Below are 44,535 nucleotides of genomic sequence, written 5' to 3' on the forward strand. Positions count from 1 at the left end.
TTTTGTCATGAGCCCCAGACTGTTGTACTCGTACGTGGTGGTGGCGAGAGTCCCGTCTGTGGTGGATGTCTTCTTGCCGTTTCTGTCGTAGGTGCAGGAAACGGTGCGGCCAGCCGGGTCTGTGATTGAGATCTCGCGGTTCATTGTGTCGTAGGCGTGGGTAGTGACGTGCCCCTCGGGATCCGTCTCGGTGATCCTGTTTCCGCAGGCGTCGTAAGTGTATGTGGTCGTATGGTTCTCGGGGTCTGTTGTGGACATCAATCTGCCGGAGGGGTCGTATGTGTTTGTCGTCTTGTTCCCTTTCGGGTCTGTGACGGTTATCTCTCTTCCCGCGTCGTCGTATGCGTGGGTGGTGATGTTTCCGAGCGCGTCGGTTGAGGTCGCGAGCCTGCCCGTTTTGTCGTACGCGCTGGTTGTGATGTTGCCCTCGGCGTCCGTTTCAGTGAGAACTCTTCCTTCAGCGTCGTAGGTTCTGGATATTGAGGCGCCTTTCGGGTCAACTGTTTGCGTCTCCCTGTTGAGGAAGTCGTAGAAGTGCTGTGTGGAGTGCCCGAGGGGGTCTGTTTCGCCTGTCGGGTTGCCATTCTTGTCGTATTCGTTGGTTGTGGTGTTTCCGATGGGGTCAGTCTGGCTCTCGACCCTGCCCATCTTGTCGTAGGCTGTCGCCGTGGTGTTTCCAAGTGGGTCTTTCACGGTGATCTGGTTTCCGTCTTTGTCGTAGGTGTATGTGGTCGTGTGGCCTTCGGGATCCTTCATGGACATGAGGTTTCCTATTTGGTCGTATGTAAAGGTTGTCATGTTGTTCTCGGGGTCGGTGGTGGTGATTTTCCTGTTTGCCGCGTCGTAGGTGTTGGTAGTTACGCCTCCGTCAGGGTTCGTCACCTGAATGAGGTTGCCCCTGGAGTCGTACGTGTTCGTGGTGGTGTTGCCAAGCGGGTCTGTTGTGGTGAGTTGCCGTCCCTGTGCGTCGTACGTGTAGGTGGTCGTGTTCCCCAGGGGATCAGTGCTTGAAATCAGGTTGTTGCGGGCGTCGTAGGCGCTCGTGGAGATGTTCCCGAGGGGGTCGGTGGTGGTGAGGCAGTTGCCCCGGGAGTCGTATGTGTATGTGGTCGTGTGGCTGAGGGGATCTGTCTCCGTGAGCATGTTCCCGTTCTCGTCGTAAGTGCTGGTGGTCTTGTTCCCGAGCTTGTCGGTGCGGGAGGTGACGTTTCCCGCCGCGTCGTATGTTGTGGCGTTGCTCTTGCCGTCCGCGTCCTTCTCCCCGATGTTGTAGAGATCGAGGTTGTCTTTGTGCTCCGTTTTCACTCCGCGGGCGTCTGTGAAGGTGCTCTGGTGCTCGAATGGATCGTACGTGAAGTTGACGACGTGCCCGTGGGCGTCCTCCTGAGAAACTACCCTGTCTGATTCGTCGTAAGTGTTCTTGACGAACTCATTTCCTATGGGGTCGGCAATGGTGAGCATCCTGTGCTGGTCGTCGTAGGTGTAGCGGGTGAAGTCGCCCTGAAGATTCCGCGCACTTTCTAGGTTGCCCCGGGAGTCGTAGGAGTAGAGCAGTTCCCTACCCGCCGGGTCGGTGATTTTGGTGATGCGGTCGCCTTCGTAGGTGACAGAGGCGCTCTGGCCCGTGGCGTCTGTAACAGAGGTGGCCTTGCCTGATGTATCTCTTGTGAAGGAGAGCGTGTTCTGGTTCGAGTCGCGGACAGTTGTCAACAGCCCCGTCTGGTCGAAGGATTTCGAGCTGCCATCCTTCCATGAGAGCGTCCAGGTTTCATCCGCATCGCGCGTGAGGGTGGAGTAACCCTGGTCGGCCACATCCTCGGGAACGTAGGTGTCTGGCATTCCCTCTTTCGGGATGTACCTGTGAGTATCGCCCTCAGAGCCAATGAGCATCCAGTTGTCTTTCTCGTAGTCGGGCAGGTACGGCTCTATCCTCTCTGTGAAGGTGCTGTCCCAGCCGAAGCCGAATGGGTTTTCCCTGTCGTGTGAGAGAGCGTTGTAGGTGCGGGTCACCTCGATGCGCGGGCCGGTACTCTCGAACGAGAGATCAGTGTGGCTCTGGTAGAAGTTGCCGGTGCTGGTATTCACCGGCTCGCCCTGGTATTGGGAGCGGAGGTTGACGCCGTACACACGTCCGTAATAGGCGGTCTGCCCCACCCAGTTATCGACGTAAACATGGCCGCCAATCCCGTTGCACTTGCCAGCGGGAGCAGGTCCCGAGCCATCTCCCCACCAGTTGTCTGATACATCGATGTAGTCTGGTCCGTCGCAGTAAACACCGAAACCGTCAGCCATTTCTTTGCCGTTGTCGTGAATACTATTACCTTTTAGATTCACGTTCAAATTGGATTCATATTCATGTATGTCGATTCCGATCTTAAAACCCGAGATGTCATTTTTGCCGGTTACGGATCCCGAGAATTTGCGCAGGGATATACCCGCATGAAGGTTGGGGTTTTCGTTTGGCAAGCCTGTCCCAGTCACGATGTTAGTCTTCAAGACGGTATTCCCCCCATGGCAGAAGATGCCTATTTTGGAAATATTCGTCAGTATATTAGATTCAACCACGGTGTTGGTGGGAAAGTGCATTATTATGCCTGCTGACGTCATGTCAACTTTGTTTGACTTAATGATGAGATTATCGCCCATCCCGCGAACAATAATACCTGTCCCTTTACCTGCTTTGCTCATCAATATATTAGACTCAATTACAGCGCCAGTAACCCATGCCAAGCTTATGCCATATGCCCCGATGATTATGTTGTTCGACTTGATAGTGATATTTTTGTTCTGATATGCGCAATTGATACCGGTGTCGAGAACGTTCTTCATGTTATTGGATTCAATCACAGCATCGGTGGACTGTCTTAACTCTATGCCCGTTGATGCCCGGTCGATCGTGTTCGATCTGACAATAACATTTCCGGTCTCTCCGCAGTGTGGGCAACAGATGCCTATCTCAGAAATGTTCGTCAACGTATTAGACTCAATCAAGTTGCCGGTAGTGTCACAGCCCAATCTTATGCCATATGACGTCATGTCAACTTTGTTCGACTTGATGATAAACTTTTCCCTAACATTGAAGCCGTTATAACAATAAATGCCATACCCGAAGCCATACTTGTTAGAAATGTGCGTCAGCGTATTGGACTCAATCACCGCATTGGTAAACAGTCCCGAAAATATGCCATATATTACCCCGTCAATATTGTTCGACTCGATGGTGGCATTTTTACCATTTTCACAATCAATGCCCCAGCCCGTTAACGCTCCTCTGATCGTGTTCGACCTGATAGTGACATCTCCACCGCGCAAAAAATAGATATTTTTGTCGCGAATGTTTGTCAGTATGTTAGACTCAATCACGGAACTAACGGCCACCAATTGTATGCCCGTTAATGCCCCGTCGATCGTGTTCGACTTGATGGTGGCATCATTAGCAGATACTTCTACTGCTGTTTTGCTTATATCCTCGATTATGTTCTCCTCGAGGGTGATGGTGGCAGTACCACTTTTCACCATCATGACACCGTCTGTTGGACTGTGGGCTATCCTCGAGGAGCGAAGATTAACGTCTCCTGTCACGCCGTAGAAAATAATTGATGAGTTCGATGACACGTACCTCGAACCGATAATGTTCTCACCTGTACTCTTCCCCGCATACAGGACGCGCGTTCCCTCAACAATAGAAGACGAAGGAGATCCCGGGGCGAAATAAACGGTGCTCCAGTTGCCGGGTTGCGGTGTTGAGTTGCCGCCATCGGCGTTGGTGTCACCCAGACATGAGTCATCCTTGATAGAGGTCAGAACAATCGGAAGCTGTCCGGTTGTGGAAGACATCTCGAGCGCGCCTTCCACGTAGAAGCCTCCCCTTATAAACTTGACGACCGTTCCGGAGGTGATGGTCAGCTTTACGCCTTTGGGAACCACTATCCAACCGTCCACCACCCAGGGGTTTGCCGCCGGAGTCCAGGTCTCATCAGAACTCAAGACAGTATCGCCGATCCTCGTGATCACGGACACCGGAGCGTCAAAGGATAGCGCTCCATAAGTTATTCGCACCGTTCCCAGGCCCAAAGACGTGGCTGTGAAATGCCCTGCGGCATCGATCGTCCCGACGTTTCCCAGCAATTGATAGAGGGCAGGAACAAGATGGTCGTTCCCGTTCATGTCAGTGCCGACCGACATGAACTCCGCGGACTGGCCTACTTCCAGCATCACGCCTGTTGGTTCGGTGTGAACGCTTTCGATGGTATAGCCCGGGACGTTCGAGACTTTCACCGACAGGTTGCAGAGTGTCGAATGGCCTGCGCTATCAGTGGCGGTGAGCTTCAAGACGTACTCGCCATCAGCGAGCGTCTCCGCGTTCCACCAACCCAGCGTACCCGAGGAAACAGGGGTTGTGAAACTCTTGATCAATTGCCATTTGTCCGGCTCGGAGAACGAGCAGTATTCCAGGGAGTAGTTCTTGAAATGGGCGTCTTTGGCCGTTCCCTTCACTTTAATCAGACCGGTGCACACCTGGTCGGCGACGGGAGAAGTAATAGTAGCCTCCGGAGCCGTATGGTCGATAAACACCGGGACGGTCTTTGTTATCTCCATGCCCGACAGGCCATAGACGGTGAGACGCAGCATGTAAGGATTGTTTTCTTGCAAAGAATTCGTGTCCCAGATGGCCAGTATGCCGTTTTTCACAGGGTTCGTCTGGCCGCTTGTGATAGTTTGCCAGGAGTCGGGGGCGTTCGGGTTGTGCCCTCTCATGTACTCGATCTTGTAGGAGGAAAAGTTGCCTCCAGATGCGCTGCCTGTTATTTCACAAGATTCCGGCACACCTCCGTTTTGGATCGGGAAGGTGATCTCGGCAAGCGGTGGGCCTATCACCTTGACTGTCACCTGCCTGTAAGCGGTCGAGACCTTGCCCGAACCATCGCCGACCTGGAGCCTGAGTGTGTAATCTCCGCCGGGGAGACCGGCCGTGTTCCAGGCGGCGAGCGTGCCGTGCCATACCTGCTGTGAGGAAGAGGAGATATCAGTCCACGCGCCTGGGGCGTTCTCATCCGTGCCGGCCCTGAACGCCACGGCGCAGGATAAAAGATCCATATCGAAAGCGATCCCTTTGACCTGAACCTCTCCATCGAGTTGCGCCCCCTGAACCGGTGAAGAGATCTCGGCTACCGGCGAAGGGTTGTCGATGAACACGCGCTCGGCGGCCGTGCTCTCTCTTTTCATCTCGTCTTTGGCGCTCAGTGTGAGGAGAAGTGCTTCCCCGGGGGAATCCTCAACGGTTATCGTCCCGATCGCCGCGTTGTCCACCTGCTGGCTGCCTGAGGCCACCTTCTCCTTGCCGCTGCCCATCGTCTTTGGAACATCCGAGAGGCAATCTGTCCTGATCGATGAGAGGGAGCGCTCATAGTTGTAGATTGCAAGCTCGTCAAATGTGGCGTCGGCCGTGGAGGGATCCTGGGGGTAGCAGCCGAAGAAGATGTGTTTGCCGAGTTCGGTGATCTTTCCCGTTCCGAGCCCCTGGGCTTGTTCCGATTGAAAACCGTTCACCGCAAGCGAGATGTTGCCGTCGTTCCATGTGGCGGCCAGGTGGAAGGGCGTGTTCGCGGGCAGATTGTTTGAATCAACAGGGAACGTGCAGGAGTTCGCGTTTGCCTCGCGGTCAAAGACGGTGAAAGTGATGCCGCCTGCCTCCTTGGTAATCTTAAGGCAGTCGGTGGGATGAAGTCTGTCCGCAGTCTCAGTCTGGAGAAGTATTCTCGTGGCCTGGTCGTCCGGCGACCAGTCGGGAAGTATCCACATCTCGATTGTCCCGGATCCGGCGTCGATGTTCTTCCCGGCCGGGCAGGAAAGACCTTCCCCGGCGCCGATGTGCAGGCCCTGCGCAAACTTTGCATTCTGATACGTTGGATTCCCGATAGCATCGCCTTCTTCGCCGGTGCGCTCGTTTGCGGTGTTTCCGTCCAGGTGGGCAAGCAGTCTCGCCGCGAGCGATTCACGCACGAGCTTCCAGCGCGCCAAGTGCGCGTCGGTGATAGTGCCTGTTACCGGAAAAGGACTCCAGACGACACCTCCATCTCGCGGGGAAGCGAAAGAGACGTTGGGCGGATCGTTGTCGAGGCGAACTTCCACCTCATCGGATGCGACGACTCCCGAGGACGCGAACACCTCGAGCTTCAACATGTAGTCGCCGTCGGGGGCTGAGGTCGTGTCCCAGTCGGCGAGTTTGTCGTTGGACACAGGATATGTGATGTCGGCGATTTCCCGGCTGTTCTGAGGGTCTTCGATGGGAGCGAAGGAGAGTTTGTAGTCGGTGAAGTCAGGGGCGGTCGCCGTCCCTTTTACTTCCACGGTAGCCTCGACCAGCGCGCGCTTGCCGGGCTTCTTGATTTTCGCCTCTGTCTTAACTTTTGCGGCGGATGCGACGCCGCATGACAAAGCCACGCACAACATTGCGGTGACCACAACGAGTGCGAATGCTTTCAGAAACTTGAAGTGAACAAGAGAAAGGGGTGTGCCTGCCATCTTCGCCGCTCCTATCCCCGCCGCCGGGTTCTTGCCGCTGATGATCAATCAGGTTGTGCCAGTTGCGCGTACTCATGCGCGCTTTGGAAAAACCTATCATAGGGGGGGGATGTCAACTGTTTGCTTGAAATTTGGAATTGGTCTTTCGCCGCGGGAAGCCCTGTCAGATGTACTCGGGCACCCAGCCCTGGAGCCTGCGAATGGACTCGGAGACTTCCTCCTCGAGACGGTCTATGGCTTTTGACCCCTCGGGTGAAGCGATAGCCTGCTTGAACCGGCCCTGTGTTTCGAGATAATCCCTGACCGGCTTGCGCTTGACCTTGCCATCGAGAATGCGGCTGGTCGCCGCCGTGAAGCGGGTCTTGCCCTCCTCGTGCTCGTACAGGAGCCACATGCCGCTCTGCACGGCCATCCGGCTGACCTCTATCATCTGGCCGGACGGAAACTTCCATCCGGGTGGGCACGGCGCCAGGATCTCAATATATCTGGTTCCCTTGAGGCTCATGGCTTTCAGCATCTTCTGGTAAAAATCGAGCGGGTAGGCGAGCGATACGGTCGCGACGTACGGTATGCGGTGCGCGATCATTATCTGGGATATGTCCTTGCGGTGCTGTGTCTTTCCACCCGGGGTAGTGGTAGTCCAGGCGCCAAGCGGGGTCGCGCCGCTTCGCTGAGTGCCGGTGTTGGAGTACATCTCATTGTTGTAGCAGACGTAGATAAAATCCGTCTCGCGCTCCGCGGCGCCGGAGAGAGACTGGATGCCGATGTCGTACGTGCCGCCATCGCCCGCCCACACCAGCACGGTCGGCTTTTCCCCTGTCTCGCCGCGTTTGCCCAGCGCATTGAGGCCGGCGACAACGCCTGAGGCGCTCGCCCCTCCTGTAGCAAAGGCCACGTTCATTACGGGGAGGTTGATCGCGGACAGCGGGTATGCGCCCTGTACCACCGAGGTGCACGAGGCCACCACGATCAGTATCGTATTCTTGCCCAGCGCCTTGAAAGCTATCCGGAGCGCCAGGCTCGAAGGGCATCCCTGGCACGCCGTGCTCCCCGCAAGAAACAGCTCCTCACTGGTGAGGTCTTTTAATCTAATCACTGTCCATCAGTGCCTTCCACGTCGATCAATGCGCCCGCGCGTCATTCACTTTTCTTTAAGGAACCCGCCAAACTCGCGGAGTATCTCGCGGGAAACCTCGTGACTCGAAGTAACTCGCGAGTCCCCCCACGTGACCTCGTCCATGTCGCCGTCCCACGCTTTTTGGGTCATTTTCTCGATAAGCTCAAAGGTAACATCACGACCGCCGAGCCCGACTATCAGATTGCGCGCGGGAACATCCACCTTCCCGAACAGGGCTCCTTTTGTCTCCGTGAAAAGCGCGCCCTGATTGCCGTACGAGCAGTCGCGGTCGATAACCAGCAACCCTTCCCTGCCGGCGCAAAGATCGCGCAGTTCCTCCGTGGGAAACGGGCGGAAAAAGCGCACGCGCAACAAGCCTGCCTCTTTTCCCTGACCGCGAAGCGAGTCAACCGCCACCCTGGCCTCGGCGGCGATGCTTCCCATGGCTATGATCACGAAACGGGCGTCCGAGAGCATATACGATTCGACCAGCTCTCCGTGCCAGCGGCCGAACGCGTCATGGAACTCCTCTGCCGCGCGCTTGATGACGCCACGGGCGTTCTCATAACCGACCTGCATCGACTCCCGTGTCTCGCTAAAGTCCTCCGGATAGACGACCGAGCCGTGCGTGACCGGCTTGCGCGCGTCAAGCTTCCAGACAGGTTTGTAGGGGGGAAGGAAACCGGCGACCTGCTCACGGGACGGCACGTCCGCGTCCATATAAGTGTGCGATATCACAAACGCGTCCAGATTGAGCATAAGGGGCAACAGCACGGAATGATCCTCCGTGATTCTGAAAGCCTGTATGACGGTGTCCACAGCCTCCTGATGACTCGCGACATAGACCTGCAACCATCCGGTGTCGCGCTGACTCAGCGAATCCTGGTGGTCGCACCAGATGTTCCAGCCGGGCCCCAGCGCGCGGTTGACGTTAGCCATGACCACGGGAACCCTGATGCCGGCGGCGTAGTGCAGCATCTCGTGCATGTAGGCGAGCCCGTGAGAGCTCGTCGCTGAGAACGCGCGGACGCCTGTCAGCGAAGCCGAGACCAGGGCCGCGCAGGCGCTGTGCTCGGACTCGACCGGGATGTACTCGGCGTCCATCTTTCCCGCGGCAATGAGTTCTGCGATCTTCTCGATGATCTGTGTCTGCGGGGTGATCGGGTATGCCGGGATGACCTCTACGGCGGAGGCGTCGGCCGCCAGCGCGACGAGATGATCACCTGTCTCGAGCACCCTCACGACTTCTTCTCCTTGACCATGGAGATAGCGCCGGTCGGGCATTCAACCGCGCAAACTCCGCATCCCTTGCAGTACTGATAGTCGATCTCCACGCCTTCTTTTGTGATCGACGCCTCGGGACAGTAGACCCAGCAGAGGAGACAGTTGTTGCACTTGCGCTCGTCCCTGACAGGACGGAAGACGCGCCACTCACCCGTGTCGCCCGCGCAACCTTTCGTCGGTCTGGACAACGAGTTTATGTGACCTACATCGTTTTTCTCATTTTTCATAAGACACCGGTTTCAGACTTAAAGAACTGCCGTTTTCTTACGCCCTCATATCCGCGCGTGACAGCTTTCTCGTAAATCTCGAGGTTCCCTCTCTTGGAAGCGATCCCGCGCACAATACCAAGCGCTCCGTTCAGGTCAGACACCCTCGACTGGCAGGCCAGCGCGCCGAACAGGGGCAGGTTCACCATCGGCATGCCATCGACCTCGAGCCCGAGATCGAGCGCTATGCCGGTGGCGTCCAGGTAATAAACTTCCCTGGAGAAACACTCCGCCAGGCTCTCCGCCACCTCTCCTGGAGCGTTCACCATCAAACGGCCGCCGGATTTTATGCCATCCTGCAACGCCTTCTGAACAAGATCAACGCTTAACACCACCAGAAGATCGGGTTGATAGATCTGACTCCTTAGATCAATTGGGTTATCGTCAAGGCGCACAAACGCTTTCACGGGAGCGCCACGCCGCTCGGCCCCGAAAAAGGGGAACGCCTGAACGTGCTTCCCTCTCTCGTAGCCAGCCTGAGCCACCCAGGTGCACATGGTGACCGCTCCCTGGCCACCGAGGCCGTGTACCCTTATCTCAAACATTTAGTTCGTCCCCCTTCCCATGCTCCAGGATGGAGGTAGCGATAGTACACGGGAAGCTTGATGGTTGACTGGACATATTGTATTTGCGACTCTGTCCTGGATGGACAACCATAGCGCCTCCTTCCTGTGTCCAAAAGTTAAGTATAATGGAAAGAATGCTTATTCCAAGGCCGAAAATCCTGGTTGTCGATGATGATCGGGATCTCAAGAAAATCATCAATACGGCGTTGCCGAAGCGCAAATTCGATGTATATGCGGTATCAAACGGCAAAGAGGCGTGGGATATGGTCAAAAACCTGCATCCCGATATTGTCCTGCTGGACGTGATGATGCCCGGCCTGGACGGTTACGAGACATGCAAACGCATCCGCGATAACCCACAGACGCGAAACATCCCTGTGATAATACTTACGTCGCGTGTTCAACTCAAAGACAAGCTTGTGGGAATAGAGTCCGGCGCAGACGACTACATAACCAAGCCGTTCGACCCTCTCGAGCTTCAGGCCCGTATTGAAATGCACTTCCGCAGATACCTGCGCGACATGGACATGAGCCCGATCACCGCGCTTCCCGGCAACAATGCCATCGCGGACGCGCTTGCGAGCATTATTGAGTCCGGCCGCAAGTTCGCTCTTCTTTACGCTGACATCGACGACTTCAAAGCCTATAACGACTACTACGGCTTTATAGCTGGCAGCAAGGTAATCAAGATGACAGGTGGTGTGTTGACCGAGGCCCTGCGGAAGTTCGGCGATGAGAACGACTTCCTCGGACACGTAGGCGGAGACGACTTCATACTCCTGACCTCAATTGAAACTTCCGAGGACGTGTCCCGTGAAATCATCCGCCTTTTCGATGAGCGCATCCGGGAGCACTACCTCTCGGAGGATCTCGAGAAATGTTACGTAATCACGACAGACAGGCGGGGCTATGTGATGAAGTTTCCGATATTGACCATCTCCATCTCCATCATTCACAACAAATATCGCCAGTTTTCCGACTCTATCCAGATCGGAAAGATCGCCGCGGAGCTGAAAAAATACGCCAAAGACCTTGATGGAAGCGTCTACGTCTTCGATCGCAGAAAAAGTTAGCGAAAAGGAAAAGGGGTCAGGCACCGTCTACCAGATCCTCGGAAAGCCTGTCGTCCGTCGAAAGGAACTCCATCAACCTTTCCCATGCGACTCTGGACTCCAGGTACCAGGCAAAGGGATCGTGTTTCGGGGGCGCGTCGTATCGCGCGAGGTGTACGTTGTTCATGCACTCCTGGAAAGCGCGCTCATCCCCCTCCTTCATGAAATGAAGGCCCATCAACACCGAGGTCTTGAATATGAGATCCTCGAGATTGTCCTTCATGCACTGGCCCGGGTAGGGGTCGAGCTCCTCGACTTCGACGGAGCGAATGCCGGCGGTCGGAACCTGCCGGCGCAACTTTTCCCTCGCGTACACGAAACGATAAATATTTTCGCGGAAGTGCGCCCAGGCGGGAACGTGTGACTCGGGGGGCAGGTGCTTGATCGCAAGCTCGCGGTCGAGCAGGAAGTCGATGTCGAAAAACTTGCAGTTCACCAGGTAGTCGATGTCTTCTCCACGCCTGACGTTGGGGTCAAACGATATTTTTCGAAACACATCGCGGTGTATCACCATGTTGCCGCCGAAGACAAATGGGGTGGGTTTCAGCCTCGGCGCCTCCCCTATTATCCCAAACGCCTCGTTCATGGCGGTGACCATGGGCCACTCCCCCATCCACCACTCCTCGGGCGGCGGTAGCAGGTAGCTACCGTCGGGGCGCTGATAGTAACCCGCGATCGCGCCCACGAACTTCCCGTCACGTGTCGTGCCGATGTTCTCGAGGGCTTTGTCCATGTACGCAGGATCCTCGTAAATCTGGTCGTCGTCGAAAAGCACCGCGACCTCGGAGCGCGCGAGTTCCGCGACTATCAGACACATGTTGCGGATGTTCGAGTAGCCGGTGAGCGACAAAAGTCCCGAGTCAGTCTCGCTTTTGCCTTGCTTTCTTTCATCGTCCAGTAGCCCGCGCATCCGCGCCTCGAAAGAGTGTGAAACCACCGTGACGGGAAAGTTGTCGCGAAATGGGCTGATGAGATCCTTGACCTTGTCCTCAACCGCGCGCGCGATGTCCGCGCTCGTGGCGCTGGCGAGCACCACCACGTTGAAGTCGCGGTTGCGCAGTACCTTTATGCTATCGAGAGCCCTCGTTATAGTCCCCGGCTGATCGAGTGGAGTTGGATGGTCGTAGACGGCGTCCGTCTCGTTGAAAGACTCGCCCGCGGGTCGGCCCCAGTACGTCGGAATTACGATAGTAGCGCGCAATGCTGCTCCCCTTTCGTTTGTCAACCTGTTGTCAATCCGTCATTTAGAGCCCGGCGATCTCGCGTATCGCGTCGATGACGGCGCGATTCTGCTCGGGCGCGCCTATTGTGAGACGTATGTATCCCGGGTAACCAAGCGCCGCTCCGTCTCGAACGATTATGCCCCTCTCCAGCAACCGCTCGGGCAACGCGTCCGCCACGTAATCGTACTTAAAAAGCATGAAGTTCGCCTGCGTCGGCACGGGCGCCATACCCATGCCGTCAAGCTCAGACGCGAGAAACCGCTTTCCATCGGAGTTTACGCGCCTGCTGCGCTCTATGTGCTCGACGTCGTCCAGCGCCGCGGTAGCCGCAACCTGAGCGAGCCGGTTCACGTTAAACGGCGGACGCACGCGCTCGAGGCATGTCACGATCTGAGGGTGCGCGATGCCGTAGCCCACGCGAAGCCCCGCCAGTCCGTAGCACTTCGAGAACGTGCGCAATACAACCAGATTTGGATACTTCTCGATGTAATTCAAGCTGTTCGGATAGTCGGGGTCATCCACGTACTCTGCGTACGCTTCGTCCCAAATCAACAAAACATCCTCGGGCAGCCGGGCAAGCATCCTCTCAAACTCGGCGCGAGTGCATATAGCGCCTGTCGGGTTGTGCGGCGTGGCTATAAAGACCGCCCTGGCGCCGTCACCTGCGAGCTCGAGCATCCGGTCGATGTCGTGGCGGTGCTCAGCCAGCGGCACGTATGCGATCCGGGCGCCCATCACCATTCCGGAAAGAAAGTAAGAAGAGAAAGTCGGGTCGCCCATCACCGCCACGTCTCCGGGGTTGAAAAACGCATAGAACAACAGGTCTATGACCTCGTCCGTGCCGTTGCCGAAAACAAGGCTCTCCGGAGCGACGCCGAGCTTTTGCGAGAGCTTCTCGTGCAAAGCGACGCACGCGCCGTCAGGGTAAAGCGAGACATCCTGGAGCGCATCCCGAAGAGCCTCGACCGCCTTCGGCGATGGGCCCAGCGGGTTCTCGTTCGAGGCGAGCTTGATCACCTCTGTCACGCCGTACCGCGATTTAACGTCGTCTATGTCCAGACCTGGACTGTACACCGGCAGGCCCTCTATCTCCCTGCGCGCAATGCTCTCGAAATCAAAAGTCATGTTTTTCCTTGTGCTCAGCGCCACGTTCTCCGGGCTCCCTCGCCCCTTGGGGAGGGTTTCCTCCGGGCTCCCTCGCCCCTTGGGGGAGAGGGTTGGGGTGAGGGGTAAACACCCCCCACACTTTACATTATCGCAATATGCTCAGTCATCTTCGCGCTCTGATCCTCCCGCATCGCCAGAACCGCGATATCCCTTGTGCTTCTCCATCTCCCGGCGCGCCACCTCACGCTTCAGATCATCTCGCCTGTCACGCTGCGCGCGCGTTGGCGGCGCCACTGACTTTCTTATGCCTTTGTATATTTCAACAAGACCCGGCAGGCGCTTTGCCACGAAAATCACCTCCACCCGATAATACTACCGGACAACGCGCGTAAAGGAAGAGAAGTAACGCGTGTCAATCATGCAGGTCGCCATACACGCAAATCGTGCGCGACCTTGCCCGCCACGGTAATTTTCGCTATCATCGTTACTGTTCCACTGGGGGATCGTCTAGCGGTAGGACACTGGACTCTGGCTCCAGGTACGAGGGTTCGAATCCTTCTCCCCCAACCAGAGTCCGTGAATAGCAGTGCGATCGCCAGTCCGCCAGGATGCCCGTCATCCGTAAAGTTTTGAAAAGTTAAATGTGGCGCATTCGTCTAGCCTGGTCCAGGACGCCGCCCTCTCAAGGCGGTAACAGGGGTTCAAATCCCCTATGCGCTACCAGCCCCTTTCTGAAGCGATTTCCTGCCTTTTGTTACCGGTTGAAAACCCCTCAAAAGTGATTGTCGCTGATCAGGTGTCCGAACCACAGTGCTTGCACTTGATTGCAGCAACTTTGATTGTTTCGGCGCAGTAAGGACACTTCTTTAGTTGGTCTTGTTCTTGGTCTGCCTTTGTCCCAGTTGCACCTATAAACTGCTTCACCTCAATATTCACAGCGTCCCATGTTACTTCTGCAGGGCCGCCACAGTTTTCGCACGGGTAGATCATTGAGCCAGAAGAACCCTTTATCCAGCCTTTTTCGACCTCCGTTACCCTAGTGGGTATAGGGACTTTGTTGACGTGACCGCAGAATTCGCAATCTACATCTTGGGGTGGGATGAGGAACAGGTTGCCAACCAGTCTTTCGGAGAGGTCTTTTTCATTGTAGGACATCTTTCCTACCTCTCTCTTTAGCTAAGCGCCCCATTCCATAAATACTCGCAAGCGAACGCCGTTGCATCCGCGCCTGCTGCGTTCCGCTTCCTCCCCGTACTCACCGAGTACGACTCGGTCGCGCGGCCTTTTAAGGAACGGCGCATCGACGCTCTCGATACGTTACCGTATTTATGGAAAGGGGCACTAAGCCCACAAAGTTCTGTACTTTCCCTCTCCCCAAGACGAAGGTCACACCAAGACTACACCATGTGGCGCGATCTGTCACGTTTCCGAAGCTGAGTAATCGCGCGTTGCGCTATTCGATTCAGAGAAGCTTGAAACGATAAGCTATCTATGGCTAGACGGAACCGCGCCGCGCGTGCGAGACGCGGCTCAAGAGATTGCCAGGCCCAGCGGCACGGCCCAGATTCCCTCACCGAGATTGACCACTTCAACACCGTTGTACGCCAGGATGCACAGCCTGCACTCGGGGGTCGATTCCATGAATGTGCGAAGCGACCTGATATCTTTTTTGCGTAGTTGTTCCCCGGCCTTGATCTCTATCCCTACCACCTGCTCCCTTGTGTCTATCACCAGGTCAACCTCGCGCGTTTCGTCTATCCTCCAGTAGTTGACCGTCCATTCCGCACCGTGTGCTTCCATGATTCCCAGCAGATTCTGAAAGAAGTAAGTCTCATACATGAATCCTCTGAGCGGGTGGCCGGAGAGGTTTCGGCAACCGGCCATGTGGCAGGCAATCCCGGCATCGGAAAGAAACAGTTTTGGCGACTTCTTGATACCGCTTCGCAGGCTGCGCGTGTACGGGTGTACGCGCTGAACTACGAACAACTCCTCGAGCAATCCCAGGTATCGCTTTGCGGTGTTGTGAGGCAGCTCAGCATCTCTGGCCACCTGGTTCAAATTGAGAATCTGCCCGGTTCTGGCCGCAAGCAAACGGAGCATCGTCTTGAAGCCAACGAGGTTCTCAATGCGAGAGAGACACAAGATATCCCGCTCCAGATACGTCTGTTCGTATCCGGCCAGCCAGATCTCTCCTGCTTCCTTTGGAGAAAGCACGACCTGGGGCATTCCCCCGCGGATGACTTCATTGTCGGTCACCGGTTTCACGTCGAGGTTCCGGACTTTTCGCGGCTTGCGCATGAAGTCGAGCAGAAACGGCTCTTGCTCTATTTCCCGAGATATCTCCCTCCTGGTCATAGGCATCATCCGACGATATATGGCCTTGCCGGCAAGGCTTTCGGCGGTCGCTTTTTTCAGTGGAAGACTTGCCGACTCTGATAGCAGGAAGCGCCCTCGGCGCTCATCCCTTGCGACGGCCCTTTTGATCGCCGGAAACAATCCGTCTTCTTTTTGCGCCTCGTCGATTGTCACACGGTCATAGGAGGACAGCTCCGAGTCCGGGCTCTCCCGCAAAGCAACCTGAAGAACAGGGTCATCCAGGCTCACGTATTCCCTGTCCGCAAACCGGGGATCATTGACGAGCATGGTGCTCTTCCCAACCTGCCGCATGCCGGTCAAAACTACGACGGGCATGAATTTGAGCAGGCGGCCGATATCCGCGGATATCTCGCGGGGCACATACTTTTTAACAATGTGCGCTTTGCCTGATGTTGTGTGTTTTTCCTCAGCCATCCGGATTATGCCTCCCCATATGTGCCATCACATGGCAATATTATTGCCATGCATCTGCAAATATGTCAAGCATGTCAACAGTTTGACCAGACCCACCGATTTGTGTGAGGAGCCAAGAAAAGAAAGGTGGATAATGTCAAAAGTTGAAGTTTTTGATCCTTCGATGTGCTGTTCGACCGGCGTATGCGGCCCGGACGCGGTAATCACCTGCCCTCGATCCTGTGGGAGTTCGCCGTGCCATTCCTCAGCTTTCGTTCGCCAGAAACACACCCGGTTAACTTGGAGGACGATGGCTTTTCAAATCAAAACACTGGCAAGAGCTCAAAGGCCTTTTTGCAGTTTATGGACACAAGTCATCCGGTAGACAATTCAGAACAGCTTGATTGACCGCTCGAGCCAGCGCGACCGCTTCATCGGCCTCCGCTATCTCAGGCTCTTCCGCATCGCCGGGATAGCGGAATTTCCAGGCGTACTCTGTAAGAACAGCGGCTTTCCTTAGCAATGGCTCGGCAATTTCTTCGATATCGGCACATCGCTCGCCAAGTTCCACTAAGTTGTGAGTTTTGCGGAAAGGGACATCGTGCCAGCAGAGAAATGCCTTTAGCATCTTTTCAACTACCTGCTGGGCATGAAAAACCATGTCGGCGGTGATAGGTGGCTCCGCCGTTCTATCGTGGTCTGCCGCTCTCAGGTCGATCTGGGCCTTTGTGAGCCACTCTCTGGTTTCCGCGATTCTGGCTGCATCAAACGGCATAAAGCAACTTGCCCTCTCTTATCACCGTAGCGGCCAGGGAAGAGTTCAAATGCGCGCGGCTCTCGAAGTATCCGCTCGTCCACACCAGCACATCGGCCGCAGCGCCGGTGCCCCAGAGTTGCTCGTAGGCCAGTCTGCTGCGCCGCCGCTCCAGTGGCGCGTCATCCGGGACAATGACCAGGATGTCATAATCGCTGTCCGACCCTGAGTCATCGCGCGCCCTGGAGCCGAAAAGAAAAACCTTTTCCGGCAGATAAGCGGCTATCAACCGCTCAAGCACAGCATCCAGAGCCTGGTCTTTCGTTGTATTCATTTGCTTTTCCGCTTCTTCGATTTCACCACTCCGCTTGACATATTCTAGCATGGAGGCGCTATAGGCGGGATAAACAACTCAACGAGTGTAAGCTTCCATGCCTTGAGGCACACGTTCGCGACGAGGTGGAATGACACATGGATGTATGGACAAACTGATATCAATCGGTCAAAACGCAACAGTTGGGGTCAGGCCCCCTTTGTTGCGTTTTTCAAAGCGCGGGGCCAATCTGCAGATGCCCTTCCTCTGAACTGAGGGGGGTAACCGGTTCCAGACCAAGGAAATAAGATGCGACAACGCTCGCGCCGCCCACCTTGCCCCTGGCTATGGCGGTGTGATGGGGGAAGCCGCGCAGCACCTCGGCGTAGAGGGCGTCCACGTCATCCACGCTCACCCAGCCGTTGGAGCCGAACGGCTCGCCTGACGCGGCAATCACCTCCCCTTCCGCCAGCAGCACCTGCCACCCCTCCCAGGGGTTCTCGGTCACCCGCAGCATGGTGACGGGCCCCAGATCCATGGAAAGCTCGAGGGTGCCGCGCTTCCCCTCTTCCACCCCGGTGGACTCCGCCAGTATTCGGTGCATGTCCAGCACCTTTTTCCCGCTGCTGAACGAGGGAGGAAACACCCCGCAGTGCCACGCGGAGAAGACGTTGTCCATTTCGTGGTGCCTGTTGTTCCAGTCCGCGAGCCCCGCTGGCGAGCCCGCGAGCAGACTCAACAGATGCATGCTGAGTGCGCCGTGGACGTCTGCCTCGCACGCGCACGGGATTCCCCGCTCGGTCAACCTCGCCATGGCGAAGCACGGGCTTATCCCGTAGTCGTCCTGAAACGAGGTCCAGCACTGTACGGCAAGCCCGTCCAGCCCGTTTTCCGCGATGATATCCTCGAACGTCACTTCCATGCGCGCCATCCTGGAAAGCTCGAGATCGGAGGCGCCTCCCCTGTTGACCGTACCGTCCATGTCCGCGAACGTATCGCGCACACGCGCTTCGGCAACGGAATCCGCCCGCGAGTACACCGTGGATAGCGGGAGCGGCGCCACCCTGATGCCAAGCTTCCTGAGAAGCGACACCTCGTCGAACACGCAACTCTCGAAATCCGCGGGGCGCGGGCCGATCTGGCCGTACACAGCCCCCCTCACTCCATCCACCGCGCGGCAAACCCGCGCGAACTCGGCGAACGCGTCTGTGAAATCCCGGGGATAGGCGATGGCGCGGCGGGGAAAGCAGAACCTGGCCTCGCGATGTCGCAGGGCTGTAGCTATAGATATCAGTCCGCAGAACGCGTCGCGCCTGGAACCCCGCGTGAGCCTGCCCTCTTCCCCGATGCCGAACAGCAGCACCGGCTTCTCGACGCGCCCAAGCGCGGCCAGCGCCGCCGGTATCTCGTTGCCGAAGTTCAGCGCCCCCACCACGACTCCGGCCACGCCGGAGTCCTCGAAGAGCGCCGCCGTCTTGCGGGCTTCCTCGGGTGTCTGCACCAGCCCGTTGGCGGTCAGTTCAGGCCCCGGAGCAACCGGCGCCACCCCCGCCGCGCGCAGCGACTCCATCACGTCGTCCCTGACCGTGATGGCCAGTTCCTGGTCGAATAGGGTGCGGCTGGCGGGTACGAATCCCAGCTTGACAGGTAATGACATAGCGACCTCCAGCAACGTTAGACTGCCATCCGATTGTGAAATTGGTGAAGTTTCATTGACCGTATGAAGCATCTTCTCCGTGCTTGCGTTGAAAATGTCGATCGACCAGCGCGCGGTCGAGCTCGGCGGTCGCCGGATCCAAGGCCAGCGTAAGAAGCGCCAACCTCGCGAGTTCCTCTAAGACAACGCTGTTAAAGACCGCTTCTTCAGGCGTTTCTCCCCAGGTGAAAGGACCGTGGGAGGCAACCAGCGCCATCGGGACTTCCCGGTAGGAAAGCCTGTCGAACGCATTGACTATCCGTCCGCCGGTTTCGGCCTCGTAGTCACCGGTGACCTGCTCGCCGGCAAGGGGTTCCGTGCACGGGACGCTCGCGGGAAGATGATCCGCGTGGGTTGTGCCGAGGCAGGGGATCGGCCTCATGGCCTGCGCCCATGCGGTGGCGCAGGTCGAGTGCGTGTGCGCGACCCCACCGATGAGTGGGAAAGCCCTGTACAGGGCGGTGTGGGTGGGCGTATCCGATGAGGGCTTGAGGACGCCCTCCACAAGATTGTTATCCAGATCGACAAGCACCATGTCGTCCGGTGAAAGCTCGTCGTAAGGCACTCCGCTTGGCTTGATGGCGACGACCCCCTCTCCCCTGTCGATGCCGCTCGCGTTGCCGAACGTGTAGAGGACAAGCCCCCTGGCTTGCAGCTCCATGTTGCACTTGTATACGGCGTGCTTCAACTCGATCAATGAGCCCATTGCCTTTATCACCTCCCTGCCAACTCGACGAACCCGCCAAGCCGCAGATATTCCAGGTAAGCACGGGAGTACAGCTCGACGGATTCCGGCCTGGGGCGGAACTCCATATCAAAGCCGCACGCCATCGCCCGTTGCGCCTCGACCACGTCTGAGTATACGCCGCTTGCGGTGGCGGCGAACATCGCCGCCCCCAGTGCGCAAGTCTGCTCCGAAGCGGCAACACTGACACGTGTGTCGAGCACGTCCGCGAGCGTCTGCATCACGAAAGACGCCTTGCGGGACACGCCGCCCAGCGCGATCACCTCCCTGACCGGAACGCCTTCCGAGGCGAACCTGTCGGATATCGTTCTCGCGCCAAAGCAGGTGGCTTCAACCAGCGCCTTAAACACGTCAACGGCGTCGCTCCCGAGGCTCAGGCCGGTGATGGCCCCCTTCAACGTCTGATCCGCGTCCGGAGTACGCCGGCCATTGAGCCAGTCCAGCGCCAGCACGCCGGCGGGATCCACCGGCCTCTCGACCGCCTCCGCGATCAGGCGATCCATAATGCCGTCGGAAATCTTAGAGATGAGACCCGCGAGCTCCGGCGCGGCAAAGTCAGGCTCGTCCCCTGTGAGTGGCCACATCAAAAGTTGCTTGAACCACGCGTACACATCGCCGAAGGCGGACTGGCCAGCCTCCATCCCGAGCATGCCGGGTATTATAGAGCCGTCGACCTGCCCGCAAATACCCTTTACCAGCTTGCCCTCCATCTCCTCCGCGGGGGCGACCAGCATGTCGCACGAGGCGGTGCCAATCACCTTGGCCAGAGTGTACGGTGAAATCCCGGCGCCGACAGCTCCCATGTGGCAATCGAAGGCGCCCACTCCCACCACGGTGTTCCGCCTCAGGCCGAGCCTCTCCGCCCAGGCGGGCGACAGCACCCCGGCGGGCACGTTGGAAGTGAAGGTCTCCGAGTACAGCCTGTCGCGCGTCCCGGCGAGGAGTGGGTCTATCCCCGCCAGGAACTCCTCGGGCGGAAGTCCGCCAAACGAAGGGTGCCACATCGCCTTGTGCCCCGCGGCGCACCTGCTCCTCTTGAAAGACATCACGTTTCTGTTGTCGGTGAGCAGGACCGGCAACCAATCGCAGTGCTCCAGCCACGAATACGCGGCAGACCTTACCTTCTCGTCACGGCGCGACGTGTGAAGTATCTTCGACCAGAACCACTCGGCGGAGTATACGCCGCCCTCGTACTTCGTGAAATCCTCGCCGCCCCACGTCCTGGCGGCGTCGTTTATCTCCGCCGCTTCCTCGACTGCGGTGTGATCCTTCCAGAGCATGAACATGGCGTCGGGATTGTCGTGAAACTCCGGGTGAAGCGCCAGCGGCGCCCCGGCCTGGTCGATCGCGACGAGTGTAGATCCGGTAGTATCCGCCGAGATGCCTGTTATCGACTCCGCCGTGCCTCGCGGGCTTAGCGCGAGCGCCTCTCTAACGGTCGCTTCCATCCCCTCGATATAATCAAGGGGGTGTTGCCTGAAGCAGCTCTCTCTGGGAACGCAGTAGAGGCCTTCGCCCCAGCGTGGGTAGTCGAAGACAGACTGGGCCGTCTCCTCGCCGGTTCTCGCGTTGACCACCACCGAACGCACCGAGTCCGTTCCAAAATCTATTCCCAGCACATGTTCGTCCAATCGGATCCACTCTCCGTCCCAGCCTCTCGGCCGCCGGGCTATGTCTTACATCAGCGCAAAAATTTGCCAGCGTCGGGGTTGTTCAGGTCTGAATTGCTTCATGATTTCTTTCCTCCAGATTAGAGAACGCCGTGATTTTACCACGAATCACTTCTTTCCGGCGCCACGATTTCATCTATCTAAAAGACTGTAATCCTAGATTGGGAAATCATGTCATAGATCGTGAAAAGAGTCTTCCTCCAGGTGTTTGCACAACCTGTTTGCAAGCGCCTGAATGTCATCCGATCCGTCAACGAAAATCCACTCGTCCGGGCCACCCATGAACCAGGCGCGCTCCGCAGTAAAAAACCTGCATTCTTCATCGTCAAGGATGAACCTCAGCGTCTTTCTTGATCTCGCCAGGCATCACCACACCAGCTTATAACCATTTCCGGCGGGAAAACAATATACTGCTCTCAAAAACCGGGCGGAAGAGATTGATTTGCGCATCGCCGCGCTTTTAGAGACGCGGGTCAGTGAGGCAGTCCTCTATGGCGCGCGGGCGCGCCACCACCTAAGATGAAAATGTCTCAGTGCGGTTCGTGCCACCTCGCCCCCTGGGGGAGAAGGTTGGGGCAGAACCCCCCTAGCCCCCCTTGTCAGGGGGGTACCTCGCCCTCCACCTTAATCCTCCCGCCGTCTAAAGGGGAGGAGATCAGAAGGGATTATTTTCGGAGCATGTCGATGAAAACGAGCGTCCAGAGAGAACTTGCGGTGATGCTGAACACTCCCGCCGTCGCGGAAGCGATCGCCCAGGCGATGGCGAACGATGATGCGCTCAACGCGACAAAGATGACGTTGTGATGGCGATCCGCGACTGTGAATACCCATGAGAGCGGCGTCGCCAGCACGGTGATCAGAATCACCATGGTGATCGCGCCCATGAAGGTAATCGCCATTGCGTAGAGCCAGGCCACCAGCATGTCTCTCGAGTAATCCTTGAAAAGCGCGACAGCAAGCCGCACCGACTCACGCATGCTCTTGCCCTCGAGCACGAGATAACGCGCCGTAAGCTCAAACATGATGCCCGCGAGGATTAAGACCACGATAAAACCAACGCACAGGATGAGCGCTCCGAAACAAGGAAACACAAACCCTTTTTTGCCCGTGAACCGCCAGAAAAGGGATAAGGGCGCCGCGAAAGCCGCAAGGACGAGAAGATAGCCCAACGTGAGCGCGAATATCTGAGGAAAGTATTCCCTTGCGCGCCGGAGCGCATTCTTGAGCCCGGACGGCCTCTCATTTTCAATATCGGAAACCGCGTCAATAGCCGCCGCCTGAGCGAACGCGCCGGTCGCAAGCACGGCTATTCCCATGAGAACTCCGGCAATGATGAACATCGCCTCGAGAGCCACGTTTCCGTGGGCGATATCACATATCATGGCGCCGATTTTGTGTGTTGGGTTCGCGCTTGTCAGACCACGCGGGATCGGACTCTGCGCCCACAGGCTAAAGCCCTGCGCGCCTCCGCCGGCCAGAGCCATGACAAAGGCTACCGGCCACAGGTAGCGGTTCCGCCGTACATGCAGCCACGCTCGTTTCAGAACCTCAAAACCGTCGTTGACCAAGCGAATGCCTTTCGCGTGGCGGTTAGCGGCGTTGCAAAGTTTCTTGAAAACGCATATTTTGGTTTGACCCCATTATGCGTTTTCCTCGACGGTACACGAGAGTTTTCCGATGCCTTCAATCGCCATTTCGACGCGATCCCCGCGCTCGAGCGCGCCCACGCCGGCGGGGGTGCCGGTCAATATCACGTCTCCGGGGCAAAGCGTCATGACGTTTGAAACAAACGCGATGAGTTCCGGCACGCCGACAATCATTTCAGACGTGTTCGATTCCTGCGCGAGGACGTCGTTGACGCTAAGCGAGATGTCGAGTCCACCCGGTTCGAGTTCCGTCTCTACCCAGGGGCCCAGCGGGCAGAATGTGTCGAAATTCTTGGCGCGCGTCCACTGGCCGTCGGAGGCCTGCAAGTCCCGGGCGGTGATGTCCATTGCGCACGTGTATCCGAGGACGAAAGACAGCGCATCGAGCGCGGACACATCGCGCGTTTCCTTTCCAATGACAACGGCCAGTTCAGCCTCATAATCGACCTTGCGCGAACGCCCGGGATAGCGAATCACGCCTCCCGGCCCGATAACGGCGCTCGGCGCCTTCAAGAATATCGTGGGCTCGTCGGCCACCTTCATTTTCAGCTCATTCGCGTGATCGCGATAGTTCAAGCCGATTCCGATTATCTTTGTCGGCTCAACAGGGGCCAGCAACGTAATGTCGTCGGCGGCGAGCTTCTCACGCGATTCTACGGCGCCGTCATACGGCGCCCACGCGACAGGCTGGACACAGTCTGCCGAGTAAATGCCGTAACCAATTCTGTCCTTGTGGGAGTATCTAACAAGCCGCATATTCACCCCTTAACTTTGGGAGCAGGTTTTTTTAAAGTCGATCGTCCGTCCAGAGGGGTCAGGCACCGTCTACCAAGGTTAAGGCTGCTGCTTTTTGTGCGTGAGCCCGAACTCGATGGAGTCAACCAGCGCCTGCCACGACGCCTCGATGATGTTCTCGCTCACTCCAATGGTGCCCCACGATTTCTCACCGTCACCGGTCTCAATGAGAACGCGGGTTACCGCGCCGGTTCCTTTCTTCTCGTCCAGCACGCGAACCTTGAAGTCGGTAAGTTCGATATCTTTGAGTTCGGGATAACTCCTGCCAATAGCAATCCGTACCGCCCGGTCAAGCGCGTTGACAGGGCCGTTTCCTTCCGCCGTCGCGATAAGCCTCCTGCCGCCAACGTGGATCTTGACCGTCGCTTCTGTCGTGACTTTGCCGTCCTCGCGCTTCTCCATGATGACGCGGAATGACTCTAGACGGAAGAACTGCTTGTGAGTGCCAAGCGCTTTGCGAACAAGCATCTCGAAAGAGCCATCCGCCGCCTCGAACTGGTACCCGACATGCTCCAGTTCCTTGATTTGCTTGAGGATGGCGCGAAGCTGGGTCGGGTTGGCGTCCAAGTCGAACCCGAGCTCTTTCGCTTTGAGTGTGATAGTCGATTTGCCCGAAAGTTCCGAGACCACGATACGCTGGATGTTTCCGACCAGTTCGGGCCGGATATGCTCATAGGTTCGCGACTCGCTCTTGACGCCGCTGGCATGGATACCGCCTTTGTGCGCAAACGCGCTCATGCCAACAAACGGCTGATGGGCGTCAGGGTGAATGTTCGCGAGCTCACTCACGTAATGAGCGAGATCGGTAAGACCGGCGAGCCGATCACGCGGCAGGCAATCGATGTCCATCTTGAGCGCGAGGTCTCCGATGACCGAGCAGAGGTTGGCGTTCCCGCACCGTTCGCCATAGCCGTTGATCGTTCCCTGCGCCATCTTCACGCCCTCATGGATCGCGGCGAGCGTGCTCGCGACGGCGCATTCGCAATCATTGTGGGCGTGGATGCCGAGAGGCGCCGATGTTCTGGCGCGAACGTCCCTTGTAATGGAAGCAATCTCGTTGGGAAGCGCACCGCCGTTCGTGTCACACAACACGACCCAGTCCACCCCCGCGCCCGCTGCGGCTTCCACAGCCTGGAGCGCGTAAGCCGGGTTTTCCTTGTAAGCGTCGAAGAAGTGCTCCGCGTCGAACAGCACCTCGAGCCCTTTCTTCTTCAGATATGCCACGGACTCCTGGATCATGAAAAGATTCTCGTCCAATGAAATCTTCAATGCCGTTTGTACGTGAAAGTCCCACGCTTTGCCAACGATACACGCCACCGGTGCGCCGGATGCCACAAGCGCCTTCATCTCCTTGTCCCGCGACGCTGACGTCAAAGCGCGGCGTGTCGAGCCGAAAGTCACGAGCTTCGCGTTCGCGAGCCGCAGCTTTGACGCTTCGGCAAAGAACTCCAGATCCTTGGGGTTCGAGGCCGGATAGCCGCCCTCGATGTAATGCACCCCGAACGAATCCAGCCGCTTGAGAATCTTCATCTTGTCCTCGAGCGAGAACGACACGCCCTCGCGGGCGGCGCCATCTCGGAGCGTCGTATCGTATATGAATACGTCTGGCAATGTATCCCTCTCTCTGTATGGCTTAATCGGCTAAGGTGCCGTGATCTTTCGTGAACTCCTTGAACTCGCGCATCAGTTTTACCGTCAAAGGCCCCGGCTTCCCGTCCGCGATCGGCCTGCCGTCAATATGGGTCACCGGCGCGATCTCGGCCGCCGTCCCGGTCAGGAAACACTCATCCGCGGTATAACACTCCACGAGCGATAGATGTTCTTCGCGGATCGGAACCCCTGCCTCCCCGCATATCTGGAACACCGCCATCCTTGTGATTCCGTTGAGCGCGCCATCGTTGGTCGGAGGCGTAATGACTTCCCCATCCAGCACGACGAAAAAGTTGTCCACCACGCACTCGGTGACGTAACCGCTGTCGTTCAACACCAGGCCCTCGTCCGCGCCCGCGTGCTGCACCTCGATGTGTGCGAGTATGTGGTTCAGGTAGTTGAGCGACTTGATCTGCGGGCTCAGCGAATCCGGGTTGTTGCGGCGGGTCGAGACCGTAACCAGCTTGAGCCCGCGCTGATACACCTCGTCGGGATATATCTTGATGGTCGACGCGATGATAATGACGCTCGGATTAGCGCATTTGGAAGGACTCAATCCCAGGTCGCCCTTGCCGCGCGTGATCACCAGCCTCACGTAGCCGTCTGTTATGCCGTTGGCCTTGACGGTCTCGCAGACCTTCGCTTTGAGTTCCGAGAGCGCCATCGGGATGTCGAGCCGTATCACCTTCGCGCCGTTGTACAGGCGTTTGAGGTGCGCGTCGAGCATGAAGACGTTGCGGTCATAAACTCGTATGCCTTCAAACACGCCGTCGCCGTACAGCAGACCGTGGTCAAAGACGGACACTTTCGCGTCCTCTTCAGGAACAAGCTCACCATCAATAAAAATTTGAAGCCCCATGGCCACTCTCAACTCCCCTCCCGGACATACCTGACGATAAGGTCGCCCACCTCGCGCGTTCCCATGCCCATCTTTCCAGCCGACAGGCTCTTTATATCACCCGCGCTCAAAGACCGGATGATCGCGTTCTCGATGCGGGCGGCCGCCTTCTTCTCCCCCAGGAAATCAAGCATCATCTGCACGGCCGCGATCGCCGCGAGCGGGTTTATCACGTTCTTGCCGGTGTATTTGGGCGCTGAACCGCCTATGGGCTCGAACATCGAAACACCGTCCGGGTTCAGGTTGCCGCCGGCGGCGATGCCCATCCCTCCCTGTATCATGGCGCCCAGGTCGGTGATGATGTCCCCGAACATGTTGTCTGTCACTATCACGTCGAACCACTCCGGGTTCTTCACCATCCACATGCAGGTCGCGTCTACGTGCGCGTAGTTGGTGGTGATGCCGGGGTACTCGAGCGCGACATCGTTGAACGTCCTCTCCCAGAGATCCTGCGCGTAAGTAAGCACGTTGGTCTTGCCGCAAAGCGTGACTTTGTTGTCTTTTCCGCGCCGCGCACATGTCTCAAACGCGAACCGGACGCAACGCTCGACGCCCCTGCGAGTGTTCACAGACTCCTGAACCGCTATCTCGTGCGGAGTGCCCTTGCGGGTGAAGCCGCCCGACCCCACGTAGAGGCCCTCGGTATTCTCACGAATGATAACCATGTCGATGTCCTCGGGCCCCTTGTCTTTCAACGGACAATCAACCCCCGGATACAGCTTCACAGGGCGAAGGTTGATGTACTGGTCGAAGTCGAAACGTAGCCTCAGCAGGATGCCGTGCTCGAGGATGCCCGGCCTGACGTCCGGATGCCCTACCGCGCCAAGGAGTATCGCCTTGAAACCTTTGAGTTCCTCGATCGCGTCGGCGGTGAGCGTTTCGCCTGTCGCCAGGTACCTGTCTCCACCGTAATCGAAATCCCTGGTCTCGAAATCGAAGCCAGACACCTCGGCTGCCGCCTCCAGGACTTTCAGACCCTCGCGCGAGACCTCCGGACCGGTGCCGTCACCAGGTATAACCGCTATTTTGTGCATGCCTCTCCAGTTGCCCCTCCCGCCGGTGATGCCGGCGCTATGATTGTTTCCTGACGTATTCGATGAGCCCGCCGGCGTCCATAATGCGTTGCATAAACTCAGGATATTTCGCGATCGTGAACGTCTCCCCTTTCGTCAAATCGTCAATCCTGCCCGCGTCGAGATCCACTTTCAACTGGTCGCCATCATCGATCGCCACGACCGCTTCGGGCGCTTCAATCAACGGCAATCCTACGTTTATCGCGTTGCGATAGAAAATGCGCGCATACGACCCGGCAATGACGCACGACATTCCTCCACCTTTGATCGCCAGCGGAGCATGCTCCCTGGACGATCCCGAGCCGAAGTTCTCGCCACCCACGATGATATCACCCGGCTCAACCCGATTCACGAACTCGGGGTCGTGTCCCTCCATCAGGTGCCTGCCAAGTTCGACAGGGTCATTTGAAATCAGGTATGTCGCGGGAAGTATGAGGTCGGTGTTCACGTTATCGCCAAACTTGTGAGCCTTGCCTTTTAGCGTCTCGCGAGAGGCCATCATGCTATCTCCCCTGGGTCTGTTATGGCGCCGGTCACCGCCGAAGCCGCGGCAACGGCGGGATTTGACAGGTACACCTCGCTTGTGCGATGTCCCATCCTGCCTTTAAAGTTCCTGTTTGTCGTAGAGACCGCTTTTTCGCCCGCAGCAAGCACGCCCATGTGACCGCCCAGGCAAGGCCCGCACGTCGGGGGAGATATCACCGCTCCCGCGTCTAAGAAAATATCGAAAAGACCCTCTTCCATTGAGCGGCGGTAAACGCGCGGGCTTCCCGGAATGATGATTAGCCTGACACCTTTCGCGCACTTCTTTCCGCGAAGCACTTCGGCCGCCAGCCTGAGATCCTCAATCCTGCCGTTCGTGCAAGAGCCGATAACCACCTGATCCAGTTTCACGTGTGGGGCGCTCGTGACGGGCACGGCGTTGCCCGGAAGCGATGGCAGCGCGACCTGCGGCTCGAGCTCGCCAAGGTTGATGTCGATCTCGTCGACGTACCCGTGCCCGTCCGGCTCGATGCCGCTCTCGGGCGCATTCACCCCGACGTCTTTCAGGTACGTGGCGGCCTTTGAGTCGATCGGGAATATCCCGTTTTTCGCGCCCGCCTCGATGACCATGTTCGCGACGGTCAGCCGGCCTTCCACGCTTATGCTTTCCACCCCGGGGCCGTCAAACTCAATAGACCTGTAAGTCGCGCCGTCCACGCCAATGAGTCCGATGAGATAGATAATGAGATCCTTGCCACCGACCCAGCGGCCCGGCTTTCCGGAAAGCCTGACAAGTATCGCCTCCGGAACCTTGAACCACGTTTTCCCCGTCGCCATAGCCGCCGCTATGTCCGTGGAACCCATGCCACTCGAGAAGCATCCGAGAGCGCCGTACGTGCAGGTGTGACTGTCCGCGCCAATGACAACCGCACCGGGCTCGATCAACCCCTCCTCGGGAAGGAGAACGTGCTCGATCCCCACGTTGCCGCCATCGTAGAAATGTGACAGGCCCTGTTCGGACGCAAACCGTCTGACGTACGCGCACTGGTCGGCCGACGCGATGTCGCGGTTCGGGGTGAAGTGGTCCAGCACCAGGACAACCTTGTCAGTGTCAAACACCGACTCGCGAGCGAGCCTGCCGAACTGCTCTATCGCCAGTGGAGCGGTCACGTCGTTCGCCAGAACAATATCCACAGAAATCTCGATGAACTCATGCGGCTCGAGAGAATCACGCCCGGCGCGGCGCGCGAGGATATTTCTTGTCTGACTCATCGCTCAACCTTTTTTCTGATCACCTTGTTGACCGCGTTCAAGTACGCGCGGGCGCTGGCCTCGACGACGTCAGTAGACAATCCACGGCCCACGACCCGCCTTTCGCCAATGTCGAGCTGCACCGTCACGTCACCCAGGGCGTCCAACCCGCCTGTTATAGCCTCTACCGCAAACGAATGCAACTTAGCGTCTATGCCAAGCGCTTCCCGTATCGCCTTGCACATAGCGTCAATCATTCCATCGCCGATCGCCCTCTCGGTGACGTGTACACCCTCACTTTCCAGCGTGACGGTGGCGCTCGGTGGCGCTTCTTTGCCGCCGCTGTGAACCTCATAAGCGGTGAGCTTCCACTCCTGCCCCTCGGTTCTCATGTACTCGAGGGCGACCGCCTCGATATCCTCTCCTGAAAGCGAGCTCTTCTTGTCGGCCAGTTCCTTGAAACGCGCGAACGCCTGGTTGAGCTCTTTCTCGCTGAGGTAGTAACCAAGGCGCTCGAGCTGTTCTGAAAGCGCGTGTCTCCCCGAGTGCTTTCCTAAGACGATGTCGCTCTCTACGAGCCCCACGCTCACCGCGTCCATTATCTCGTAGGTCGTGGGCTCCTTGAGAACGCCGTCCTGGTGAATGCCGGACTCGTGCGCAAAAGCGTTCTTCCCCACGATGGCTTTATTTGGCTGAACGGGATAACCGGTAAACAGGCTCACCAATCTGCTTGTCTTGCTTATCTCCGTGGAGTTGATGCCTGTGGTCAGGGGAAGCCGATCGTGCCTGACCTTGAGAGCCATCACGATCTCCTCGAGGCTCGCGTTGCCGGCGCGCTCCCCGAGCCCGTTCACCGCGCACTCTACCTGTCTCGCGCCCGCCTCGCAGGCGGCAAGCGAATTCGCCACAGCCAGCCCGAGGTCGTTGTGACAGTGCACACTGATGGTCACACCCTCGATCCCCGGCACATTCTCGATTATGCCTCTCACCAGCTCTTCGAACTCGCCAGGAATAGAGTAACCCACGGTGTCAGGGATATTCAGGACGGTGGCGCCTTCTTCTATCGCGGCCTGGAGCACCTCATACAGGTACGCCGGCTCACTGCGTGTCGCGTCCATTGGCGAGAACTCGACATCCTGACAATGTGACCGCGCGTGAGCCACGGCCGACCTCGCCGCGTCCAGCACCTGGCCGCGCGTCATGTGAAGCTGATGCTCGAGGTGAATGTCGGACGTGCTGATAAACGTGTGGATGCGCGGCCTGGCGGCGGCGCGAACCGTATCCCAGGCCCTGTCGATATCGTCAGCTTTCGCGCGCGCGAGCGCGCATACGACAGACGATTCGATCTTCGACGCTATCCGCCTGACAGAGTTGAAGTCCCCCTGGCTCGTCGCGGGGAATCCCGCCTCAATGATATCTACTCCCAGGCGCTGCAGTTGCTCGGCTATCTCCAGCTTCTCGCGCGCACCCAAACTGATGCCCGGCGACTGTTCGCCATCACGCAAAGTTGTATCAAAAATAGCGATCCTGTCTTCCACCCCGAACCAATCCTCCTGTTAAGTCGCCACTTAACTTTTGGAGGTCAGGTCTTTTTTTAAGTTGCTGGCATTCAGTCCAGATAACGTGTGCCAACTTAAGAAAAAAGACCTGACCCCCAAAAGTTAAGCGCGTTTTTATTTGTCAAAGAGACAGAAACCACACGGCATCAACGCCGTCCTGCGACTCCAGCTCCGTGATCATCTCGCCCGTTAGCGGCACATCGAGATTCAGTCCCATCCCGGCTTTCCCGTCAATCGCTTTGCGGCCGACCTGGAGACCGCTTATGTTTATCTTCCGAGCGCCGAGGACTGTGCCCACTTTGCCAATCATGCCCGGGCGATCCTCGAACACCACGAACGCCATGTACTCGCTCGGAACAATCGCTATGTCGTAATCGAGCACATTGACGAACATCTCCTGGTTGACCCCGATAAGTGTCGCGCCGGCCGTGACTGTCGAGTCTTGCTGGATGGCGGTAACCTGTATGCGGTTCACAAAATCACGCGATCGCCTGCTCTTGCTCTCTTTGACGGTGATGCCTCTCTCCATGGCCAGGACAGGCGCGTTCACGTACGTCACCGCGTCTGAGGAGATGTTCTCAAAAAAACCTTTGAGGAAAGCGATCGACAACAGCGAGGTGTCGTGTTCGCTGATGTCACCCAGCGTCTCAAACTCTATCTCGTGTATGGCGCCGCGTGTAAAGTTCACAAACAGGCGGCCAAGCTTCTCGCAAAGGGGCATGAAAGGCCGCAATGTCTCCACAACATCCATTCGCGGCATCGCGATGTTTACCGCGCCGCTGACAAAACCGCCGGTGAGTCCCGCTGCCACCTGGTCGGCTATCGCCACCCCTGCCTTGTACTGCGCCTCTCTGGTGCTCGCTCCAAGGTGTGGGGTCACGACGACTTCAGGCATCCCGCACAGCGGGTTCCCTTCCTCGGGAGGCTCACACTCGAATACGTCTATAGCCGCTCCAGCCACCTTGCCATCCTTGATGGCGTTCGCGAGCGCGGCCTCGTCGACGATGCCGCCGCGCGACACGTTCACGATACGCGCTCCATTCTTGACGATATCGAACTGCTTCTCTGAGAGAAGGTGGAACGTGTCCTTGTTCTTTGGCACATGAAGTGTAATGAAATCGGCATCGACGAGAACCTCGTCAATGGTGGACTTCATGTCGATGTTATAAATCTTTGCCTTCTGGCTTGAGATGAATGGGTCGTACCCGATAAGCTTCATGCCAAACCCCGAAGCCCTCTCCGCGACAAGCGCGCCGATTCGCCCTATGCCGATGATGCCCAATGTCTTCCCGTAAAGTTCGACTCCCTGGTATGCGGAGCGCTTCCACTCCCCCCTGGCAAGCGACGCGCATGCCGCCGGGATATTGCGCGCGGTCGCCATCAGCATCGCCATCGTATGTTCCGCCGCTGAGATGATGTTGCTCTCCGGGACGTTCGCGACCATGATGCCCCTCCTGGTCGCCGCGTCAACCGCGATGTTGTCCACTCCTATGCCGGCACGGCCTATCATCTTGAGATTGTGAGCTTTCTCGATCGCCTCGGCGTCCACCTGAGTGCCACTACGGACGATCAGCCCGTCATAATCGCCGATCTTCGCCAGGAACTCGTCGCGCGACATGCCTTCAAAAACGTCGACGTCAAACCGCTCTTTTAGCTTGTCCACGCCCTCAGTGGATATCTTCTCCGCGACCAAAACCTTCAACCTGGAATTCTTGCCCATCTATCTCTCCAGTCATCGAACTCATGTCCGTAGCTAATGCCAAACTCGTTGCGGTAGACGGTGCCTGACCCCTATAATAGCTTTAACGCCGCGGCCACGCCGCGGCCGACCTCTACCGGGTGTCCCAGCTTCTCGAGCGCTAACTCGAGCGCCGCTATCTGGGTAATGATGTCAAACTGATCGAAAAATCCGACGTGGCCAAGCCTGAATATTTTTCCCTTGAGCTTGCCCTGCCCACCCGCTATGAAGACTCCGAACTCATTGCGCATGAGACTGGTTATGTCTCCTGCGGAGATGCCGTCCGGCGCCCACACTGAGGTGGCGACAAACGCCCTTGAGCGATCGTTCGCCACGAAACGCAGGCCCAACGCCTCGACGGCGGCTTGTGTAGCGCGAGCAAACCTCTCGTGTCTCGCATACGTCGCGGGACGCCCTTCTTCCTTTATCATCGCAATCGCCGCATCCAGCGCCTGCACCAGCGTGATGGCCGGCGTGTACGGCGTCTGCGGCGGCGTCTTCTTCTGCGAGTCGCGCGCCGCTGCAAAAGAGAAATAGTACGAAGGACACCTGGCGGCGTCAACGGCTTTCCAGGCCCTGTCGCTGACAGCCACAAACGCGAGTCCGGGCGGCGTCATCAACGCCTTCTGCGAGCCACTGACGCAAAGGTCCACGCCCCACTCGTCCGTCTTGAGGTCGACCGCGCCGAGCCCGCTGATGGCGTCCACCAGGAAAAGCGCGTCGGTCTTCGCGACGATTCTCCCGAACGCTTCCACGTCGTTGACTACACCTGTTGACGTCTCGCTCTGTGTGAGCATCACGCCTCTGGCGTCGGGGTTGGCGGCAAGCGCGCGTTCGAGCTCTCCGGGATCCGCGCAGTCACCCCACTCGTACTCGACGACCACGACATCAAGGCCAAACGCGCAGGCAATCTCGACAAGCCTTTCGCCGAACTTACCGCCGGCGAACGCCAGCACCCTGTCCCCCGGCGAGAAGCAGTTGGCGATCGCGCCTTCCATGGCCCCTGTCCCGCTCGACGTGAACAGAAGCACTTCGTTCTCGGTCTGAAATACGTACTTTAGCCCGTCCAGCACCCGCGCCAGCAACTCCCCGAACTCAGCGGATCGGTGGTGTATCATGCCCACCTGAGCAAGCCCAACGGCGAGTGGCAGAGGCGTCGGGCCCGGCGTGAATATGTAATCCTTTTTCAACAACGCCTCCTCAAAAGATCCCCTCGCTTACCAGGGGGGAGAGACCGGGGATAAACCCCCCTGGCCCCCCTTGTCAGGGGGGAATCCACCTGGCCCCCCTTGTCAGGGGGGAATTTATTCGTTGAGCCAGCTCATCATGGAACGTAACTTCCGGCCCAGCTCCTCGATCGGGTGCGCCGCTTCGACTTTGCGCATCGTGGCGAACGAGGCGCAGTTGGCCTGATTCTCGAGGATCCACTCGGTAGCGAACCTGCCGCTCTGTATCTCTTCCAGCATCTTTTTCATCTCTGAGCGAACCTCAGGGCTGATGACCCTCGGGCCGCGCGTGACGTCGCCGTACTCGGCCGTGTCGCTCACCCTGGCGCGCATCCCGCTGATGCCGTGGCGGTGGATGAGGTCCACAATCAACTTGAGCTCGTGGAGGCACTCGAAGTACGCGACCTCGGGCTGGTAACCGGCCGCGACCAGCGTGTCGAACCCTGCTTTGATGAGCTCGGATGTGCCTCCGCAGAGGACGGCCTGCTCGCCGAACAAATCGGTCTCGGTCTCCTCCTTGAACGTGGTCTCGAGTACGCCCGCCCTGGCGGCGCCGATACCAAGCGCGTATGCGAGGCCCAGTTCGCGCGCGTTGCCCGTGAAGTCCTGCTCGACCGCTATCAGCGCCGGAACGCCACCTCCGTCAACGAAGACCTGGCGCACCATGGGGCCGGGACCCTTGGGCGCGACCATGATGACGTCAACGTCCGCGGGCGGGAGTATCTGGTGATAGTGGATGTTGAAGCCGTGAGCGAAGAAGAGCGCGTTCCCGCTTTTGAGACCCGGCCTGATGCAGTCACGATAGACCTGCGCCTGCTGGTCGTCGGGAATGAGCATCACGATTATGTCGGCGTCCGCGGCGGCCTGTTCGACGAGCGCTACCGCGAGGCCGGCGGCCTTCGCCTCCTCAACGCCTGGGTCGCCCTCGCGCAAGCCTACCACTACGTCCATTCCGCTATCTTTGAGGTTCAGGGATTGCGCGTGGCCCTGACTCCCGTAACCGATCACCCCAATCTTCAGGCCCTTCAACACATCAAGGTTCGCATCGCTCTCGTAGTACATTTTCGCCATTTGCATCTCCTTTTTTCTTTCCTGTGTAACGCATAATGGGGTCAAACCAAATTATGCGTTTTTTCCTCCTGTGCTCTAATCATCCGTTGAAAACGCATAATTTGGTTTGACCCCATTATGCGTTTCTATCCTCTCGGGAGCGCGATGGTCCCGGTTCTGGCCAGTTCGACTATGCCGTACGGCATCAAGAGATCCTCGAAAGCGCGAAGCTTCGATGAAGTCCCTGTAACCTCTATGCTGAGCGTCCCTTTCCCGACATTAATTATCTTTCCCCGAAATATCTCCACTATCTCGATTATTTCGGCGCGCGCGCTCGTGCCGGTTTTGACTTTTACAAGAATCATCTCCCGCTGAACGCTGTTGTCCTCCCGCAGGTCTATCACCTCGATTACGTTGATGAGCTTGTTCAGTTGCTTGTACACCTGCTCGAGCGAGTGTTCCTCGACATCCACGACTACTGTCATACGGCTAACATCAGGGCTGTCCGTCACACCCACGGACAGGCTGTCAATGTTGAACCCCCTGCGCGCGAACAACCCCGCGATGCGCGCGAGCACACCAGACTTGTTCTCAACCAGCACCGAAAGGGTATGCTTCATTTACCGCTAACCCCCAATCATGTCGTCGAGCGATGCTCCAGGCGCCACCATCGGAAAAACGTTCTCCTCCTGCTCCACCACAAAATCGATGAGCACCGGCGCCTTCTTCTCCTTGAAGGATTCTTTGAGCGCCGGCTCAACCTCATCCTGCCTGGTGACGCGAATCCCCTTCGCGCCGTACGCTTCGGCAAGCTTCACAAAATCAGGCGACTCGCCGCGGCGCAAGTTCGTGGACGCGTAACGCTTGTTGAAGAAAAGCTCCTGCCACTGCCTGACCATTCCCAGGTAACCGTTGTCGATAACCGCTATCGTTACCGCCACTTTATTGAGAACCGCCGTCGCCATCTCCTGCGAGTTCATCTGAAACGAGCCGTCACCGGTGATATTCACGACCTGCGCGTCCGGGCATCCGATCTTCGCGCCGATAGACGCGGGAAGCCCGAACCCCATCGTGCCCAGCCCTCCCGACGACAAAAACTGACGCGGCGTTTTGCACTTGTAAAGCTGCGCGGCCCACATCTGGTGCTGGCCCACGTCGGTAACCACAGTGGCCTTGCCTTTTGTCAGGCGATATATTTCATTCACCACGAACTGCGGGCGCAGAACGTCGCCAGGAGGCACGGTGAGCGGGTACTCTTTCTTCCACGCCATTATCCGCCGATGCCACGCCGTCAAATCGCGTTTGCCGGACGTCTCGACTTTCTGCCTGACAAGTTCGACCAGCTCCTTTAAGACAGATTTCGCGTCCCCAACTATCGGCAACGTGACCGGCACATTCTTCCCGATCTCCGCCGGGTCTATGTCGATGTGAATCACTCTGGCGCGTGGAGCGAATGAGTCAAGTTTTCCTGTTATCCGGTCGTCGAACCGGGCGCCAACGGCGATGATCAAATCCGTCTCCATCATAACGAAGTTCGCGTACGACGTTCCGTGCATTCCCAGCATCCCGAGCGAGAGCCTGTCCGTCTCGGGATAAGCGCCCTTGGCCATGAGAGTCGTCGTGACAGGAATCTCTAAAAGCCGCGCCAACCGGCGCAGTTCCTCTGACGCGCCCGAGGTTATTACGCCACCGCCTGCGTATATGACAGGCCTCTTCGCGGCCAGGAGAAGCCCCGCGGCCTCCTTTATCTGGCGTGAATGCCCTTTTGTGGTCGGTTTGTATCCAGGAAGGCTCACGCGCTTCTCGGCGTGCTTGAAATCAACCTGCGCGCGCGCGATGTCCGACGGAAAATCTATCACGACCGCGCCGGGCCGCCCCGTGGACGCTATGAGGAAAGCCTCCTGGACTATGTGCGCAATGTCCGCAGGGTGAGTCACCAGGTAATTATGCTTGACAACCGGCAACGTTATGCCGGTGGTGTCCGCCTCCTGAAAAGCGTCAGTGCCTATGACGTGGCTGGCGACCTGGCCGGTAATCGCCACCATCGGCACGGAGTCCATGTTGGCGGTGGCAATGCCTGTCACCAGGTTGGTCGCTCCCGGGCCGCTCGTGGAGATGCAGACGCCGACCTTGCCTGTCGAGCGCGCGTAACCGTCCGCGGCGTGCGCGGCCCCCTGCTCGTGCCTTGTGAGGATATGCCTGATGCGAGAGTCAAACAGAACGTCATAAACGGGCATGATCGCTCCACCGGGGTAACCGAAGATGACTTCAACCCCTTCTTTCTCGAGGCTCCGAATAAGAGCCTGCGCGCCTGTCATCTTCACCGCGGGCACCTCCGCTCGGGCGCTATGTCGCCAGGAGACATGAGCGCGCCGCTCGAGGCGCTGCCGACCATCGCGGCGTAGACCGCAAGCACGCCGGAGGATGCCTTTGGCGCGGGTGGCGTGAAGGCGTCGCGCCTGCGGGCCATCTCGTCATCCGGCACCAGCGCGTCGAGAGTCCGCGCCTCGATATCCACAGCAATCATGTCGCCATCTTTGATCAGGGCTATCGGGCCACCGGACGCCGCTTCAGGTGAAACGTGGCCTATCGCGCCGCCTCTTGTGCCTCCAGAGAAACGGCCGTCTGTAATTAGCAGTACGTCGTCGTCCAGCCCCATGCCCGCGATAGTCGCGGTTGGAAGAAGCATTTCGCGCATGCCGGGGCCGCCCCGGGGACCCTCATATCGTATGACTACCACGTCACCGGGCTTGATGCTCCCGCCGCGAATTTGCGCGATTCCCTCATCCTCGGAGTCAAACACCCGCGAGGGCCCCGTGTGCTTTCGCATCTTCTCGCCGACCGCGGCTTCCTTGACAACCGCGCCGTCGGGCGCCAGGTTGCCACGCAACACCGCGAGCCCGCCGCGGGACGAATACGGATTGCTCGCGGAACGGATGACCTCACTGTTCAAGCTCCTTCGGCCGTTCACATTCTCTCGCAAAGTCTTTCCCGTAACCGTCAGAACATCGAGATCCACAACGCCAACAGCGTCCAGCTCGCCCAGAACCGCCGGGACGCCGCCCGCCATGTGCAGATCCTCCATGTGGTACTTGCTGCCACCTGACGGGGATATCCTGCACAGGTTGGGCGTCTTAGCGCATATCGCGTCCACATCATCGAGATCGAGGGCTATGCCTATCTCGCGCGCTATCGCCGGCAGATGGAGTAGCGAGTTAGTGGAGCCGCCGATCGCCATGTCCAGCGCAAGGGCGTTCTTAAACGCCTGGCCGGTCATTATCCTGTCCGGTGTGACGTCCTCGAGAACCAGGCCCATCAGCGCCTCTCCGGTCGAGGTCGCTATCCTCAACCTGTCGGCATAAACAGCCGGTATGGTGCCGTTGCCGGGTAGCGACATCCCCAGCGCCTCTGACAGGCAGTTCATGCTGTTCGCGGTGAAAAGGCCGGAGCAGCAGCCCGGCCCGGGGCAGGCGCGCCTCTCGTACAGGGCGAGCTTTTCATCGCTGATGTCGCCCGATGCGGCCGCCTCCATTACACTTATGAGGTCGAGATCCAGATCATCGAGCCTGCCCGCGAGCATCGGGCCGCCGGAAACCATCGCCGCCGGCACCCCCATCCTGGCAACGGCCATGAGCATTCCAGGCACGACCTTGTCGCAGTTCGGGACGATGACCACGCCGTCCAACGCGTGCGCCCTCACCATTATCTCGACTGAGTACGAGATGATCTCGCGGGAGGGCAGGGAGAACTTCATTCCATCGTGCCCCATCGCGAGCCCGTCGCATACACCGATGGTGTTGAAAAGCATTGGAGTGCCGCCGGCAAGCCTTATGCCGTCCGCAACCGCGTTGTTCACTTCATCGAGGCGCATGTGCCCCGGGACGAGCTGATTCGCGGAACCCGCGACCCCGATGAGAGGCCGCGCAATCTCTTCATCGCTGAGCCCCAGGGCGCGCAGAAGGGCGCGATGTCCCGCTTTCTCACGACCGTTTTTGATTATGTCGCTACGCATTTTCTTCACCTGCTCCCGCCGCCGGGCGCCTACATCGCTTCTATGGCCGTCGCGATCGCCCGGGCCATCTCACTTGTCTTTGCGTCTCCACCGATATCATACGTCACAATCTTTCCCTCGCCGATAACTTTTTCGACTCCCGCCAGCACACGCCGGGCGGCTTCCTCCTGCCCTATGTGCTTGAGCATGAGATAGCCGGAAAGTATCTGCGCGGTCGGATCCACCTTGTCAAGTCCAACGTACTTGGGAGCGCTGCCGTGCGCGGGCTCGAACACGGCCAGGTCGAAGTCCCCCACGTTGGAGCTCGGCGCTATCCCGAGCCCCCCGATGAGCCCGGCGCACAGATCGCTCAGGATATCTCCGTAGAGGTTCTCCATGACCATCACGTCGTACAGATGCGGTTTCTGCACGAGCTGCATGCACATGTTGTCAACGATGCGCTCCTCGAACTTTATGTCGGGGTACTCCGGCGCCATCTTTCTGCCAACATCAAGAAACAGTCCATCGGTCATCTTCATGATGTTCGCCTTGTGAACGATGGTGAGCAACTTGCGAGCGTTCTTGCGGCAGTACTCGAAAGCGAACCTTATAATCCGCTCGGAACCTTGCCGGGTTATCACCTTGATGGATTCCGCGACGTCCGGCGTCACCATATGTTCTATGCCCGCGTAGAGATCCTCCATATTCTCGCGCACCACCACGAGATCGATGTCGGTGTACGGCGTCTTGACGCCGGGAATGTAAAACGCCGGGCGAACGCACGCGTAGAGATCGAGTTCCTTGCGCAAGGCGACGTTCACGCTGCGGAATCCACTGCCGACCGGTGTCGTTATCGGACCTTTGTACGCGACGCGGTTCTCACGGATGTTGTCCAGAACCTCCGCGGGGAGGGGCGTGCCGTACCTGTCCATCACGTCGGCGCCCGCCTCCCGCCGGTCCCATTCGATCTCGGCGCCCGCGGCGTCAAGCACACACAACGCGGCGTCAACCAGCGATGGGCCCACGCCATCTCCGGGAATAAGCGTAATTACTCTCTTCGACATATCGCCCTTTCTTTCAGAAAATCCCCCACCACGCCAGGGGTCAGGCACCGTCTACCTTTCCGTCTACCGCAATCAAGCCAGGGGTCAGGCACCGTCTACCTTTCCGTCTACCGCTGCGCCGTCGCGCATCGCGCCTGCTAGAGGGCGAGTCGGCCGTGCTTCAGCATATACTCGGCCAGTCCGCCTTCGGCCAGAATGTCAAGCATGACACGCGGCATGGGACGCAATTCGACCTCAATCCCTTTGGTCATGTTCAGAATAACACCGCGATCCATATCCACGTCGATCGCGTCTCCATCCTCTATTCCTGAAGTATCGCAGACCAGGGCCGGCAGGCCGTTGTTTATCGAATTGCGAAAGAAGATACGCGCGAACGATTCCGCCAGCACGGCGGCTACTCCCGCGCACTTCAACGCCTGCGGCGCCTGCTCTCTCGAAGAGCCACAGCCAAAGTTCTTTCCCGCGACGAGAAAATCGCCTTTCTTCAAGCGCGCGGCGAACCCTGGGTCGAGATCTTCCATCACGTGGCGCGCCAGCTCGTTCATGTCGAGTGTCTTGAACTTATAACGACCAGATATGATGTAGTCGGTATTGATGTCGTCTGAAAACCTGTGCGCCGCGCCTTTCATATTAAACGACCTTCCTCGGATCCGTTATCTTGCCCTCGAGGCAGCTCGCGGCAACCGTCGCCGGCGACGCCAGGTAGATAAACGCCTCTGGATTTCCCATTCGCCCCAGGAAGTTCCTGTTGGCGGTCGATATGACGTTCTCGCCATCCCCCGGTATTCCCTGATGCGTACCCACACATGACGCGCAGCCAGGGGGCATCACGGACGCGCCCGCCTCGGTGAACGTCTCGATCACGCCTTCCCTCAACGCATCGAGCATAACCTCGCGTGAAGCCGGCGCCACTATCATCCGCACTCCGCACGCGACCTTCCTGCCTTTTACAATAGCGGCGGCCACGCGTAAGTCCTCGAGCCTGCCGTTTGTGCACGTTCCTATGAGTCCCTGCGCTACAGGGACGCCCTCAACCTCTTCAATACGGCAAACGTTGTCCACCGCGTGAGGCCGCGCCACCTGCGGCGCCAGGGCGGACACGTCGTACTCCTTCTCCTTCGCGTACACCGCGTCCGCGTCGGGCGATACCGGCTTGAGCTCCTCGCTCGTCCTGCCATGAAAAAACTCGCGCGTCCTGTCGTCAGCCTCCATCAATCCGGCCTTGGCGCCCATCTCTACGGCAAGATTGCTTATCGTGAACCTGCCGTCGAGGCTCAAGGACGATATCGCCGGCCCTCCGACCTCCAGCGCCATGTAAGTCGCGCCGTCAGCGGTTATGTCCCCCACCATCATCAGCGCGATGTCTTTGGAGTAAACTCCACCTGGCAAAGATCCGGTTACCGTCACCTTCATCGTCTCGGGCACCCTGAACCACAAAGAACCTGACAGCAATCCCGCGGCCATGTCGGTCGAGCCTACCCCCGTCGCGAACGCGTTGACCGCTCCATAGGTGCACGTGTGAGAATCCGCTCCGATGACGAGGCTGCCCGGCCGCGCATGCCCTTTCTCCAGCATGACCTGGTGACACACGCCCTCTCCAACGTCATTGAGCTCGAGGCCGTATTTGTCCGCGAACTCGCGCATCAGCGCGTGCAGTTGCGAAACCGCGCGCAACGGGCTCGGGGCGCTGTGATCTATGCAAAAGGCGGCGCGGCCTTCCATCGCGACCCTATCACTGCCCATCCCCTCAAAAGAACGGATCGCCAGAGGCGCGGTTCCGTCTTGCGCCATGACAAAATCAAGCTCGGCGACGACTATGTCGCCCGCGCGCGCGTCAACTCCCGAATGATTCGACAGTATCTTCTCGGAAATCGTCTTTCCCACGCTCATGATCCTCTGTATTCCCTATTCAAATTTTCGATAAAATAATCATTGTTCCCCCCGAAACGCACGATCCTGGCGGGGAACGCTTTCACACATTCTATTGGTTTTGCGCATTTTTGTAAAAACGGGTGCCATTTTTACTCAGAACAATGCGTGGGAAAAGCGCGCCGGCTTTATGCGAAATTAGTAGGCAAAATAAACCCACACATGACACAGTACTTCTACAAGGAATCCACTACTACCACTACCACAGATTCTAATCGGTTAACAGATCGAGCAATCCGTACAGATCTTCTATCACAGGCACATCCGCCGTGTTTCCGGATCCGAACCTGTCAATCAACACAGGATGTATTCCCACGCTGCGCGCGCCCAGGACGTCCGCATAGTACTGGTCACCGACGTGCACCGCGCGGCCGGGCTCGACGTCCAGACGCTCGCATGCTGCCTGGTAGATGCGCGGGTTCGGCTTGACGAGACCGATGCTGGCGGAAGAGAGCACGGCGTCCAGGTAGCGATCGAGTCCCATGTCAAAGCACAGTTTCGCGAGACGCGAGTCCCAGTTGGATATCAGCGCAAGGCGTAATCCCTTCGCCTTCAACCGCTCAAAAACGGGCACGACATCGGGGTACGGGCGCCAGCGATCCCCGTCCCCGAAGTAGTCGTAGATCGCGCGGCCGACCAGTTGGCGGTGGCCGTCCACTCCAATCTCGTCAAGCATGAGCGCGTAAAGCTCAGACCACATCTCGGAGGCGTCCTTCTCGTTCGCCCAGAACGAGTCGTCGCTCCAGTAGCGGCGCTCGTAGTACTCGCTGGCGGCAACAATGCCGCATCGGAGATTTTCGTCCGAGGGGTAGTGCCCGAATTCCGCCATGACCTCACGGCAAACCGCCTCGATCGACGGGTACGGCTCGAGGAGCGTGTTCCCGACGTCGAAAAAGACGGCCTCTATAGCGCTTTCGCAGATCTCTCGCATATCCCACTCGATGTTGATTTGCCCAGTCCGCTACGTACATTACATGAAAGTAGAGTCGCGCGCAGGTACCCATTTGGGATACTTTTATTATGCGGCAATGCGGATAGTTGACGCCCGGAGAAGCCTATTCTATAATCTCAATTGTGTGTACATTCATTTGAGTGTACGCCCGTATGAGTGTAAGGAGCGAAATGAACGGTTATTATTCGCGGGAGCAGTTCACCAACAGACGCCTTGAACTGACAAGACTGGAGTCGGCCTACGAAGCCACGCTGGACGGTAAGCCTGCGAGAATCGCGTTTTTGGGATTGCGTAGAATTGGCAAATCGATTCTCTTTGACCGGTTCGTCGAAAGCAAGCGCACTGCTGGTAGGAAGGGCCTTGCCATCGTCGATTTCGAGCGGGCGGTCTCGAATCCAGAGACGTTCTCTCAGGTGTACGTGGGCACTATAGCGGGACAGATCATAGGGGGGGCCAAGAGGCGACCTAGAGATTTTCTGCGCCTCGAGAACGCACTCAGCACAGAGTTGGGTGAATCAAAGGCGTTCAGGGAGGTAGCCGGGCGCATCCTGACCGAGCTACGAAAGGCCGACCATGACCAGGCACTTCTTTACGAGCTTGCCCTGGGCTTCCCTCAAGAACTTGCCGAAGAACTCGGCGAGGCGATCATGCTATTTATTGACGAGTTTCAATACCTTATGAACCTCAGGCGCTACAAAGGCATCGGGGATCCCCGAAGGTTGTTGAAGGCAACCCTGGAGCGCCAGAACATGGTGGGTTATGTTATCGCAGGCTCCGAAATAACCATTCTCGAGGACGCGCTGCAATCCCATGCGAGTCCGCTGTTTGGAATGTTCGCCCGGGAAAGGCTTGGCCCGTTCGACAAGGTGGATTCCCTGGAGTTAATCGGCAAACTGGCGCCTGGACTTGGCGCTAGGGCCGCGGGGAAGATATGTGATTACAGCGGTGGCAATCCGTTCTATATAACAGCAATTGCGCAGAAAACGGCGGGCCTCATTAAGGAAGAGGGGTTTGACGAGGAGGACGGTGTCGACCATGCCTTCCTGGAAGAGGTTCTGGCGGATTGGGGTAGGATATTCGATTTCTGCTACTACCTTATGGAAATATCACTCGATCGCGCTCGAGGCTCGGGCAATCTGAAGGCGTTGCTACAGCTCATGGCCGAGGAGAACCAGGGCATGACCGCCACCGAAATAGCGCGGTTGGCGCATAAGACCCCGCAGGCAACGAGAAACTACCTGCTGGAGCTGTGTCGCTTTGACATACTGGAGCGCGAAAGAGACCTGTTTTCCTTCAGAGATCCTCTGTTCAAGTATTGGCTGGCCAACCTGCGCACGGGAATTGCTTGGAGCACAACTCCTACGAGGGCGGACGTTTGGATGTCACTCGACCAACATCGCGAGGCCCTAAAGGCGCTGTCTGACGAGCTGGGAACAGCAAAGGAGAGCGTGCTACGAGAGGTGCTCGGGCTCTTCGACGGCCAGTTGATAGCCGGAGAGCTTCTTGGAGCAGGTGAGGATATCGTGCTGCCAAAGTTCGACAAAGTCGAACCGTTTATAGATGAGAACGGAGAGGAACTGGAGGCTGTTGGCCAGGGCAAGCACATCTGGGCATGCGAGCTCAAGTGGCGGAGATCCACTGCAGGAGAAACCGAGGTCAGGAGACTCCTTGAGCGGGCAAGAAAAATCAGGGCAGAGCGAGCGTGGTTGATATCGAAGGCCGGATTCACCAGGGAGGCTCTCGCGCTGATGAGAAAAGAGAGTGTCTTGCACTCCAACGGTGACCAGCTCAGAGAGATCGAAAAGGTAGTTAGAAGGGAAACTTGACAACGCCACCTGTTCGACGGAAGCCAGACACAGGCGTTTCTTGCATTAGTAGCGCAGGTCAATTCACGGGCGGCGGGAGTTCCAACACCGACAGCAATCGGGCACATGTTTCGAGCTATGTTCGAGTAACCGTGCGCAGGTGGAGTCTTGTGCCCGTATCGGATTGTTTCTGAACATTCCCGACAAAATCCTTCAAGTAATTGTTAGTGTTTCCCGCCTTTGACCGCGCTCCGGAAAGCAGGGGTACAATGCCCCTT

The 44,535-nt window shown here is 57.9% G+C and carries 35 protein-coding genes, 2 tRNA genes and 1 pseudogene; 5 read left to right on the forward strand and 33 right to left on the reverse strand.

Annotated features, from left to right (window positions below; translation table 11 throughout):
* The 5 genes from CVT63_02390 to CVT63_02410 all read right to left on the reverse strand — a co-directional run.
* Positions 1-6,573, reverse strand: a 6,573-nt coding sequence (locus CVT63_02390; protein ID PKQ28478.1) for a hypothetical protein, incomplete at its 3' end; no start/stop codon positions are given.
* Positions 6,574-6,688: 115 nt separating this feature from the next.
* Positions 6,689-7,618, reverse strand: coding sequence for a 2-ketoisovalerate ferredoxin oxidoreductase (locus tag CVT63_02395; GenBank protein PKQ28504.1), 930 nt, complete (start codon positions 7,616-7,618; stop codon positions 6,689-6,691).
* A 48-nt stretch (positions 7,619-7,666) separates the two neighbouring features.
* The gene (gene porA, locus CVT63_02400; protein PKQ28479.1) at positions 7,667-8,926 is read right to left on the reverse strand and encodes a pyruvate ferredoxin oxidoreductase; all 1,260 of its coding nucleotides are present in this window, start codon (positions 8,924-8,926) and stop codon (positions 7,667-7,669) included.
* Entirely contained in the window at positions 8,881-9,153 is a 273-nt protein-coding gene (locus CVT63_02405) for a pyruvate ferredoxin oxidoreductase (protein PKQ28480.1), read from the reverse strand. The genes porA and CVT63_02405 overlap by 46 nt, the downstream gene beginning before the upstream one ends.
* Positions 9,150-9,737 (reverse strand): hypothetical protein, encoded by a 588-nt coding sequence (locus CVT63_02410; GenBank protein ID PKQ28481.1) that lies wholly within the window; start codon positions 9,735-9,737, stop codon positions 9,150-9,152. The genes CVT63_02405 and CVT63_02410 overlap by 4 nt, the downstream gene beginning before the upstream one ends.
* A 146-nt stretch (positions 9,738-9,883) precedes the next feature.
* Between CVT63_02410 and CVT63_02415 the strand changes: the two genes are divergently transcribed.
* Positions 9,884-10,831, forward strand: a complete 948-nt coding sequence (locus tag CVT63_02415) for a diguanylate cyclase response regulator (protein ID PKQ28482.1) — start codon at positions 9,884-9,886, stop codon at positions 10,829-10,831.
* Positions 10,832-11,018: 187 nt separating this feature from the next.
* On the opposite strand, the pseudogene CVT63_02420 reads toward CVT63_02415, so the two are convergent.
* From CVT63_02420 to CVT63_02430, 3 genes and pseudogenes are all read right to left on the reverse strand, one after another.
* Positions 11,019-12,071: pseudogene (locus CVT63_02420) on the reverse strand (hypothetical protein).
* A 43-nt stretch (positions 12,072-12,114) separates the two neighbouring features.
* The gene (locus CVT63_02425) at positions 12,115-13,242 is read right to left on the reverse strand and encodes a histidinol-phosphate transaminase (GenBank protein PKQ28483.1); all 1,128 of its coding nucleotides are present in this window, start codon (positions 13,240-13,242) and stop codon (positions 12,115-12,117) included.
* A 117-nt stretch (positions 13,243-13,359) separates the two neighbouring features.
* Positions 13,360-13,563 carry a hypothetical protein gene (locus tag CVT63_02430; protein ID PKQ28484.1) on the reverse strand — a complete coding sequence of 68 codons (204 nt, stop codon included), beginning with the start codon at positions 13,561-13,563 and terminating at the stop codon, positions 13,360-13,362.
* Positions 13,564-13,696: 133 nt separating this feature from the next.
* On the opposite strand from CVT63_02430, the gene CVT63_02435 reads away from it, so the two are divergent.
* Together CVT63_02435 and CVT63_02440 are read left to right on the forward strand one after the other, a co-directional pair.
* A tRNA-Gln gene (locus CVT63_02435) sits at positions 13,697-13,770 on the forward strand.
* A 75-nt stretch (positions 13,771-13,845) separates the two neighbouring features.
* Positions 13,846-13,923: transfer RNA gene (locus CVT63_02440), tRNA-Glu, on the forward strand.
* Positions 13,924-13,992: 69 nt separating this feature from the next.
* On the opposite strand, the gene CVT63_02445 is transcribed toward CVT63_02440, so the two are convergent.
* Both CVT63_02445 and CVT63_02450 read right to left on the reverse strand, forming a co-directional pair.
* Complete coding sequence (locus CVT63_02445; GenBank protein PKQ28485.1) at positions 13,993-14,355, reverse strand: hypothetical protein; 363 nt, start codon at positions 14,353-14,355, stop codon at positions 13,993-13,995.
* A 375-nt stretch (positions 14,356-14,730) separates the two neighbouring features.
* Entirely contained in the window at positions 14,731-15,990 is a 1,260-nt protein-coding gene (locus tag CVT63_02450) for a hypothetical protein (GenBank protein PKQ28486.1), read from the reverse strand.
* On the opposite strand from CVT63_02450, the gene CVT63_02455 reads away from it, so the two are divergent.
* Positions 15,842-16,354 carry a hypothetical protein gene (locus CVT63_02455; protein ID PKQ28505.1) on the forward strand — a complete coding sequence of 171 codons (513 nt, stop codon included), beginning with the start codon at positions 15,842-15,844 and terminating at the stop codon, positions 16,352-16,354. The genes CVT63_02450 and CVT63_02455 overlap by 149 nt on opposite strands.
* On the opposite strand, the gene CVT63_02460 is transcribed toward CVT63_02455, so the two are convergent.
* From CVT63_02460 to CVT63_02570, 23 genes are all read right to left on the reverse strand, one after another.
* Positions 16,331-16,744, reverse strand: a complete 414-nt coding sequence (locus tag CVT63_02460) for a DNA-binding protein (protein PKQ28487.1) — start codon at positions 16,742-16,744, stop codon at positions 16,331-16,333. The genes CVT63_02455 and CVT63_02460 overlap by 24 nt on opposite strands.
* On the reverse strand, positions 16,734-17,057 hold the full coding sequence (locus CVT63_02465) for a DNA polymerase III subunit beta (protein PKQ28506.1): 324 nt from the start codon (positions 17,055-17,057) through the stop codon (positions 16,734-16,736). Before CVT63_02465 ends, CVT63_02460 begins: the two co-directional genes overlap by 11 nt.
* Before the next feature lie 211 nt (positions 17,058-17,268).
* Positions 17,269-18,693 (reverse strand): hypothetical protein, encoded by a 1,425-nt coding sequence (locus CVT63_02470; GenBank protein ID PKQ28488.1) that lies wholly within the window; start codon positions 18,691-18,693, stop codon positions 17,269-17,271.
* 52 nt (positions 18,694-18,745) lie between these two features.
* Positions 18,746-19,438, reverse strand: coding sequence for an L-ribulose-5-phosphate 4-epimerase (gene araD, locus CVT63_02475; protein ID PKQ28507.1), 693 nt, complete (start codon positions 19,436-19,438; stop codon positions 18,746-18,748).
* Between the two features lie 8 nt (positions 19,439-19,446).
* Complete coding sequence (locus CVT63_02480; GenBank protein ID PKQ28489.1) at positions 19,447-21,114, reverse strand: ribulokinase; 1,668 nt, start codon at positions 21,112-21,114, stop codon at positions 19,447-19,449.
* Between the two features lie 698 nt (positions 21,115-21,812).
* The gene (locus tag CVT63_02485) at positions 21,813-22,715 is read right to left on the reverse strand and encodes a hypothetical protein (GenBank protein ID PKQ28490.1); all 903 of its coding nucleotides are present in this window, start codon (positions 22,713-22,715) and stop codon (positions 21,813-21,815) included.
* A gap of 72 nt (positions 22,716-22,787) precedes the next feature.
* The gene (locus CVT63_02490; protein ID PKQ28491.1) at positions 22,788-23,549 is read right to left on the reverse strand and encodes a hypothetical protein; all 762 of its coding nucleotides are present in this window, start codon (positions 23,547-23,549) and stop codon (positions 22,788-22,790) included.
* Between the two features lie 78 nt (positions 23,550-23,627).
* Positions 23,628-25,199, reverse strand: coding sequence for a citramalate synthase (locus CVT63_02495; GenBank protein ID PKQ28492.1), 1,572 nt, complete (start codon positions 25,197-25,199; stop codon positions 23,628-23,630).
* A gap of 22 nt (positions 25,200-25,221) precedes the next feature.
* Positions 25,222-26,097: a branched-chain-amino-acid transaminase gene (ilvE, locus tag CVT63_02500; protein PKQ28508.1), complete on the reverse strand. Its 876-nt coding sequence runs from the start codon at positions 26,095-26,097 to the stop codon at positions 25,222-25,224.
* 8 nt (positions 26,098-26,105) lie between these two features.
* On the reverse strand, positions 26,106-27,170 hold the full coding sequence (locus tag CVT63_02505; protein PKQ28493.1) for a 3-isopropylmalate dehydrogenase: 1,065 nt from the start codon (positions 27,168-27,170) through the stop codon (positions 26,106-26,108).
* 37 nt (positions 27,171-27,207) lie between these two features.
* Positions 27,208-27,708: a 3-isopropylmalate dehydratase small subunit gene (gene leuD / locus CVT63_02510; GenBank protein PKQ28509.1), complete on the reverse strand. Its 501-nt coding sequence runs from the start codon at positions 27,706-27,708 to the stop codon at positions 27,208-27,210.
* A complete protein-coding gene (gene leuC / locus CVT63_02515; GenBank protein PKQ28494.1) occupies positions 27,708-28,964 on the reverse strand; it encodes a 3-isopropylmalate dehydratase large subunit in 1,257 nt (418 codons plus the stop codon). The genes leuD and leuC overlap by 1 nt, the downstream gene beginning before the upstream one ends.
* The gene (locus tag CVT63_02520) at positions 28,961-30,481 is read right to left on the reverse strand and encodes a 2-isopropylmalate synthase (GenBank protein PKQ28495.1); all 1,521 of its coding nucleotides are present in this window, start codon (positions 30,479-30,481) and stop codon (positions 28,961-28,963) included. Before CVT63_02520 ends, leuC begins: the two co-directional genes overlap by 4 nt.
* A 142-nt stretch (positions 30,482-30,623) precedes the next feature.
* The gene (locus CVT63_02525) at positions 30,624-32,222 is read right to left on the reverse strand and encodes a phosphoglycerate dehydrogenase (protein ID PKQ28496.1); all 1,599 of its coding nucleotides are present in this window, start codon (positions 32,220-32,222) and stop codon (positions 30,624-30,626) included.
* Between the two features lie 71 nt (positions 32,223-32,293).
* The gene (locus CVT63_02530; protein PKQ28510.1) at positions 32,294-33,358 is read right to left on the reverse strand and encodes an aminotransferase; all 1,065 of its coding nucleotides are present in this window, start codon (positions 33,356-33,358) and stop codon (positions 32,294-32,296) included.
* Between the two features lie 186 nt (positions 33,359-33,544).
* Positions 33,545-34,537: a ketol-acid reductoisomerase gene (locus CVT63_02535; protein ID PKQ28497.1), complete on the reverse strand. Its 993-nt coding sequence runs from the start codon at positions 34,535-34,537 to the stop codon at positions 33,545-33,547.
* A 125-nt stretch (positions 34,538-34,662) separates the two neighbouring features.
* The gene (locus tag CVT63_02540; protein PKQ28498.1) at positions 34,663-35,136 is read right to left on the reverse strand and encodes an acetolactate synthase small subunit; all 474 of its coding nucleotides are present in this window, start codon (positions 35,134-35,136) and stop codon (positions 34,663-34,665) included.
* 6 nt (positions 35,137-35,142) lie between these two features.
* Entirely contained in the window at positions 35,143-36,834 is a 1,692-nt protein-coding gene (gene ilvB, locus CVT63_02545) for an acetolactate synthase, large subunit, biosynthetic type (GenBank protein ID PKQ28511.1), read from the reverse strand.
* Positions 36,835-36,836: 2 nt separating this feature from the next.
* On the reverse strand, positions 36,837-38,528 hold the full coding sequence (gene ilvD, locus CVT63_02550) for a dihydroxy-acid dehydratase (protein PKQ28499.1): 1,692 nt from the start codon (positions 38,526-38,528) through the stop codon (positions 36,837-36,839).
* A 29-nt stretch (positions 38,529-38,557) separates the two neighbouring features.
* Positions 38,558-39,571 carry an isocitrate dehydrogenase gene (locus CVT63_02555; protein ID PKQ28500.1) on the reverse strand — a complete coding sequence of 338 codons (1,014 nt, stop codon included), beginning with the start codon at positions 39,569-39,571 and terminating at the stop codon, positions 38,558-38,560.
* A gap of 137 nt (positions 39,572-39,708) precedes the next feature.
* Positions 39,709-40,200 carry a 3-isopropylmalate dehydratase gene (locus tag CVT63_02560; GenBank protein ID PKQ28501.1) on the reverse strand — a complete coding sequence of 164 codons (492 nt, stop codon included), beginning with the start codon at positions 40,198-40,200 and terminating at the stop codon, positions 39,709-39,711.
* 1 nt (position 40,201) lies between these two features.
* The gene (locus CVT63_02565; protein PKQ28512.1) at positions 40,202-41,455 is read right to left on the reverse strand and encodes a 3-isopropylmalate dehydratase large subunit; all 1,254 of its coding nucleotides are present in this window, start codon (positions 41,453-41,455) and stop codon (positions 40,202-40,204) included.
* Positions 41,456-41,711: 256 nt separating this feature from the next.
* Entirely contained in the window at positions 41,712-42,431 is a 720-nt protein-coding gene (locus CVT63_02570) for a hypothetical protein (GenBank protein ID PKQ28502.1), read from the reverse strand.
* A gap of 191 nt (positions 42,432-42,622) precedes the next feature.
* Between CVT63_02570 and CVT63_02575 the strand changes: the two genes are divergently transcribed.
* The gene (locus CVT63_02575; GenBank protein ID PKQ28503.1) at positions 42,623-44,278 is read left to right on the forward strand and encodes a hypothetical protein; all 1,656 of its coding nucleotides are present in this window, start codon (positions 42,623-42,625) and stop codon (positions 44,276-44,278) included.
* The last annotated feature ends 257 nt before the right edge of the window (positions 44,279-44,535 follow it).

The organism is Candidatus Anoxymicrobium japonicum (assembly GCA_002843005.1).
Lineage (GTDB): Bacteria > Actinomycetota > Geothermincolia > Fen-727 > Anoxymicrobiaceae > Anoxymicrobium > Anoxymicrobium japonicum.

What these genes read in the sequence shown, in the direction of transcription:
- porA (PKQ28479.1), bottom strand. Translation starts at nt 8,926, where the DNA reads ATGCCCGACCGGCGCTATCTCCATGGTCAAGGAGAAGAAGTCGTGAGG.
- CVT63_02405 (PKQ28480.1), bottom strand. Translation starts at nt 9,153, where the DNA reads ATGAAAAATGAGAAAAACGATGTAGGTCACATAAACTCGTTGTCCAGA.
- CVT63_02410 (PKQ28481.1), bottom strand. Translation starts at nt 9,737, where the DNA reads ATGTTTGAGATAAGGGTACACGGCCTCGGTGGCCAGGGAGCGGTCACC.
- CVT63_02415 (PKQ28482.1), top strand. Translation starts at nt 9,884, where the DNA reads ATGGAAAGAATGCTTATTCCAAGGCCGAAAATCCTGGTTGTCGATGAT.
- CVT63_02445 (PKQ28485.1), bottom strand. Translation starts at nt 14,355, where the DNA reads ATGTCCTACAATGAAAAAGACCTCTCCGAAAGACTGGTTGGCAACCTG.
- CVT63_02455 (PKQ28505.1), top strand. Translation starts at nt 15,842, where the DNA reads ATGGTGCTCTTCCCAACCTGCCGCATGCCGGTCAAAACTACGACGGGC.
- CVT63_02450 (PKQ28486.1), bottom strand. Translation starts at nt 15,990, where the DNA reads ATGGCTGAGGAAAAACACACAACATCAGGCAAAGCGCACATTGTTAAA.
- CVT63_02460 (PKQ28487.1), bottom strand. Translation starts at nt 16,744, where the DNA reads ATGCCGTTTGATGCAGCCAGAATCGCGGAAACCAGAGAGTGGCTCACA.
- CVT63_02465 (PKQ28506.1), bottom strand. Translation starts at nt 17,057, where the DNA reads ATGAATACAACGAAAGACCAGGCTCTGGATGCTGTGCTTGAGCGGTTG.
- CVT63_02470 (PKQ28488.1), bottom strand. Translation starts at nt 18,693, where the DNA reads ATGTCATTACCTGTCAAGCTGGGATTCGTACCCGCCAGCCGCACCCTA.
- araD (PKQ28507.1), bottom strand. Translation starts at nt 19,438, where the DNA reads ATGGGCTCATTGATCGAGTTGAAGCACGCCGTATACAAGTGCAACATG.
- CVT63_02490 (PKQ28491.1), bottom strand. Translation starts at nt 23,549, where the DNA reads ATGCGGCTTGTTAGATACTCCCACAAGGACAGAATTGGTTACGGCATT.
- ilvE (PKQ28508.1), bottom strand. Translation starts at nt 26,097, where the DNA reads ATGGGGCTTCAAATTTTTATTGATGGTGAGCTTGTTCCTGAAGAGGAC.
- CVT63_02505 (PKQ28493.1), bottom strand. Translation starts at nt 27,170, where the DNA reads ATGCACAAAATAGCGGTTATACCTGGTGACGGCACCGGTCCGGAGGTC.
- leuD (PKQ28509.1), bottom strand. Translation starts at nt 27,708, where the DNA reads ATGGCCTCTCGCGAGACGCTAAAAGGCAAGGCTCACAAGTTTGGCGAT.
- leuC (PKQ28494.1), bottom strand. Translation starts at nt 28,964, where the DNA reads ATGAGTCAGACAAGAAATATCCTCGCGCGCCGCGCCGGGCGTGATTCT.
- CVT63_02525 (PKQ28496.1), bottom strand. Translation starts at nt 32,222, where the DNA reads ATGGGCAAGAATTCCAGGTTGAAGGTTTTGGTCGCGGAGAAGATATCC.
- CVT63_02530 (PKQ28510.1), bottom strand. Translation starts at nt 33,358, where the DNA reads ATGATACACCACCGATCCGCTGAGTTCGGGGAGTTGCTGGCGCGGGTG.
- CVT63_02535 (PKQ28497.1), bottom strand. Translation starts at nt 34,537, where the DNA reads ATGGCGAAAATGTACTACGAGAGCGATGCGAACCTTGATGTGTTGAAG.
- CVT63_02540 (PKQ28498.1), bottom strand. Translation starts at nt 35,136, where the DNA reads ATGAAGCATACCCTTTCGGTGCTGGTTGAGAACAAGTCTGGTGTGCTC.
- ilvB (PKQ28511.1), bottom strand. Translation starts at nt 36,834, where the DNA reads ATGACAGGCGCGCAGGCTCTTATTCGGAGCCTCGAGAAAGAAGGGGTT.
- ilvD (PKQ28499.1), bottom strand. Translation starts at nt 38,528, where the DNA reads ATGCGTAGCGACATAATCAAAAACGGTCGTGAGAAAGCGGGACATCGC.
- CVT63_02555 (PKQ28500.1), bottom strand. Translation starts at nt 39,571, where the DNA reads ATGTCGAAGAGAGTAATTACGCTTATTCCCGGAGATGGCGTGGGCCCA.
- CVT63_02560 (PKQ28501.1), bottom strand. Translation starts at nt 40,200, where the DNA reads ATGAAAGGCGCGGCGCACAGGTTTTCAGACGACATCAATACCGACTAC.
- CVT63_02570 (PKQ28502.1), bottom strand. Translation starts at nt 42,431, where the DNA reads ATGCGAGAGATCTGCGAAAGCGCTATAGAGGCCGTCTTTTTCGACGTC.
- CVT63_02575 (PKQ28503.1), top strand. Translation starts at nt 42,623, where the DNA reads ATGAACGGTTATTATTCGCGGGAGCAGTTCACCAACAGACGCCTTGAA.